57 protein-coding genes (2 of these 57 cut by a window edge) are annotated in these 57,671 nt (G+C 46.2%); 46 read left to right on the top strand and 11 right to left on the bottom strand.

Annotated features, from left to right (window positions below):
• From A3Q3_RS0101075 to A3Q3_RS0101245, 35 genes are all read left to right on the top strand, one after another.
• Nucleotides 1-447, top strand: partial view of a urate hydroxylase PuuD gene (locus tag A3Q3_RS0101075; RefSeq protein ID WP_025224074.1) — the 3' portion only. Its footprint begins 45 nt before the window's first position; 447 of the gene's 492 nt are visible here — the last part of the coding sequence; its start codon lies off the left edge, out of view; the stop codon is at nucleotides 445-447.
• A gap of 74 nt (nucleotides 448-521) precedes the next feature.
• Nucleotides 522-1,724 (top strand): aspartate aminotransferase family protein, encoded by a 1,203-nt coding sequence (locus A3Q3_RS0101080; protein ID WP_020181714.1) that lies wholly within the window; start codon nucleotides 522-524, stop codon nucleotides 1,722-1,724.
• 24 nt (nucleotides 1,725-1,748) lie between these two features.
• The gene (argF, locus tag A3Q3_RS0101085; RefSeq protein WP_020181715.1) at nucleotides 1,749-2,663 is read left to right on the top strand and encodes an ornithine carbamoyltransferase; all 915 of its coding nucleotides are present in this window, start codon (nucleotides 1,749-1,751) and stop codon (nucleotides 2,661-2,663) included.
• Nucleotides 2,664-2,693: 30 nt separating this feature from the next.
• On the top strand, nucleotides 2,694-3,914 hold the full coding sequence (locus tag A3Q3_RS0101090; RefSeq protein ID WP_020181716.1) for an argininosuccinate synthase: 1,221 nt from the start codon (nucleotides 2,694-2,696) through the stop codon (nucleotides 3,912-3,914).
• Nucleotides 3,915-3,942: 28 nt separating this feature from the next.
• Nucleotides 3,943-4,254 carry a pyrimidine/purine nucleoside phosphorylase gene (locus tag A3Q3_RS0101095; protein WP_020181717.1) on the top strand — a complete coding sequence of 104 codons (312 nt, stop codon included), beginning with the start codon at nucleotides 3,943-3,945 and terminating at the stop codon, nucleotides 4,252-4,254.
• Nucleotides 4,255-4,357: 103 nt separating this feature from the next.
• Nucleotides 4,358-4,852: a YajQ family cyclic di-GMP-binding protein gene (locus A3Q3_RS0101100; protein WP_020181718.1), complete on the top strand. Its 495-nt coding sequence runs from the start codon at nucleotides 4,358-4,360 to the stop codon at nucleotides 4,850-4,852.
• 15 nt (nucleotides 4,853-4,867) lie between these two features.
• On the top strand, nucleotides 4,868-6,280 hold the full coding sequence (leuC, locus tag A3Q3_RS0101105; protein ID WP_020181719.1) for a 3-isopropylmalate dehydratase large subunit: 1,413 nt from the start codon (nucleotides 4,868-4,870) through the stop codon (nucleotides 6,278-6,280).
• Nucleotides 6,281-6,340: 60 nt separating this feature from the next.
• Nucleotides 6,341-6,469: an entericidin A/B family lipoprotein gene (locus A3Q3_RS0101110; RefSeq protein ID WP_020181720.1), complete on the top strand. Its 129-nt coding sequence runs from the start codon at nucleotides 6,341-6,343 to the stop codon at nucleotides 6,467-6,469.
• On the top strand, nucleotides 6,470-7,108 hold the full coding sequence (gene leuD / locus A3Q3_RS0101115; protein WP_020181721.1) for a 3-isopropylmalate dehydratase small subunit: 639 nt from the start codon (nucleotides 6,470-6,472) through the stop codon (nucleotides 7,106-7,108).
• A 23-nt stretch (nucleotides 7,109-7,131) separates the two neighbouring features.
• On the top strand, nucleotides 7,132-8,187 hold the full coding sequence (gene leuB / locus A3Q3_RS0101120; RefSeq protein ID WP_020181722.1) for a 3-isopropylmalate dehydrogenase: 1,056 nt from the start codon (nucleotides 7,132-7,134) through the stop codon (nucleotides 8,185-8,187).
• 71 nt (nucleotides 8,188-8,258) lie between these two features.
• Nucleotides 8,259-9,371: an aspartate-semialdehyde dehydrogenase gene (asd, locus tag A3Q3_RS0101125; protein ID WP_020181723.1), complete on the top strand. Its 1,113-nt coding sequence runs from the start codon at nucleotides 8,259-8,261 to the stop codon at nucleotides 9,369-9,371.
• Nucleotides 9,372-9,527: 156 nt separating this feature from the next.
• Nucleotides 9,528-12,365 carry a FimV/HubP family polar landmark protein gene (locus A3Q3_RS0101130; RefSeq protein WP_020181724.1) on the top strand — a complete coding sequence of 946 codons (2,838 nt, stop codon included), beginning with the start codon at nucleotides 9,528-9,530 and terminating at the stop codon, nucleotides 12,363-12,365.
• Between the two features lie 95 nt (nucleotides 12,366-12,460).
• Entirely contained in the window at nucleotides 12,461-13,090 is a 630-nt protein-coding gene (locus A3Q3_RS0101135) for a CbiQ family ECF transporter T component (RefSeq protein ID WP_020181725.1), read from the top strand.
• A gap of 2 nt (nucleotides 13,091-13,092) precedes the next feature.
• Complete coding sequence (gene truA / locus A3Q3_RS0101140) at nucleotides 13,093-13,872, top strand: tRNA pseudouridine(38-40) synthase TruA (RefSeq protein WP_025224082.1); 780 nt, start codon at nucleotides 13,093-13,095, stop codon at nucleotides 13,870-13,872.
• A gap of 91 nt (nucleotides 13,873-13,963) precedes the next feature.
• Nucleotides 13,964-14,587 carry a phosphoribosylanthranilate isomerase gene (locus A3Q3_RS0101145; RefSeq protein ID WP_025224083.1) on the top strand — a complete coding sequence of 208 codons (624 nt, stop codon included), beginning with the start codon at nucleotides 13,964-13,966 and terminating at the stop codon, nucleotides 14,585-14,587.
• A 14-nt stretch (nucleotides 14,588-14,601) separates the two neighbouring features.
• Nucleotides 14,602-15,804, top strand: coding sequence for a tryptophan synthase subunit beta (gene trpB / locus A3Q3_RS0101150; protein WP_020181728.1), 1,203 nt, complete (start codon nucleotides 14,602-14,604; stop codon nucleotides 15,802-15,804).
• 40 nt (nucleotides 15,805-15,844) lie between these two features.
• The gene (gene trpA, locus A3Q3_RS0101155) at nucleotides 15,845-16,645 is read left to right on the top strand and encodes a tryptophan synthase subunit alpha (RefSeq protein WP_020181729.1); all 801 of its coding nucleotides are present in this window, start codon (nucleotides 15,845-15,847) and stop codon (nucleotides 16,643-16,645) included.
• Between the two features lie 42 nt (nucleotides 16,646-16,687).
• Nucleotides 16,688-17,554 carry an acetyl-CoA carboxylase, carboxyltransferase subunit beta gene (gene accD, locus A3Q3_RS0101160; RefSeq protein WP_020181730.1) on the top strand — a complete coding sequence of 289 codons (867 nt, stop codon included), beginning with the start codon at nucleotides 16,688-16,690 and terminating at the stop codon, nucleotides 17,552-17,554.
• 13 nt (nucleotides 17,555-17,567) lie between these two features.
• Nucleotides 17,568-18,899 (top strand): bifunctional tetrahydrofolate synthase/dihydrofolate synthase, encoded by a 1,332-nt coding sequence (gene folC, locus A3Q3_RS0101165; protein WP_020181731.1) that lies wholly within the window; start codon nucleotides 17,568-17,570, stop codon nucleotides 18,897-18,899.
• 14 nt (nucleotides 18,900-18,913) lie between these two features.
• Complete coding sequence (locus A3Q3_RS0101170) at nucleotides 18,914-19,573, top strand: SPOR domain-containing protein (RefSeq protein ID WP_020181732.1); 660 nt, start codon at nucleotides 18,914-18,916, stop codon at nucleotides 19,571-19,573.
• An 18-nt stretch (nucleotides 19,574-19,591) separates the two neighbouring features.
• A complete protein-coding gene (locus A3Q3_RS0101175; protein WP_020181733.1) occupies nucleotides 19,592-20,089 on the top strand; it encodes a CvpA family protein in 498 nt (165 codons plus the stop codon).
• A gap of 39 nt (nucleotides 20,090-20,128) precedes the next feature.
• A complete protein-coding gene (gene purF / locus A3Q3_RS0101180) occupies nucleotides 20,129-21,664 on the top strand; it encodes an amidophosphoribosyltransferase (RefSeq protein ID WP_020181734.1) in 1,536 nt (511 codons plus the stop codon).
• 84 nt (nucleotides 21,665-21,748) lie between these two features.
• On the top strand, nucleotides 21,749-22,873 hold the full coding sequence (gene rffA, locus A3Q3_RS0101185; RefSeq protein ID WP_020181735.1) for a dTDP-4-amino-4,6-dideoxygalactose transaminase: 1,125 nt from the start codon (nucleotides 21,749-21,751) through the stop codon (nucleotides 22,871-22,873).
• A gap of 183 nt (nucleotides 22,874-23,056) precedes the next feature.
• Entirely contained in the window at nucleotides 23,057-24,247 is a 1,191-nt protein-coding gene (locus A3Q3_RS0101195) for an O-succinylhomoserine sulfhydrylase (RefSeq protein ID WP_020181737.1), read from the top strand.
• Nucleotides 24,248-24,450: 203 nt separating this feature from the next.
• Complete coding sequence (gene gyrA, locus A3Q3_RS0101200; protein ID WP_020181738.1) at nucleotides 24,451-27,012, top strand: DNA gyrase subunit A; 2,562 nt, start codon at nucleotides 24,451-24,453, stop codon at nucleotides 27,010-27,012.
• Between the two features lie 21 nt (nucleotides 27,013-27,033).
• The gene (gene serC / locus A3Q3_RS0101205; protein WP_020181739.1) at nucleotides 27,034-28,113 is read left to right on the top strand and encodes a 3-phosphoserine/phosphohydroxythreonine transaminase; all 1,080 of its coding nucleotides are present in this window, start codon (nucleotides 27,034-27,036) and stop codon (nucleotides 28,111-28,113) included.
• Between the two features lie 12 nt (nucleotides 28,114-28,125).
• Entirely contained in the window at nucleotides 28,126-29,226 is a 1,101-nt protein-coding gene (gene pheA / locus A3Q3_RS0101210) for a prephenate dehydratase (RefSeq protein ID WP_020181740.1), read from the top strand.
• A 35-nt stretch (nucleotides 29,227-29,261) separates the two neighbouring features.
• A complete protein-coding gene (gene hisC, locus A3Q3_RS0101215; RefSeq protein ID WP_020181741.1) occupies nucleotides 29,262-30,362 on the top strand; it encodes a histidinol-phosphate transaminase in 1,101 nt (366 codons plus the stop codon).
• A complete protein-coding gene (locus A3Q3_RS0101220; protein ID WP_020181742.1) occupies nucleotides 30,359-31,459 on the top strand; it encodes a 3-deoxy-7-phosphoheptulonate synthase in 1,101 nt (366 codons plus the stop codon). The genes hisC and A3Q3_RS0101220 overlap by 4 nt, the downstream gene beginning before the upstream one ends.
• A gap of 140 nt (nucleotides 31,460-31,599) precedes the next feature.
• Nucleotides 31,600-31,671 (top strand): pyrroloquinoline quinone precursor peptide PqqA, encoded by a 72-nt coding sequence (gene pqqA, locus A3Q3_RS14250; RefSeq protein ID WP_012777389.1) that lies wholly within the window; start codon nucleotides 31,600-31,602, stop codon nucleotides 31,669-31,671.
• A gap of 86 nt (nucleotides 31,672-31,757) precedes the next feature.
• Entirely contained in the window at nucleotides 31,758-32,675 is a 918-nt protein-coding gene (pqqB, locus tag A3Q3_RS0101225; protein ID WP_020181743.1) for a pyrroloquinoline quinone biosynthesis protein PqqB, read from the top strand.
• A 9-nt stretch (nucleotides 32,676-32,684) separates the two neighbouring features.
• Nucleotides 32,685-33,446 (top strand): pyrroloquinoline-quinone synthase PqqC, encoded by a 762-nt coding sequence (pqqC, locus tag A3Q3_RS0101230; protein ID WP_020181744.1) that lies wholly within the window; start codon nucleotides 32,685-32,687, stop codon nucleotides 33,444-33,446.
• A 15-nt stretch (nucleotides 33,447-33,461) separates the two neighbouring features.
• Nucleotides 33,462-33,746, top strand: coding sequence for a pyrroloquinoline quinone biosynthesis peptide chaperone PqqD (pqqD, locus tag A3Q3_RS0101235; protein WP_020181745.1), 285 nt, complete (start codon nucleotides 33,462-33,464; stop codon nucleotides 33,744-33,746).
• 23 nt (nucleotides 33,747-33,769) lie between these two features.
• Nucleotides 33,770-35,002, top strand: a complete 1,233-nt coding sequence (gene pqqE, locus A3Q3_RS0101240) for a pyrroloquinoline quinone biosynthesis protein PqqE (RefSeq protein WP_020181746.1) — start codon at nucleotides 33,770-33,772, stop codon at nucleotides 35,000-35,002.
• A gap of 82 nt (nucleotides 35,003-35,084) precedes the next feature.
• Nucleotides 35,085-36,287 (top strand): multidrug effflux MFS transporter, encoded by a 1,203-nt coding sequence (locus A3Q3_RS0101245; RefSeq protein WP_025224093.1) that lies wholly within the window; start codon nucleotides 35,085-35,087, stop codon nucleotides 36,285-36,287.
• On the opposite strand, the gene A3Q3_RS0101250 is transcribed toward A3Q3_RS0101245, so the two are convergent.
• The gene (locus A3Q3_RS0101250) at nucleotides 36,288-36,890 is read right to left on the bottom strand and encodes a DUF4126 domain-containing protein (RefSeq protein WP_020181748.1); all 603 of its coding nucleotides are present in this window, start codon (nucleotides 36,888-36,890) and stop codon (nucleotides 36,288-36,290) included.
• A 157-nt stretch (nucleotides 36,891-37,047) separates the two neighbouring features.
• On the opposite strand from A3Q3_RS0101250, the gene A3Q3_RS13455 reads away from it, so the two are divergent.
• Nucleotides 37,048-37,701, top strand: coding sequence for a hypothetical protein (locus tag A3Q3_RS13455; protein ID WP_020181749.1), 654 nt, complete (start codon nucleotides 37,048-37,050; stop codon nucleotides 37,699-37,701).
• Nucleotides 37,702-37,758: 57 nt separating this feature from the next.
• On the opposite strand, the gene fdxA is transcribed toward A3Q3_RS13455, so the two are convergent.
• The 7 genes from fdxA to A3Q3_RS0101290 all read right to left on the bottom strand — a co-directional run bounded on the left by fdxA (nucleotide 37,759) and on the right by A3Q3_RS0101290 (nucleotide 44,217).
• Nucleotides 37,759-38,082 carry a ferredoxin FdxA gene (gene fdxA, locus A3Q3_RS0101260; RefSeq protein WP_020181750.1) on the bottom strand — a complete coding sequence of 108 codons (324 nt, stop codon included), beginning with the start codon at nucleotides 38,080-38,082 and terminating at the stop codon, nucleotides 37,759-37,761.
• A gap of 75 nt (nucleotides 38,083-38,157) precedes the next feature.
• A complete protein-coding gene (cysN, locus tag A3Q3_RS0101265; protein WP_020181751.1) occupies nucleotides 38,158-39,438 on the bottom strand; it encodes a sulfate adenylyltransferase subunit CysN in 1,281 nt (426 codons plus the stop codon).
• Nucleotides 39,438-40,370 carry a sulfate adenylyltransferase subunit CysD gene (gene cysD / locus A3Q3_RS0101270; RefSeq protein WP_020181752.1) on the bottom strand — a complete coding sequence of 311 codons (933 nt, stop codon included), beginning with the start codon at nucleotides 40,368-40,370 and terminating at the stop codon, nucleotides 39,438-39,440. Before cysD ends, cysN begins: the two co-directional genes overlap by 1 nt.
• A 19-nt stretch (nucleotides 40,371-40,389) precedes the next feature.
• A complete protein-coding gene (locus A3Q3_RS0101275; RefSeq protein ID WP_020181753.1) occupies nucleotides 40,390-41,151 on the bottom strand; it encodes a phosphoadenylyl-sulfate reductase in 762 nt (253 codons plus the stop codon).
• Nucleotides 41,148-41,753 (bottom strand): DUF934 domain-containing protein, encoded by a 606-nt coding sequence (locus A3Q3_RS0101280; RefSeq protein ID WP_020181754.1) that lies wholly within the window; start codon nucleotides 41,751-41,753, stop codon nucleotides 41,148-41,150. The genes A3Q3_RS0101275 and A3Q3_RS0101280 overlap by 4 nt, the downstream gene beginning before the upstream one ends.
• The gene (locus A3Q3_RS0101285) at nucleotides 41,750-43,414 is read right to left on the bottom strand and encodes a nitrite/sulfite reductase (RefSeq protein ID WP_020181755.1); all 1,665 of its coding nucleotides are present in this window, start codon (nucleotides 43,412-43,414) and stop codon (nucleotides 41,750-41,752) included. The genes A3Q3_RS0101280 and A3Q3_RS0101285 overlap by 4 nt, the downstream gene beginning before the upstream one ends.
• A gap of 32 nt (nucleotides 43,415-43,446) precedes the next feature.
• Nucleotides 43,447-44,217 (bottom strand): sulfite exporter TauE/SafE family protein, encoded by a 771-nt coding sequence (locus A3Q3_RS0101290; protein ID WP_026361670.1) that lies wholly within the window; start codon nucleotides 44,215-44,217, stop codon nucleotides 43,447-43,449.
• 123 nt (nucleotides 44,218-44,340) lie between these two features.
• Here A3Q3_RS0101290 and A3Q3_RS0101295 point away from each other — a divergent pair, with 123 nt between their 5' ends.
• From A3Q3_RS0101295 to A3Q3_RS0101320, 6 genes are all read left to right on the top strand, one after another.
• A complete protein-coding gene (locus tag A3Q3_RS0101295; protein WP_020181757.1) occupies nucleotides 44,341-45,264 on the top strand; it encodes a CysB family HTH-type transcriptional regulator in 924 nt (307 codons plus the stop codon).
• Nucleotides 45,264-45,809 (top strand): DUF302 domain-containing protein, encoded by a 546-nt coding sequence (locus A3Q3_RS0101300; RefSeq protein WP_020181758.1) that lies wholly within the window; start codon nucleotides 45,264-45,266, stop codon nucleotides 45,807-45,809. Before A3Q3_RS0101295 ends, A3Q3_RS0101300 begins: the two co-directional genes overlap by 1 nt.
• Before the next feature lie 23 nt (nucleotides 45,810-45,832).
• Nucleotides 45,833-47,302 (top strand): helicase HerA-like domain-containing protein, encoded by a 1,470-nt coding sequence (locus A3Q3_RS0101305; RefSeq protein ID WP_020181759.1) that lies wholly within the window; start codon nucleotides 45,833-45,835, stop codon nucleotides 47,300-47,302.
• Between the two features lie 75 nt (nucleotides 47,303-47,377).
• Complete coding sequence (locus tag A3Q3_RS0101310) at nucleotides 47,378-49,027, top strand: formate--tetrahydrofolate ligase (RefSeq protein WP_020181760.1); 1,650 nt, start codon at nucleotides 47,378-47,380, stop codon at nucleotides 49,025-49,027.
• Nucleotides 49,028-49,042: 15 nt separating this feature from the next.
• A complete protein-coding gene (locus A3Q3_RS0101315) occupies nucleotides 49,043-49,606 on the top strand; it encodes a YigZ family protein (protein WP_020181761.1) in 564 nt (187 codons plus the stop codon).
• Between the two features lie 13 nt (nucleotides 49,607-49,619).
• Nucleotides 49,620-50,636, top strand: a complete 1,017-nt coding sequence (locus A3Q3_RS0101320; protein WP_020181762.1) for an AI-2E family transporter — start codon at nucleotides 49,620-49,622, stop codon at nucleotides 50,634-50,636.
• Here the strand turns inward: A3Q3_RS0101320 and A3Q3_RS0101325 are convergent.
• From A3Q3_RS0101325 to A3Q3_RS0101335, 3 genes are read right to left on the bottom strand one after another with little or no spacing between them, the layout of a single operon-like run.
• On the bottom strand, nucleotides 50,633-51,547 hold the full coding sequence (locus tag A3Q3_RS0101325; RefSeq protein ID WP_020181763.1) for a M48 family metalloprotease: 915 nt from the start codon (nucleotides 51,545-51,547) through the stop codon (nucleotides 50,633-50,635). The two genes, A3Q3_RS0101320 and A3Q3_RS0101325, sit on opposite strands and share 4 nt — an antisense overlap.
• Nucleotides 51,547-52,047 (bottom strand): SH3 domain-containing protein, encoded by a 501-nt coding sequence (locus A3Q3_RS0101330; RefSeq protein WP_020181764.1) that lies wholly within the window; start codon nucleotides 52,045-52,047, stop codon nucleotides 51,547-51,549. The genes A3Q3_RS0101325 and A3Q3_RS0101330 overlap by 1 nt, the downstream gene beginning before the upstream one ends.
• Nucleotides 52,044-53,759 carry a CHASE2 domain-containing protein gene (locus A3Q3_RS0101335; RefSeq protein WP_020181765.1) on the bottom strand — a complete coding sequence of 572 codons (1,716 nt, stop codon included), beginning with the start codon at nucleotides 53,757-53,759 and terminating at the stop codon, nucleotides 52,044-52,046. The genes A3Q3_RS0101330 and A3Q3_RS0101335 overlap by 4 nt, the downstream gene beginning before the upstream one ends.
• 501 nt (nucleotides 53,760-54,260) lie before the next feature.
• On the opposite strand from A3Q3_RS0101335, the gene A3Q3_RS0101340 reads away from it, so the two are divergent.
• The 4 genes in view from A3Q3_RS0101340 to A3Q3_RS0101355 are tightly spaced (at most 23 nt apart) and all read left to right on the top strand, a layout consistent with a single transcriptional unit that may run on beyond the window.
• The gene (locus A3Q3_RS0101340) at nucleotides 54,261-55,574 is read left to right on the top strand and encodes a DNA recombination protein RmuC (protein WP_020181766.1); all 1,314 of its coding nucleotides are present in this window, start codon (nucleotides 54,261-54,263) and stop codon (nucleotides 55,572-55,574) included.
• A gap of 23 nt (nucleotides 55,575-55,597) precedes the next feature.
• Nucleotides 55,598-55,855, top strand: a complete 258-nt coding sequence (gene moaD, locus A3Q3_RS0101345; RefSeq protein ID WP_020181767.1) for a molybdopterin converting factor subunit 1 — start codon at nucleotides 55,598-55,600, stop codon at nucleotides 55,853-55,855.
• Nucleotides 55,818-56,315 carry a molybdopterin synthase catalytic subunit MoaE gene (moaE, locus tag A3Q3_RS0101350; RefSeq protein WP_051086407.1) on the top strand — a complete coding sequence of 166 codons (498 nt, stop codon included), beginning with the start codon at nucleotides 55,818-55,820 and terminating at the stop codon, nucleotides 56,313-56,315. The genes moaD and moaE overlap by 38 nt, the downstream gene beginning before the upstream one ends.
• 4 nt (nucleotides 56,316-56,319) lie before the next feature.
• On the top strand, nucleotides 56,320-57,671 hold the 5' portion of the coding sequence (locus tag A3Q3_RS0101355; RefSeq protein ID WP_020181769.1) for a Lon protease family protein. The gene runs 811 nt beyond the window's last position; the window shows 1,352 of its 2,163 coding nt (coding positions 1-1,352); it begins with the start codon at nucleotides 56,320-56,322; its stop codon lies beyond the right edge, outside the window.

Genomic DNA, 57,671 nt, shown 5'->3' on the forward strand with positions numbered 1-57,671 from the left:
GGTATTACTTGGATTGGCTTATTGTATTACTTTAATTTTGTACAAATGGCAGCGTTAAAAGATGCTGCTGCAGATGGTACGGCGGCAGGAATTAGCAAGCATGTGGCCCCTAGAGCGTTGTTGTGGTTTAGATGGGCTGCCGTAGTGACTTGGTTGGCGGGCGCTGCCTTATTGGGTGCTAATTTCACAGATGCATTCTTGTTACGCAATGGCTTCGAGGCGATTGGCTTGGGCGCTTGGTTAGGGACAATTATGTTATTTAATGTTTGGGTATTGATATGGCCCAATCAGCAAAAGATTCTTGGTATGGTGCCAGCCGACGATGCGGCCAAGGCCAAGGCGCGACGTGTTGCCATGCTGGCGTCACGAACTAATGTCATGCTGTCCATTCCTATGCTGTTTTTTATGGCAAATGGATTGAGTCACCGCGCCGTGTTAGGGTTTTAAATATAGTTAAGGCAATAACGGCGGCCTTAGCCGCCGTTTTGCTTTTTTAGTATTCACTTTTTTAGGTTTGAGTTATGTCTGAACATTTGATGAACACTTACGGTAGACAGCCAGTCTCCTTTGATAAAGGCGTGGGTGTTTGGTTGTACGATCAACAAGGTAATGCCTATTTAGATGGGTTGTCTGGCGTCGCTGTGAATGGGTTGGGGCACGCACATCCCAAGTTTGTCGCCGCGATTCAAGCACAAGTTGCACGCTTGGTGCATGTGTCTAATATTTATCAAATTGCAGAACAAGCACGCTTGGCCGATAAGTTGGCTGAAATCTCCGGTATGGATAAAGTGTTTTTCTGTAACTCAGGCTGTGAGGCGAACGAGGCTGCCATTAAGTTGGCGCGTTTGTACGGTCACAACAAAGGCATTGAAAATCCGGAAATTATTGTGATGGAACGCGCTTTCCATGGTCGAACCATGGCAACGTTATCAGCCACTGGTAATCGTAAAACACAAGCTGGTTTTGAGCCCTTGGTCAGTGGTTTTGTGCGTGTGCCATTTGATGACTTGGAAGCCGTGAAGCAAGTGGCAAAACGCAAAAACAACGTGGTGGCCATTTTGGTCGAGCCGGTGCAAGGTGAGGGTGGTGTGCATATCCCAGCTGACCTTAAAGCCTATTTTCAAGGCTTACGTCAGGTATGTGATGAAAATGGTTGGTTGTTGATGCTAGATGAAGTGCAAAGCGGTGTCGGTCGTACCGGTACATGGTTTGCATTTCAGCACACAGGCATCATGCCGGATGTGATGACGTTAGCCAAAGGTCTAGGCTCTGGCGTACCAATTGGTGCATGTCTGGCTAAAGGTGCAGCTGCGGATACGTTTACACCAGGTAAGCATGGCTCTACATTTGGCGGTAACCCATTGGCAACTGCCGCTGGGATTGCCACGCTCGATATCATTGCGGAAGAAAAGCTGCGTGAAAATGCCGAAGTAATTGGTGCGTTTTTAAATACACAAATTGCAGAAGCATTTGCAGGCAATAAGCACGTGGTCAATGTTCGCAACGCAGGCCTGATGGTGGGTATTGAGTTGGATGTGCCCTGTGGTGAGCTGGTTAAGCTAGCGCTGGAGCAGAAGCTATTGATTAACGTGACGGCAGAAAAAGTGATCCGCTTATTGCCATCGTTAATTATGAGCAAGCAAGAGGCGCAAGAGTTGGTGAATCGTCTGGTTCCCATCGTAAAGACATTTCTACTTTCGGCTGAAAAGCCTGAGATAAAGTAAGTGCTGAAGTAAGAGAGATGGGTTATGGCGATTAAACATTTTCTACAATTTAATGATTTGGCGCGGGATGAGATTGAATATATCTTTCAGCGCGCGGCTTGGATTAAAAAGCAGTTCAAGTCTTATCAGCAGTATTGGCCGTTATCAGACCGTACGCTGGTCATGATTTTTGAAAAAGCCAGCACGCGCACACGCTTGTCGTTTGAGGCGGGAATGCAGCAGTTGGGCGGTAGTGCGATTTATCTTAATACGCGCGACTCACAGTTGGGGCGTGGCGAGCCAGTAGAAGATGCAGCACAAGTGATTTCACGCATGAGTGATATTGTGATGATTCGTACTTTTGAGCAAAGCATCATTGAACGCTTTGCGGCCAACTCACGTGTACCGGTGATTAATGGATTAACCAATGAGTATCACCCATGTCAGATTTTGGCCGATATTTTTACCTTTATCGAGCATCGCGGCTCTATACAAGGGAAAACAGTGGCGTGGATAGGGGATTCTAATAATGTCTGCAATACTTGGTTGCAAGCGGCAGAAGTGCTCGATTTTAATGTGCATGTATCTACGCCGCCAGAATACGAGGTAGAGCCGGAGCGCGCTAACCTCTACGGCACTGATCACTTTGAGGAGTTTGCGGACCCTATGCAGGCTGCTAAGGGTGCGGATTTAGTCACAACCGATGTATGGACAAGCATGGGTTTTGAGGCGGAAAATGAAGAGCGTCGCAAAGACTTTGCGGATTGGCAGGTAGATGCGGACATGATGCGTGTGGCTGGAGAAAATGCGCTGTTTATGCACTGTTTGCCTGCGCACCGTGGTGAAGAAGTTGCAGCCGATGTGATTGATGGTAAACACTCCGTGGTGTGGGACGAGGCAGAGAACAGACTGCACGTGCAAAAAGCATTAATGGAATATTTGTTGTTGGGTAAAGTTTAAATTCAATATTGAAGAGTTGGGTAAAGAGAAATGAGCGAAATTAAAAAAGCCGTGTTGGCGTATTCCGGTGGTTTAGATACCTCTGTGATCTTAAAGTGGCTGCAAGATGAGTACCAATGTGAAGTGGTCACATTTACCGCTGACTTGGGCCAAGGCGAAGAGCTTGAGCCTGCGCGCGCCAAAGCCAAAGCGGCTGGCGTCAAAGAGATTTACATTGATGACGTGCGTGAAGAGTTTGTACGTGATTTCGTATTCCCGATGTTCCGTGCCAACACTGTGTATGAAGGCGAGTATTTGCTCGGGACTTCTATTGCCCGCCCATTGATTGCTAAACGATTGATTGAAATTGCCGCTGAAACCAAAGCGGATGCGATTTCTCATGGCGCAACAGGTAAGGGTAATGACCAAGTACGTTTTGAGCTAGGCGCTTATGCGCTTAACCCGAATATCAAAATTATCGCGCCTTGGCGTGAGTGGGATTTACTCAGCCGTGAAAAGTTGATGGCTTATGCTGAAAAGCATGGCATCCCAGTGGACATGAAACATAAGCAAGGTGGAAGCCCATATTCGATGGATGCCAACTTACTGCATATTTCTTACGAAGGGCGCCATTTGGAAGACCCAGCTGCAGAGGCTGAAGAGTCGATGTGGCGTTGGACGGTGTCGCCGGAAAAAGCACCGGATGCAGCAGAGTATCTGGATATTGAATACGTCAATGGTGATCCCGTGTCGCTCAATGGCCAAGCCATGAAAGCCCATGAGCTTTTAGCGAACTTGAATATCTTAGGCGGTAAGCATGGCATTGGTCGTTTGGATTTGGTGGAAAACCGTTATGTGGGCATGAAGTCACGCGGTTGCTACGAAACCCCGGGTGGTACGATTATGCTTAAAGCACATCGTGCCATTGAAAGCATTACACTAGACCGCGAAGTGGCGCATTTAAAAGATGACTTAATGCCACGTTACGCCAGTTTGATTTATAACGGGTATTGGTGGAGCCCGGAGCGTGTTACTTTGCAAACGTTAATTGACCACACGCAACATAGCGTCAATGGCTGGGTAAGACTCAAATTGTACAAAGGCAATGTGATTGTGGTGGGCCGCGACAGTAAAACCAATTCATTATTTGATTCAACCATTGCAACGTTTGAAGATGATAAAGGTGCCTATGATCAAAAAGATGCGGGTGGGTTTATTAAGCTGAATGCGCTCAGAATGCGCATTGCTGCGAATTTAAGAAATAAAAAGTAAATATAAATATAAGTGTTAGGAGATAAGCATGGCTCAGTTTGACAATGTCAGTGTAAAGAAAAAAGCAAACATCTATTTCGATGGTAAGTGTGTCAGCCACACCGTGATGTTCCCTAATGGCACACGCAGTACGATTGGTGTCATATTCCCGAGTGTTCTGACGTTTAATACTGCAGCACCAGAATTGATGGAGATCAATAGTGGTGTGTGTAAAGTGCGCCTCAATGGCGAAACGGAATGGAAAACCTATAGTGCTGGTGAGAAATTCACAGTGGCGGGTAATTCTTCGTTCGATATAGAGACAGTAGAAACAGTAGACTACGTTTGCCACTTCGAGTAATGGTGGCTCAGTATTACGTCGCTGCAATCGCTTGCCGTACTGTTCGTACTGTCTTCGCGGTTGCGCCTAGTACTACTTTCGCTTGAAAGGTTGAAAAAACAATATGCCTAGTTTTGATATTAGTTCTGAAGTCGATATGGTGGCGTTAAAAAACGCGATTGATACTGCGGGTAAACAAATTACCAATCGTTACGACTTTAAAGGGTCGTCCGCCAAAGTGGAGCTGAATGAAAAAGACAGCATCATTACGATTTTTGGCGACAACGATTTCCAGTTAGATCAGGTCAAAGATATTTTATTGCCGGCGATGGAAAAAAAAGAGCCGGATAGCACCAAGCGCCTTGAGCATAAAGACGTGCAAAAAGTGTCTGGTAATAAAGTAAAGCAAGAGATGAAAATCCGCGCTGGGATTGACAGTGATCTGGCTAAGCGCTTGACTAAATTGATTAAAGATTCAGGCATGAAAGTGCAAGCCAGCATTCAAGGTGATACGGTGCGTGTAAATGGCGCTAAACGTGATGTGCTGCAAGACGCGATTGCCTTTTGTAAAAAGAATGTGACGGATTTTCCGTTGCAGTTTGGTAACTTTAGAGATTAATCATAGGTTAAGAGTATGTCTGTAAAGACTTTGTACGATAAATTATTTGATAGTCATGTGGTGCGAGAAGAAAATGGCACCGCATTGCTCTATATCGACCGCCATTTAGTGCATGAGGTCACCAGCCCACAAGCATTTGAGGGGTTGAAATTGGCTGGCCGTAAGTTGTGGCGGATTAATTCCGTACTAGCCGTGCCTGATCATAACGTGCCAACTACCAATAGAAGTACGGGTGTAGCGGGCATCGCCGACCCTATCTCTCGTTTGCAGGTGCAGACCTTGGATGCTAACTGCAGCGAGTTTGGTGTCACCGAATTTAAAATGGACGATGTGCGTCAAGGCATTGTGCATGTAATTGGCCCTGAGCAAGGCGCTACTTTGCCAGGCATGACAGTGGTGTGTGGTGACTCGCATACCAGCACGCATGGTGCATTTGGTGCATTGGCCCATGGTATTGGCACCTCGGAAGTAGAGCACGTGATGGCGACGCAATGCTTGGTGCAAAAGCGCTCCAAATCAATGTTGGTCAAGGTAGACGGTCAGCTAGGCCATGGTGTGACTGCGAAAGATGTAGCGTTAGCTATTATTGGCAAAATTGGTACCGCAGGCGGTACAGGCTATGCGATTGAGTTTGCAGGATCGGCCATCCGTGGTTTAAGCATGGAAGGCCGTATGACCTTATGTAATATGGCGATTGAAGCGGGCGCGCGTGCTGGGATGGTGGCAGTAGACGATACCACCATCAACTACGTGAAAGGCCGCCCATTCTCACCGAAAGCTGAGCAATGGGATGCTGCTGTGGCCTATTGGCGCACTTTACACAGTGATGAAGGCGCGCAATTTGACGCGACAGTGGCGTTGAAGGCAGAAGGTATTCAGCCCCAAGTCACGTGGGGCACATCACCAGAGATGGTGGTGGGTGTGGATGGCAAAGTGCCTAGTTTGGATATGGCCAAGAATGATGTACAACGTGCTGATTGGGAGCGTGCTTACGCCTACATGGGATTGAAAGCCAATACGCCGATTGAGCAGATTCAAATAGACAAGGTATTTATTGGCTCCTGCACCAACTCGCGTATTGAGGATTTGCGTGCAGCTGCCAGTGTCGCCAAAGGTAAAAAAGTGGCTGACAATGTCAAGTTGGCACTAGTGGTACCAGGCTCTGGTTTGGTCAAAGCGCAAGCCGAACAAGAGGGCTTGGACAAAATTTTTAAAGAGGCTGGATTTGAATGGCGCGAGCCAGGTTGCTCCATGTGCTTAGCCATGAATGCAGACAGACTTGAGCCGGGTGAACGTTGTGCGTCTACCTCTAACCGCAATTTTGAAGGTCGCCAAGGGCAAGGTGGACGTACGCATTTGGTGAGTCCTGAAATGGCGGCCGCTGCAGCGGTGGCAGGACATTTTGTTGATGTCAGGCAGCTAGTTTGAAAGTTGGATTCTTAAAAGTTAATTTGAGTAATGAATCGTCTGAAATGATAGGAACTGGAAATGAATAAATTATTGGCGTTGATGGTATTGGCTGCAGCATGCGTTTTAACTGGCTGCAATACATGGCATGGTTTAGGTAAAGACGTGGAAAAGGTAGGCGAAAAAATCCAGAAATCGCCTAATAACTAAATGAAGCCTTTTACATTATTAAATGGGTTGGTTGCGCCGTTGGATCGTGCCAATGTGGATACGGACGCGATTATTCCCAAACAATTTTTAAAATCGATCAAGCGCTCAGGTTTTGGCCCGAATGCCTTTGATGAGTGGCGTTATCTTGACCATGGCGAGCCAGGCATGGATAACAGCAGGCGTGCAAAAAATCCTGATTTTGTGCTGAATCAAGCACGTTATCAGGGAGCTAGCATCTTGCTAACAAGAGAGAATTTTGGTTGTGGGTCTAGCCGTGAACACGCGCCATGGGCACTAGAAGACTATGGTTTTCGTGCGATTATCGCGCCAAGTTACGCGGATATTTTCTTTAACAACTGCTTTAAAAATGGCTTGTTGCCAATTGTTTTAGCGGATGACATTGTTAATCAGCTGTTTAAATCTGTAGAGGGCAATGTTGGCTATCAGCTCACTGTTGACTTGGAAAAACAGACGGTAAGTACGCCAGATGGTCAATCCTATGGTTTTGAGGTGGATGCGGTGAGAAAGCATAACTTGCTGAATGGTTTAGATGATATCGGGTTGACGCTGCAGCATGTGGAGGCGATTAAAACCTTTGAAGTGAAACACAAATCTACACAACCTTGGCTGTTTAATTAACACATTAGAAATAGGGATTTTGGATGAAAATCGCAGTATTGCCTGGTGATGGTATCGGGCCGGAAATTGTAGCGCAAGCAGTGCAAGTATTAAATGGCCTTAACCTAGGGTTGGAATTGACCGAAGCACCGATAGGTGGCGCAGGGTATGAGGCGGCAGGCGATCCGTTGCCGGAAGCCACACTTCAACTAGCCAAAGGGGCCGATGCAGTACTGTTGGGTGCGGTGGGTGATTGGAAATACGACAAACTAGAGCGTCACCTGCGCCCAGAGCGCGGCTTACTGCGTATTCGTAAAGAGTTGAGTTTATTTGCAAATTTGCGTCCGGCCTTACTATATCCAGAACTGGCATCGGCTTCTACGCTCAAACCAGAAGTAGTGTCTGGCTTAGATATTATGATTGTGCGTGAATTAACCGGGGATATTTACTTTGGCCAACCACGTGGCATCAGCACGCTAGAAAATGGTGAGCGCGAGGGGATTAATACCATGCGCTACAATGAGTCTGAAATTAAGCGCATTGGCCGTGTGGCATTTGATATTGCGATGAAGCGTAATAAGAAAGTATGTTCCGTAGACAAAGCCAACGTGTTAGAAACCACCGAGCTATGGCGTCAGGTCATGATCGAGTTGTCTGCTGAGTATCCTGAAGTGGAGCTTAGCCATATGTATGTGGATAATGCTGCTATGCAGTTGGTGCGCGCACCTAAACAATTTGATGTGATGGTGACTGGCAATATCTTTGGTGACATCCTCTCGGACGAAGCCTCCATGTTGACTGGTTCAATCGGTATGCTACCTTCTGCTTCGCTGGATGCGAATAATAAGGGCATGTACGAGCCAAGCCATGGCTCAGCGCCAGATATTGCAGGTAAGAATATTGCGAATCCACTGGCAACAATTTTGTCTGCTGCAATGATGTTGCGCTATACCTTTAACGATGAGGCAAATGCGACACGCATTGAAGATGCAGTGAAAAAAGCATTGGCAGATGGTTATCGAACAGCCGATATTTATACAGAGGGTACGAAAAAAGTATCTTGCAGTGAAATGGGTGCTGCTGTACTAGCTGCGCTGTAACGGGTTGATTGTAAATGATAAAATCACACGGCAGTAAGGTGTGAAGATAATAGAGTGATGGGGATATCAAGATGTTGAAAGTAGGGTTTGTCGGCTGGCGCGGTATGGTGGGTTCTGTGCTCATGCAGCGCATGATGCAAGAAAATGACTTTGCGGATATTGAGCCGCAATTCTTTACCACATCGCAAACAGGTGGGGCTGCGCCTAATGTTGGCAAAGATTCTCCTGCCTTAAAAGATGCAAAAAATATTGCAGAACTGACTGCAATGGATGTGATTGTCTCTTGCCAAGGCGGCGACTATACCTCTGATATTTTCCCGCAACTACGCAACGCTGGTTGGGATGGCCACTGGATTGACGCGGCCTCTACCTTGCGCATGGATAAAAATGCCGTGATCATTCTTGACCCAGTCAACATGGGTGTCATCAAAGATGCACTACAGGCTGGTGGTAAAAACTGGATTGGCGGCAACTGTACTGTTTCGCTGATGTTAATGGCGCTTAATGGCTTGTTTAAAGCGGATTTAGTGGAGTGGGCTACATCTATGACCTATCAGGCTGCCTCTGGTGCTGGTGCCCAGAATATGCGTGAACTCATTAAACAGATGGGCGTCGTCAATCACTCTGTAAGCGGACTATTGGCTGATCCTGCCTCGGCAATCTTAGAGATCGATAAAACGGTCGCGGATACTATTCGGTCAGACGCGTACCCAACGCCACACTTCGGTGTGCCATTGGCGGGTAGCTTGATTCCCTGGATCGATAAAGATTTGGGTAATGGGCAAAGCAAAGAAGAGTGGAAGGGTGGCGTGGAAACCAACAAAATTCTTGGACGTGAAGCCAATCCTATCGTGATTGACGGCTTGTGTGTGCGCATCGGTGCCATGCGCTGTCACTCTCAAGCCTTGACTATCAAGTTAAGAAAAGATGTGCCGTTAGATGAAATTAATCAGATGCTATCTGAGGCGAACGAATGGGCAAAAGTAGTGCCAAATGAACGCGAAGTAAGCATGCGTGAACTCACGCCTGCTGCGGTGACTGGCACACTGACAACCCCTGTGGGGCGTTTGCGCAAACTGGCCATGGGGAATGATTACCTTTCTGCCTTTACCGTAGGGGACCAATTGCTGTGGGGTGCGGCTGAGCCATTGAGACGCATGTTACGTATTTTAGTGACACAGTAAGTCTCATTGTACAGCTGTCATCCGTTGTTAAAATGACACAGATAACATTAAACAAATACATAGCTAGCGAACATAATGTGCGTTATGAGCTTGCATCTCTAACTATTTGATGTTATTTTTGTTCTTGCAGAAATTAAGTGAAACAAGGGTGGGATAGTGCAGAGTCCAAAATTAAAAAATTTAGCATTTGCCTTATGTCTAGCATTTCTTCCTTCTACCGTACTTGCGGCAGGTTTGGGAAAGCTAAATGTGATGTCGGGATTGGGTGAACCGTTAAAAGCCGATATCGAATTGCTTTCCGTTACACCTGAAGAACTCTCCACGATAAGCGCAGCCATTGCTTCTACAGAAGCGTATGCCAATCAAGGCATTGAAAAACCAGCCTCACATAGCGACATCAAAATACAGGTCACTAAAAATACACGTGGTGTACCTGTGCTTAAGCTCAATAGCGTACAACCTATTACCGATGCATTTTTAGATATGCTCATTCAGGTGGACTGGTCATCCGGTCGTCTGTTAAGAGAGTACACCTTGCTGCTAGACCCTCCTGGTTATAACAGCGAGTCACAAACAAGCACAACACAACTGCCTTCCTCAGGTGCTACTACACAGGCCACGTCTTCCACCACAACTGAGCCAGTTGTGGGCGGTGGTGCAAAAGCTGCGCCATCCGGAGTCGCCAAGCCAAAGAAGTCTAGCGCGTCACCTAAGCCTGAAGAAGTTCGGGCAAACCAAGCTCCCGTAGAAGAAGTTGTTTCTACTGAAACACAAGAATATACCACCGCACGTGGTGACACGCTTGCTAAAATTGCGCAAGAAATGAAGCCAGAAGGCGTGAGCTTAGAGCAAATGCTGGTAGGTTTGTATCAAGCCAATCCTAAAGCATTTGACGGTAACAATATGAACCGCTTGAAAGTCGGTCAAATTGTTCGCGCGCCAAGTGCAGAACAATTAGAGTCGACCAGTAAAAAATCAGCGTCTAAAGAAGTACGCGTACACAGTGCCAACTGGAACGCTTATAAAAATAAATTAGCTGGTATTGTTGCTGAGAGCGCCGGTACAGAAGATACAGCACCTTCACAATCGAGCAGTGGTAAGGTGATGGCGGCTGAGGATAAAGCAACTCCTCCGGCAAGCGGACCACGTGATGTGGTGAAATTGTCGGCCAGCGATAGTGCTGCCAAAAATGGTACTGGCGATAAAGCATTGCAAGACAAAGTGATTGCATTGCAAGAAGAAGCGACTGCGAAAGAAAATGCATTAAAAGAAGCGCATGGCAGAACAGCAGATCTCGAGAAGCAAATTGAAGACATGAAAAAGCTCATGGCGCTTAAAAATGATGCCATGGCTAAAATTCAAAGTGATGCAGCCAATCAGCCTAAACCGGAAGCTACTACTCCTGCGACTGCTCCTACACCAGCAGAAGCAGCGCCTGTGCAGGCAGATACGCCGCCCCCAGTCACTAATCCAACAGTGAGTACGCCGCCCGCAGAACCAGAAGCTGCAAAACCTGCGGAAGCCAAAGCACCTGCTGCACCTACACCAGCACCTGTTGCCGAGCCGCCAAGTGTGGTAGATGGTATCTTGCAAAATGTGGATACCGCCACGTTAGGGCTTGCAGGCGGTGGTTTGGCATTGTTGGGTGCAGGATGGCTGTACCTCAGAAATAAACGTAAAAAGAACTTAACCAGCTTTGAAGAAGGCATCATGACTTCAGGTGGGTTGAAAGCGAATACCGTATTTGGTAATACGGCTGGTGGCACCGTAGATACTGGTGACACTTCATTCTTAACAGATTTCTCACAAAGTACTTCTGGCGGCATGATCGACGCGCATGATGTAGATCCAATTGCGGAAGCAGAAGTCTACATGGCGTATGGCCGTGACGCACAAGCGGAAGAAATTCTGAAAGATGCGATTGTCAAAGAGCCTAAGCGTCACGAGTTACACTTAAAACTTTTAGAGATTTATCAAGCGAGCGGCAATACCTCTGCATTCGAGACAATTTCCGGTGAGTTGTACACTACATTAGGCGCCTCTGATCCTGTTTGGGCAAAGGTTGCACAACTCGGGATTAAGATGGACCCGGAAAATCCATTGTATAAAGTGGAAGCTGTCGAGCAAGAGAGTCCTGAGTCCTCTGCAAGCAGTGCAAAAGACGATTTCTTCGCTAGCTACGACAGTGATGCAGTCTCGCAAGAGGCTGCCGAAGATGTGTTCTCGGTAGATCCACTCAACCTAGATCAAGACAACACGACCATTAGCAATGTCACTGAACAAAGTCCATTTGACCTGGATTTAGGTGCACTGGACTTTGATATGGATACGCCAGCAGAAGCGCTTTCAGCGGATGTTCCTGTCGTGCTAGGGGAGCCTGCATATGACTTGGATGCGTTAAATTTAGAAGATAGCGCAGGGGCAGCTGAGCAAGTGTTCTCTGTGAAAGGTGATGCAGACGCGTTATCTGATTTGCCGGAATTAGGTGCGATGTCGTTAGATAATGATGCATCAGATTTTTCAGCAACAGATACGGACCAAGTAAAAGAGACGCCTGCGTCCTTAGATGTGCCCACCATCGACTTCCCCAACTTCTCGATGCAGGCAGGTAGTGAGGATAGCATTGAGATAACTGCGGTAAATGTGCCAGAACAAGTAGAAGTGAAGGAAGCTGGTCTTGAAGACTTTAATCTTGAGTTTGGCGAGTCAAACGACGATGCACAACCAGATGACTTGGGAATGGCGCAAGCGCCAAGCTTTGACTTAATAACCGATATCAATCTTGATTTAAATGAGTTATCTACCAGTAGTGCGGCGTCACCAATGATGTCAGCCGGAGAACCGGAAGAGGTGGAAACTAAATTGGATTTGGTGATGGCTTATTTGGATATGGAAGATAAAATAGGCGCAAAAGAGCTACTCGAAGAGGTGTTGAAAGAAGGTGGTGAAAGTCAACGCAAGCGTGCCACTGAGTTGCTAGAAAAAATAGGTTAAATAGCGCTGCGCAAGCGATAGTCTTATATAAAAGCCGACAGTCATGTCGGCTTTTTGTTTGCCCCTATTCCATGCTTGGCTAGGTATAATGCCGCATGCATGTTTTGGTAAAACTGTTTTGTTTATTGATGTTGACATTGGCGCTAGCCTTTGTGAACTTGCAACAGATCATTTGGATGAGCGTGGTATTGGTAGCTGCTGCGTTGACGGTTGATACAAAAACATTAGTTAGTATGATGGTGCGTATCCGGTGGCTGCTATTGATACTTGCGCTGATGTATGCTTTTTCCACACCTGGTGAATATATACCACTTTGGGGTTTGCCGTTGCGCCCTACATATGAGGGCCTATTGCTAGGGTTAACTCAGCTGTTGAAAATGGTCATTATGTTGACAGGGCTGAGCGTTGTACTTGCTACTACAAGTCGCAGTATGTTGATTGGTGGCTTGTACCAACTTTTGTTACCACTAAGATGCATTGGATTGGATGCTGAAAGGTTTGCGGTACGTATATGGCTAACTTTGTATTATGCAGAAATACGCAAGCAAACTATACGGCAGCATGCAAAAGGGTTGGATTTTAATCAATTGTTTACGCTATCTGAACAGATGACACCCAGCACTTCTCAAGACCGTATTACGATAGAAGTACACCGGATGAAGCGACGTGATTATGTATTGATGCTGTTTATTGCATTATATTTATTGGCATTAGGGGCGATGTAGTGTTGCGTATTGCATTGGGAATAGAATACAACGGCGCGCATTATTGCGGGTGGCAAAGCCAGCCGAACCAAAAAGCAGTGCAGGATGCATTGGAGCAGGCGATTCAGAAGATTGCCACGCACCCGATACGTGTGCATGCTGCTGGCCGTACTGATACCGGCGTACACGCATTGATGCAGGTAGTGCATTTTGAGACGTCAACACTAAGGCCGCTCACGGCTTGGGTACGCGGTGTCAATGCACATTTACCAGATACGGTGCGCGTGCTTTGGTCGTGCGAAGTAGATGAAGCCTTTCATGCAAGGTTTTCGGCCATACAACGTAGTTACCAATACGTATTATTTAATCAGCCACAAAGTGCTGCTATTCAGCACGATCGGGTCGGTTGGTATCATCAGCCCTTAGATATTGCGCAGATGCAACAAGCGATTGCCTATTTGCGCGGTGAGCATGACTTCAGCGCGTTCCGCGCCAGTGAATGCCAAGCAAAATCGCCCATCAAATGCATGGCTGTGGCAGAGGTAAATCAAATCGGGGATTATTTTGTGTTTGCGTTTTCTGCCAATGCATTTTTGCAACATCAGGTACGCAATATGGTGGGCGCGTTAATTTATGTGGGCGCGGGTAAGCAGGATGCTACATCTATTCAAACCCTATTGGCGGCACGTGATAGAACACAATCACCCCCAACATTTTCACCTAATGGCCTATATTTAACCGGTGTTCAATATGGTGCAGAGTGGGGTTTGCCAGATACGCAACGGCGATTGACGTTCATTTGACGTTGAATTAATGGTGAAAGACTGTGACATCTATAGATATCTGTGGATGTTTCAGTTAATCTTCACCCTCCCATAGGATAAGAGAATGCAATTGCGTACACGTGTCAAAATTTGCGGCATTACCCGCCCTCAGGATGCTATCACAGCGATTGAACAGGGCGCAGATGCCATTGGCTTGGTGTTCTATGCACCAAGTCCTAGAAATGTCAGTATCGAGCAAGCAGCAGAAATCGTTGCCAGTCTGCCGCCATATGTCAGCAAAGTCGGGTTATTTGTGAATGCAGAGCCTGCGTTTATTAGCTCAGTACTCAAACGTGTAGCTTTAGATTGCTTGCAGTTTCACGGAGACGAAACAGCCGCAGAATGTGAGCAAATTAATATGCCTTATTACAAGGCGATTCGCGTTAAAAATGACACAAATTTGTTACAATACGCGTCTCAATATCCGCGCGCTAACGCATTGCTGTTGGATGCCTATTCTGAGGCTGCAGTAGGGGGAACTGGACAGGTGTTTGATTGGTCATTAATTCCATCCGAGATGGGTAAGCCAATTATTCTTGCAGGCGGGCTCACACCGGAAAATGTAGCACAGGCAATCAAACAAGTCAGGCCTTATGCAGTAGATGTGAGTGGCGGAGTTGAAGCAAACAAAGGTATTAAAGATGCATCAAAAATCGCATCGTTTATGCAGGCTGTTAATCAATTTAGAAGTTAGATTTGGAGTTAAACATGCAAGTGTATGATATGCCAGATGCGCGTGGGCATTTCGGTCAGTTCGGCGGTGTTTTTGTAGCAGAGACCTTAGTAGAGGCGCTGGAAGAATTACGCTTGATGTATGAAAAATACCGTCATGATCCGGAGTTTTTGGCGGAATTTGCCTATGATCTTAAGCATTTTGTCGGACGTCCTAGCCCGATTTATCATGCCAAGCGTTTATCAGACAAAATTGGCGGCGCGCAAATCTATCTGAAACGTGAAGACTTAAATCACACTGGTGCACATAAAGTAAACAACACCATCGGCCAGGCATTATTGGCAAAACGTATGGGTAAGCCACGTGTCATTGCCGAAACTGGCGCAGGGCAGCATGGTGTTGCCACAGCTACAATTGCGGCGCGTTTGGGTCTTGAGTGTGTCGTGTATATGGGTGCTGAAGATGTGAAGCGTCAGGCCCCTAACGTGTTTAGAATGAAGCTACTAGGTGCAACAGTAGTGCCGGTAGAAAGTGGCTCTAAAACGCTGAAAGATGCATTGAATGAAGCCATGCGTGATTGGGTCACCAATATCTCTGATACGTTCTACATTATTGGCACTGTAGCCGGTCCGCACCCATATCCTATGATGGTACGTGATTTTCAGTCGGTGATTGGTATTGAGGCCAAAGATCAAATGATTGAAATGCTAGGCAGACAGCCGGATGCGATTGTAGCTTGCGTTGGCGGCGGTTCAAACGCCATGGGGATTTTCTACCCATATATTGACGTGCCTAATGTGAGGCTTATTGGTGTAGAGGCTGCTGGCCACGGCCTTGAAACAGGCATGCATGCGGCACCGCTTACTGCGAATAGTCCGGTAGGCGTATTACACGGTAACCGTACCTATTTGATGCAAGATGCAGATGGCAATATTATCGAAACTCACTCGGTCTCAGCTGGTTTGGACTACCCAGGCGTCGGGCCAGAACATGCTTGGTTGAAAGATATCAAACGTGCTGAATACGTGGCCATTACCGATGATGAAGCGATGGCTGCATTTCATCAGTTGTGTCGTACCGAGGGCATTATTCCTGCATTAGAGTCTAGTCATGCGCTGGCTTATGCGGAGAAATTGGCTAAAACGATGCCTAAAGATCAGGTGATATTAGTGAACTTGTCTGGTCGCGGCGATAAAGACATCAATACCGTCGCCAAGCTTGCTAACATCACTTTATAAATACATCACACCCATCCCATCTATTTAACTCATCACTCTCATGTCACGCATTCAATCTACTTTCGATACCCTTAAATCGCAACACAAAAAAGCACTGGTGCCCTATATTACGGCGGGTGATCCGCATCCTAAATGGACGGTGGAGCTCATGCATACATTGGTGAAGCATGGTGCGGATATGATTGAGTTGGGGGTTCCATTTTCAGATCCAATGGCGGACGGTCCTGTGATTCAGCGCGCAAGCGAGCGCGCTTTGGTACACAAAATGGGTTTGCGTAAAGTGTTGGAAATGGTGGGCGAGTTTAGAAAAACAGACGCTCACACGCCGATTGTGTTGATGGGCTATGCCAATCCGATTGAAGCGATGGGTGTCGCACAGTTTACGCAGTTATCCAAGCAAATGGGCGTGGATGGCGTGCTCACCGTAGATTATCCACCAGAGGAGTGTGGGGCGTTTAACCAAGCGCTGTCTGCGGCTGGCATTGATAGTATTTTTCTGCTTTCGCCCACTACAGAGCCAGCACGGACTGATTTGATTGCACAACAAGCAACTGGCTTTTTATATTATGTATCGCTTAAAGGTGTGACTGGTGCAGCAAATTTAGATATTGAAGAAGTGAAAAAGCGTGTTGCCGAGATTAAAACAAAAACGCATTTACCGATTGGTGTAGGGTTTGGCGTAAAAGATGCTGCCACTGCAAAATCCGTTGCCGCTATTGCGGATGCGGTGGTAGTGGGCAGCCGAATGGTGCTGACCATTGAAGCATCGAATGAAGATAATTTGATTGAGAATGTAAGCAAGCTGATGCAAGAGTTGCGAACAGCGATTGACGCAGCTTAAATTATTACAATAACAATCCCAGAGTAGTCATGAGGAGTAGCCATGAGTTGGTTAGATAAAATCCCGCAAAAAGTAAAACGCGCAGTCGGTTCTGTGCAAAAACGTAATGTGCCAGAAGGTTTATGGAGTAAATGTGACTCTTGCCAAACGGTGCTTTATCGCTCTGATTTGGAGTCGAACGCAGAGGTTTGCCCTAAATGCAGCCATCATAACCGCGTGGGTGCACGTGCCAGATTAAATACCTTGCTAGATCCGGAAAACCGCATTGAGATTGGTGATGAAGTCAGCCCCGTAGATGCCTTGAAGTTTAAAGATAGCAAAAGCTACGCAGATCGCATGAAGCTAGCGCAAAAAGAAGTAGGCGAGAAAGACGCGCTCATTGTGATGCAGGGTGCTATAGAGGGCTTGCCCGTAGTCGCAGCTGTATTTGAGTTTAAATTCATGGGTGGCTCAATGGGCGCCGTTGTAGGTGAGCGCTTTGTCCGTGGCGTGCAGGCAGCGATTGCGCAAAAGTCCCCCTTTATCTGTGTTTCTGCCAGCGGCGGTGCACGCATGCAGGAAGGTTTGTTATCGCTGATGCAAATGGCCAAAACCAGCGCTGCACTTACCAAGCTTTCTGAAGCGGGTATGCCTTATGTGTCTATTTTGACCGACCCTACCATGGGCGGTGTATCTGCCAGCTTTGCTATGTTGGGCGATATTATTATTGCCGAGCCTAATGCCTTGATTGGCTTTGCCGGTCCACGCGTGATTGAGCAAACCGTACGCGAGACGCTACCGGAAGGTTTCCAACGCGCTGAATTTTTATTAGCACATGGGGCCATCGATATGATTGTAGACCGTCGTGAATTGCGCCAAAAGCTTGCCACCATGTTGTCCAGCCTGCTTAAAATTCCTAAAGTTGCCTAATTAAAGTCTATTTGTGAGTAAGCCTATTACCAAGCCCAACTCTGTAGACGGATGGCTTGCGTACATTGAAGCATTGCATCCCAAGTCTATTGCCATGGGCTTGGAGCGTGTGTCTATCGTGGCGGAACGTCTGGGCTTTTTTCAGCACCATTCACGCCCTACTATCATTACGATTGCCGGTACCAATGGCAAAGGTTCTTCCTGCGCCATGCTTGAACACATCTATACAGCGGCAGGGTATCTTGTAGGATGCTATACCTCCCCCCATCTATTACGTTATCAAGAGCGCGTACGTGTGAATCGACAAGAGATAGCCGACGATGCTTTATGTGCAGCTTTTGCTGCAGTAGAAGATGCTAGGCAGGAGATTGAACTTACTTATTTTGAAATGGGCACACTTGCAGCCATGTGGCATTTTTCGCAACAAGCACTCGACGTACTCGTGCTGGAGGTAGGCTTGGGTGGTCGCTTAGATGCAGTGAATATCTTTGATGCAGACTGCGCCATTGTCACCAATATTGATTTGGATCACATGGAGTATCTAGGCGATACGCGCGAGAAAATTGGCTTGGAAAAGGCTGGAGTCTACCGTCCACGTCAAATTTCGATTTGCGGAGACCGTGCGCCACCACAAAGTTTAATGGATTACGCAGTCTCGATCGGCACACATTTGGATTGCATCCAGCAAGCATTTGAAGTGCAATCTGATGCCAATGGCTGGCATTATCGTGATGCGTCAGGCGTGCTTAAAGTACCCCAACTCTCTTTAATGGGTGAGTTTCAAAAAGACAATGCAGCTTCTGTGATTTATGCGATACGGGCATTGCAGTCGGAATTGCCTGTGGCCGATGAAGTGATTGCGACTACGCTGCCACGTGTGCAACTGCAGGGGCGTTTTCAGTATTTGCATCGCGATCCGGATGTGATTGTGGATGTTGCGCACAACCCGCAAGCAGCGCAGTCGCTCTTTGATAACTTAACTGAAATTCAAAAAAATATGCCCAATAACGGGCGATTGATTGCAGTTTTTGCCATGCTTGCCGATAAAGATATTCATGCGGTGGTGCAAATACTCAGGCAAAAAATGGATGTATGGTATGTGGCTGAAATCAATCATACACGCGCAGCCAAGCTTGATCAGTTGCTGGAGAGTTTGAAACTTGTGTCGACCAACACCGCTGTACATGCTTATTCGACCGTTGAAACTGCATTACTGGACGCCTGTAAAACTATGACAAAAAATGATAAAATAGTCGTGTTTGGTTCATTTTTTACCGTGGCTGCTGCGCTGGATTGTTGGCATCAAGCGGTCTTTTCAGATAATCACATTTTGGGTAAATCGTAAGATAAGACTTTTACATGCAAAAAGACTCTGCAGCAGATATTGAACTGAATCTTAAAAAGAAAGCGCGCAGACGCCTTGTAGGTGCAATTGCCATGGTGGTGTTAATGGTGATATTGCTGCCTGTCTTGCTCAAAGACAGGACGGCAGGGGTTTCGCAAGATGATGTGAAAATCTCCATTCAGCATGAAGACGTTGTTTCGCCTGTAGAGATGACACCAACAGCCCCTACAGATTTTGACTCTAACGTAGTGCCTGCAGAAAAACCGGCCACAGAACAATCATCCGTAGATAGTGTTGCGCAAGCCAAGCCATCAGATACCACGAGCAGTGTGCCACCCGCTGCACCGGCTAAGCCAGCAGCGATAGAAGATCCAGAAACTGCGGCTACAGTGCAACAGTCTAAGCCTGCGAAATCTGTAGATACACCGAAAGACAATGCGGCAAAAGGGCAGTTCTTTGTGCAAATTGGCGTGTTTTCCGAGATGACGAATGTAAAGCAATTACAATCCAAACTGACTAGCTTAGGCTATCAATCCAAGACTGAAAAAATCAGCACACCGAAAGGTGAGAAGATCCGTTTACGCTCGCAAGTGTTCGATAGTCGAAATGAGGCGGCGATTGCGCTGCAAAATATTAAAGAGGCTGGATTAACCGGGATGGTCGTGAGTCAATGACCATGCTGAGTGCACCTTATGACAGTATTTGATTATGCTGTATTGGTGATTATCGGCATCTCTGTACTCATTAGCTTGATGCGGGGAGCTGTGCGGGAAATATTATCTCTAGCAGGCTGGATACTGGCATTTTATATTGCACGCACCTATGCAAGCGAACTGGTGCCATTGCTGCCATATGGTATTCCAACAGAAAAACTCAAAATGCTCGCGGCCTTTTTGGTGTTGTTTTTAGCAGTGTTGCTGGTAACCAGTTTGTTGTCTATTGCACTCTCCGGCTTGTTAAAGGAAGTGGGGCTGGGTTGGCTGAATCGATTGCTAGGCGGTGTGTTCGGTTTGCTGAGAGGGTTGCTAATCGTGACCGTACTGGTACTGCTGGCGGGGATGACCCAGATACCTAAAGATGAACGTTGGGCCAATGCTATGTTTAGTGCGCCGTTGGAGGCATTGGCAAAAACCGTGTTGATGTGGTTGCCCAAAAGCATCAGTCAGCATGTGAGTTATGAGCAAGTTTAGTTTTTTTAAATGTTTCAATCACACAGTGAAGGTTAATACATGTGCGGAATAATCGGTATTGTAGGTAAAAATCCAGTCAACCAGTTGCTGTACGATGGGTTGCTAGTACTACAACACAGAGGCCAAGATGCGGCAGGGATTGTCACCTGTGATGGCAATACGTTCAACATGCACAAAAACAATGGGCTAGTGAAAGATGTGTTCCAAACACGTCATATGCGCAGCTTGGTAGGGAATGCCGGTATTGCCCATGTGCGCTATCCTACAGCAGGCTCATCTAGTGCGGCAGAAGCACAGCCGTTCTACGTGAACTCTCCATTTGGTATCGTGCTGGGCCATAACGGTAACCTGACGAATTCCGAGCAGTTGAAATCTGAAATGTTCAGACAAGATTTGCGTCATATCAACACCAATTCAGATTCTGAAGTACTGCTGAACGTTTTGGCGCATGAGATTGAGAAAACCTCGCGCAATGCATTGCTAAACACTGATATGGCATTTGATGCCGTGGCTGGCGTACATAGACGCTGTAAAGGCGCATATGCCGTCGTGGCCATGATTGCTAATTTCGGTTTGCTGGCGTTTCGTGATCCGCATGGCATTCGTCCTTTGGTGATTGGTAAACAAGATACCGATAAAGGGGTGGAATATATAGTTGCCTCTGAGAGCGTTGCATTGGATGTATTAGGGTTTAAACTCTTACGTGATGTGGAACCTGGTGAAGCCATCTTTATTGATATGGATGGCAATATGTTCAGCCGCCAATGTGCAGAAGCCCCTAAACTGACTTCCTGTATTTTTGAATATGTCTACTTAGCGCGCCCTGACTCTGTGATTGATGGCGTGTCTGTATACCAAACGCGCTTAGATATGGGTGTGAGTTTGGCTGAAAAGATCAAACGTGAGTGGTCTGATAAAAAAATCGACGTGGTGATTCCTATTCCAGATACCAGCCGCCCAAGCGCATTGCAATTGGGTATTGCACTGAATTTGGATTACCGAGAAGGGTTTATTAAAAACCGCTATATTGGCCGTACGTTTATTATGCCTGGCCAAGCTTTACGCAAAAAATCAGTGCGTCAAAAGTTAAATCCTATCGGCATCGAATTTAAAGGTAAGAATGTATTGCTGGTCGATGACTCGATTGTACGTGGCACCACCTCTCAACAAATTGTGCAAATGGCACGTGATGCGGGTGCTAATAAAGTATATTTTGCTTCAGCTGCGCCGCCAGTGCGCTTTCCAAACGTGTATGGTATTGATATGCCAAGTAGGGAAGAGTTGCTTGCTACGGGTAGAACTGACGAAGAAATTTGCCAAGAGATTGGTGCTGATGCATTGATTTATCAAGATCTTGATGCGTTGAAAGCAAGTATAGCCAAATCCAATCCGCATTTAACGTCGTTTGATAGTAGCTGTTTTGATGGGGTTTATGTGACAGGCGATGTAGATGCGGCCTATTTAAACCGCATTGAGGCAGCACGCAGCGATATGAATAAAAAACAGAAGCCGCCAAACTCCAGCACACAGTTGGATTTGAATTTACTATCGACCGATACCGTCGGTGTCGATTGATTCTGTTAGCTCATATGGGTGATTTCTTAAAAAGTTAAAGTTGATATACTGGCTTCATTATTCTAAGAATTGTTGAATGAAGTCATGATTCCCTTTAATAAAATCTATCTGACGGGTAAAGAAATTACCTATATTCAAACCTCGCATGAGGTCGGTAATTTATCGGGTGATGGCGGCTTTACCCATAAAGCCTGCGAATGGCTCGAGCAAAGCACACATACCAAAAAAGCACTCATTACACACTCCTGCACGGCTGCACTAGAAATGGCGGCCATTCTTGCTGATATCCAGCCGGGTGATGAAGTCATCATGCCTTCTTACACATTTGTCTCTACCGCTAATGCTTTTGTATTGCGTGGTGGCGTGCCGGTATTCGTTGATATTCGTCCGGATACGCTGAACATTGATGAAAGATTGATTGAAGCCGCTATCACACCACGTACCAAAGCCATTGTGCCGGTGCATTACGCTGGTGTCGGCTGTGAAATGGACACTATTGTCGCCATTGCTAAAAAACACAATTTAATGGTGATTGAAGATGCAGCGCAAGGCGTGATGTCGACCTACAAAGGTCGTGCATTAGGCACTATCGGTGATGTCGGCGCCTATTCTTTCCACGAAACTAAAAACATCATCTCTGGTGAAGGTGGGGCGATCTTAGTCAATCATGAGGATTTAATGCTACGTGCAGAAATTATCCGTGAAAAAGGGACTAATCGCAGCCAGTTTTATCGTGGGCAAGTAGATAAATATACATGGCAAGATGTTGGATCGTCTTATCTGCCGGGGGAGGATGTTGCTGCATTCTTGTTTGCTCAGCTTGAGCAAGCCAAGTACATTACACAGCGCCGCATGGATATTTGGAATGCTTATCACACTGCGTTACAGGCGTTGGAGCAAAAGGGTGTATTAAGACGTCCAATTATTCCGGAAGGTTGTCAGCATAATGCGCACATGTATTATATTTTGCTTAACTCTCTGGAACAGCGCTCGGCATTGATTAAGCAGTTTAAAGCACGAGACATTCATCCAACCTTTCACTACATTCCGCTTCATGGGGCACCCGCTGGAAAAAAGTACGCACGTGCGCATGGCAGTATGCAACATACCGAAGACTTGTCCGATCGCTTATTGAGGCTACCACTGTGGGTTGGTTTGGAATCTCGTCAGCATGAAGTGATTGATGTATTGACCCAATCATTTGCTTGATAAAATTCTTGACAACAAATTTGATTAAGCGTTAAATGGAATTGCGCTGATTTGAGTGGCCAACCTTAAACAAAGCCTTACTCAGCTTGCGAGCGCATAATAAATACAGCTAAAGCGAGAAAACAAAAACCCGTTTTAGCTTTGGCTTTAGCGGGTTTTTTATTGCCCAGAATGTGAAGAATCATGAACAATCAAGACTATCAAATTGAAACACTTAGTGTGCGTGCCGGTACCGAGACTACACCCTATGGTGAGAACTCCGAAGCACTGTTTTTAAATTCCAGCTTCCGTTTTAAAAATGCGGCACAAGCGGCAGCGCGGTTCGGTGGTACCGAGCCCGGTAATATCTACTCTCGGTTTACCAATCCAACGGTTAGCATGTTCCAAGACAAACTCGCAGCATTGGAAGGTGCGGAGCAGTGTGTGGCTACATCCAGCGGCATGTCTGCAATTTTAGCCTGCGTGATGGGGCTATGCAGCGCGGGCGATCACATTGTGGCTTCTAGAAGTATTTTTGGTACCAGTGTGCAGCTGTTTAGCAATATTCTTAAACGCTGGGGCTTGGATGTCACCTTTGTGTCTCTGACAGATGTAGAGGCTTGGCGTAGTGCAGCGTTGCCTAATACCAAATTGTTTTTTGTGGAGACGCCGTCTAACCCCTTAACCGATATTGGTGATATTGCAGCACTAGCAGACGTTGCACATGCGGTGGGTGCAAAATTGGTGGTAGACAATTGCTTTTGTACGCCAATTATTCAACGACCACTTGAGCTGGGTGCAGATATTGTGATTCACTCGGCAACCAAATATATTGATGGCCAAGGCCGTTGTTTGGGTGGTGCGGTGTTGGGGACGAAAGCGCTGATGGAGCCTGTGTATGGTTTTTTAAGAACAGCCGGCGTGACCATGAGTGCTTTTAATGCGTGGGTGTTTTTAAAAGGCTTGGAAACGCTGCACGTACGGATGGAAGCGCATGCGCGCAATGCGCAGGCATTGGCAACATGGCTTGAGGCTCAACCTCAAGTGGCGCGTGTATATTACCCTGGCTTGGCATCACACCCGCAGCATGCCTTGGCGATGCGTCAGCAACGTAGTGGCGCGGGTATTGTAAGTTTTGAAGTGAAGGCAAAAGCTGGTCAGTCAGAACAAGAGGCTGCTTGGGCAGTGATTGATGCTACGGAATTGATTTCAATTACTGCAAACCTAGGCGATGCCAAGTCTACGATTACGCATCCGGCTACGACCACGCATAGTCGAGTTAGCGCTGAGGCGAGGGCAGCCGCAGGTGTCAAAGATAGTTTGGTGCGCATTGCCGTGGGTTTGGAACATGTGGATGATCTGAAAAAAGATTTGGCCATTTTAAGCCAAGCTTGATATGAATGCAGTACATGAAAACGGGGCTAAGACCCCGTTTTTTTTATGGGCTATCTCCTTACTTTGCTGACGTATTTGTATGAATCATTTTTATGATTTTTAATGTAGCCAAACACAGCAGAAACATGAAAACCCTGAGACGATTGGCGCGTTATCATGATAAAATCAGAGGATAAATTTTAACTAAAAAAGCTAGTCTGACTATGAGCCAACCAACTGACCAATTCGCTAAAGAAACCCTGCCTATCAGTCTTGAAGATGAGATGAGACGCTCATACCTTGATTACGCCATGAGCGTGATTGTGGGGCGTGCGCTACCTGATGTGCGCGATGGTTTAAAGCCTGTACATCGACGCGTGTTGTTCGCGATGCATGAGCTATCGAACGACTACAACAAACCTTATAAAAAGTCAGCCCGTATCGTGGGTGATGTGATTGGTAAGTACCACCCGCATGGTGATACCGCAGTGTATGACACCATTGTACGTATGGCGCAGGACTTCTCTTTACGCTACATGTTGGTAGATGGTCAGGGTAACTTTGGTTCTGTGGATGGCGACAACGCGGCGGCGATGCGTTATACCGAAATCCGTATGGCAAAAATCGCACACGAGTTATTGGCTGACATTGATAAAGAAACCGTAGATTTTGGCCCTAACTATGATGGGAGTGAGCATGAGCCATTGATCATGCCGGCGCGTATTCCTAACCTACTCATCAATGGTAGCTCGGGTATTGCGGTGGGGATGGCGACGAATATTCCGCCACACAATCTCAACGAAGTGCTGTCTGCCTGTTTTGCGCTATTAAAGAACCCTGAAACTACGGTTGAAGAGTTGATTGAGTTAGTGCCTGCGCCTGATTTCCCAACAGCCGGTATTATTTACGGTACGGTCGGTGTGAAAGAAGGCTATCGTACTGGCCGTGGTCGCGTGGTCATGCGTGGTCGCACTCACTTTGAGGACATGGATAAAGGTGGGCGCCAATCCATTATCATTGATGAGTTGCCCTACCAGGTCAATAAAAAGACACTCATTGAGAAAATTGCCGAATTAGTTAACGAGAAAAAAATCGAAGGCATTTCTGATCTACGTGATGAATCAGACAAATCTGGCATGCGCGTGGTGATTGAACTGAAACGTGGTGAAGTACCTGAAGTAATCCTGAATAATCTCTATAAGCAGACGCAGCTACAAGATACCTTTGGCATGAACATGGTGGCGCTGTTAGATGGCCAACCACGATTGCTTAACCTCAAACAAATGTTAGAGGCCTTCCTGCGTCACCGTCGTGAAGTAGTGACACGTCGTACGGTATTTGAATTACGCAAAGCGCGTGAGCGTGGCCATGTGTTAGAAGGCTTGGCAGTGGCATTGGCCAATGTCGATGACATGATTGCGTTGATTAAAGCGGCACCTACACCGCCGGAAGCGAAAAAAGACTTGATGGCGCGCACATGGCAGTCGCCAGTAGTAGAAGAAATGCTGAAACGTGCTGCCATGGAGGCATCGCGTCCAGAAGGTTTGTCAGTGGATTTTGGTTTAACGCCAAATGGCTACCGCTTGTCAGAAGTACAAGCGCAAGAAATCTTGCAAATGCGTCTGCAACGTTTGACTGGCCTAGAGCAAGATAAGATTGTGACAGAGTACAAAGAAGTGATGGATGTAATTGCTGATTTGTTAGATATCTTGGCCAATGCGCACCGCGTCACAGCGATTATTACGGACGAACTCTTAGAAATCCAAAAACAATTTGGTGATAAGCGCCGTAGTGAAATTGTGGCAAATGCACAAGATTTATCATTAGAAGATTTAATCTCACCACAAGATGTGGTGGTGACACTTTCACATACAGGTTACATTAAATCCCAACCGCTAGATGAGTATCGCGCACAGAAACGTGGTGGTCGTGGTAAGCAGGCGGCGGCGACTAAAGAAGATGACTTTATCGATAAGATGTTCGTGGCCAATACGCATGATTACATCTTATGTTTCAGTAGCTTAGGCCAAGTGTATTGGCTGAAAGTGTATGAAGTGCCGCAAGGCAGTCGTATCAGTCGCGGTAAGCCGATTGTCAACTTGTTCCCGTTAGAAGAAGGCGAAAAAATCAATGCCATCTTGTCGGTGAAAGAGTTTGATGAGAATCACTTTATTTTCATGGCGACTGCACAAGGTACCGTCAAGAAAACAGCGCTGACTGAATTTGCGAACCCGCGTAAATCCGGCATTATCGCGATCAAATTGGATGATGGCGATTACTTGATTGGTGCCGAAATCACCAATGGTAAAAATGACATTGTCTTGGTGTCCAATGGCGGTAAAGCGGTTTGGTTTACAGAGGATGACGTCAGACCAATGGGTCGTGCGACGCGCGGTGTACGCGGCATGAAGTTAGGCGCTAAACAGCAAGTGCTGTCATTGTTGATTGCAGAAAATGATCAACAATCGGTATTGGTGGCGACAGAAAATGGTTACGGTAAACGTACGGTGTTGTCTGAGTTCCGTCATTCTGGTCGTGGTACGCAAGGGGTGAAAGCGATTGCGATTAGTGAACGTAACGGCACCGCGATTGCTGCAAAACTTGTACGTGAAGATGATGAAATCATGCTCATTACTACCGGTGGCGTGTTGATTCGTACCCGTGTAAAAGAGATTCGCGATATGGGGCGTGCTGCACAAGGCGTGACACTGATTAACTTGGGTGAAGGTGAAAAACTTTCAGGTCTTGAGAAAATTGTAGAAACAGACGACGACGAAGAAGAATAACGCGAGAGAGTGGCATCGGTAATGAAACAGATTTATAACTTTTCAGCAGGCCCGGCAGTATTGCCTAAAGAGGTATTGCAACGCGCGCAAGCAGAAATGCTGGATTGGCACGGTTCAGGCATGAGCGTGATGGAAATGTCACACCGTGGTAAAGAATTTACCAGCATTCTGGAAAAGACCGAAGCGGACTTCCGTACATTATTGAATGTGCCTAGCCAATATAAAGTATTGTTTTTGCAGGGCGGTGCGATTGCTGAAAATGCAATGATCCCGTTAAATCTGCTCAATGGTAAAAGCGCAGATTACGTGGTGACAGGCGCTTGGAGTAAGCGCAGTGTGGAAGATGCGCGCGCTTATGGCGAGATTCGTATCGCAGCGACTAGCGAAGCGAGCAGTTTTACAGAGGTGCCATCGTTTGATACATGGCAGCTCAATCAAGATGCAGCGTACGTCCATATCTGTACCAATGAAACGATCAACGGTGTTGAGTTCGATGGCATCCCCAATACACATGGCGTACCTATCGTTGCTGATATGTCATCGCATATTTTATCTCGGCCTGTGGATGTCTCACGTTATGGCGTGATTTATGGTGGCGCACAAAAAAATATCGGTCCAGCGGGTTTATGTATTGTGGTGGTGCATGAAGGCTTGTTGAATCAAGCGTCGCCACTGACACCTGCGGTATTTAGTTGGAAAACGCAGGCAGACAACCAAAGCATGATCAACACACCGCCAACCTACAGTATTTACATTGCGGGCTTGGTGTTTGAATGGTTGCTGGCGCAAGGTGGTGTAGCCGCTATTGAGCAAAAAAATATCGCAAAAGCTAATTTGCTGTACAACTACTTGGATGGTAGTGATTTTTACTACAATAATATTCAAGTGGCTAACCGCTCCAGAATGAATATTCCATTTAGGCTGCGTAATGAGCAGTTGAATGATGCCTTCTTAAAAGGGGCGGAGGCGCAAGGCTTGCTGCAACTGAAAGGTCACCGTATGGTGGGCGGTATGCGCGCGAGCATCTATAACGCGATGCCGATTGAGGGTGTGCAGGCACTGATTGCCTATATGACTGAGTTTGCAAAACACAACGCCTAAGGTTAAGTGGATATGTCTGATTTACTTAAACAATTTCGCAATCAAATAGATGCGATCGATGACCAGATTCTAGAATTGGTGAATGCGCGCGCGAAATTGGCGCGTGAGATTGGGCATGTCAAACAATCTGGCAATCAAAAAGACGATGGTGTGATTTATCGTCCTGAGCGTGAGGCGCAAATATTACGTCGTTTACAAGGTCAGAATGCTGGCCCTTTAGCCAATGAGGCCGTAAGCAATATTTTCCGTGCGGTGATGTCCAATTGCCGTGCTTTAGAAAAAGAGCTCGCCATTGCTTTTCTAGGACCGTTGGGCACTTACAGCGAGGAAGCCGCACTTAAGCAGTTTGGTGAAGGCCGTACCGCCGTCGTGTGTGGCACGATTGATGAGGTGTTTCGCACGGTGCTAGCCGGACAGGCTGACTACGGTGTGGTGCCTGTAGAAAACTCTACAGAAGGCGCGGTTGGACTTACCTTGGATTTGCTGATGGGCACGCCGCTTAAAATCTGTGGTGAAGTGACGTTACCTGTGCATCATTGCTTATTGTCTGGGCAATCTGATTTATCCAATATTTCCCACGTATTTTCGCACGGGCAATCGCTTTCTCAATGTCATGAGTGGCTCAATAAAAACTTGCCGTTAGCACAGCGTGAGCCCGTGACCAGCAATGCACGTGCTGCGCAAATGATTCATGAATTGGTTGCAAAAGATGGTACGTTTGCCGCGGCAATTGCGAGCAAACGTGCTGCTGAATTGTTCAAACTGAATATTTTGGCTGAAAATATTGAGGACGATACCAAAAATACCACGCGTTTCTTAGTATTGGGTGCGCATGATGTGGCGCCTTCAGGCAAAGATAAAACTTCTTTGGTGATGAGCGCTCAAAACAAACCTGGTGCAGTGTTGCAATTGCTGGTGCCTTTGTCTCGCCATGGTGTCAGCATGACCAAGTTTGAATCGCGGCCATCTAAGCAAACACTATGGGATTATGTGTTTTTTGTGGATATTGAAGGGCATCAACAAGAAGCCGCCATTAAGGCTGCGCTGGATGAGGTTGCAAAGCAAGCTTCGTTCTTGAAGGTGCTAGGTTCTTATCCAGTAGCCATTGTTTAATTGAAATATTGAGTAAATAGTTAAAAGATTACGTCATGAAAGTATCCAATTTAGCCCCAAATTATGTGCGTGCGATTGCGCCTTATCAAGGTGGTAAGCCTATCAGTGAACTCGCCCGTGAGATGGGCTTGAACGAAGCTGATATTGTAAAACTGGCTTCGAATGAGAACCCGCTTGGCATGAGCCCTAAAGCACAAATGGCAGTCGAAGATGCCATCGCTGATATCGCACGTTATCCAGACGGCAATAGCTTTGCTTTACGCGATGCCGTGCGTCAAAAATTCGGTGTGGCTGCCAATCAGATTGTGTTTGGTAATGGCTCCAATGATATTTTAGAGCTGAGTGCACGCGCATTCTTAAGTCCAGGTGATGAGGTGATTTTTTCGCAGCATGCGTTTGCTGTTTATCCACTGGTGACGCAAGCGGTAGGTGCGACGGGTGTGATTGTCCCTGCAAAAGCATTTGGGCATGATTTAGATGGCTTTTTAGCGGCCATTACCCCTAAAACCCGTTTGATTTTTGTAGCAAACCCGAATAACCCAACCGGTACTTTGATTGCCAAAGATGTGCTGTATGCATTCTTAAAACAAGTGCCTGCACATGTGTTGGTGGTATTGGATGAAGCTTATGATGAGTACTTATCAGCACAGCATAAATCAGAGGCGATTGCATGGTTAAAAGAGTTTGATCAATTGATCATTTCACGCACTTTTTCAAAAGCTTATGGTTTGGCAGGCTTAAGGGTGGGGTTTGGTTTAATGCATGCGGATGTGGCCGATATTTTGAATCGTGTACGCCAGCCATTTAATGTGAATTCGATTGCACAAGCCGCCGCGATTGCTTCATTAGCGGATGAAGATTTTGTAGAGAAAAGTTATGCGGCCAATCAAGCAGGCATGGTGCAGTTGACGCAAGGGCTTACCAAGTTAGGGCTCAGTTTTATTCCATCATTCGCAAATTTTATTAGCGTGAAAGTGCCCAACGCAGCTAACGTGAACCAGCAGTTATTGCAAAAAGGTGTCATTGTGAGACCGGTTGCTAATTATGAGATGCCAGATTATTTACGAGTCAGCATTGGTTTGTTTAGCGAAAATGCACGCTTTTTACAGGCGTTAGAAGAAATATTGAAACCATGACTGAACAAGAAAAAATGCGTTACGAAAAGTTAGCGACTGATGATGTCCGCATTCGCGAGATCAAGCCGCTGGTGACGCCATTGGTGTTGTTAGAGCGCATGAAAGAAAGTGCGAGTACGACGCAAAATATTTTGGAGACGCGTGCCGCTATCCATCGTATTTTGCACCAAGCGGATGATCGCCTGTTGGTGATTGTGGGACCATGCTCGATTCATGATACAGAAGCAGGTATGGAGTATGCACGCCGTTTATTAGAAGTGCGCAAACAACTCAGCGCAGACTTACTCATTGTGATGCGCGTGTATTTTGAAAAACCTCGTACTACCGTGGGTTGGAAGGGATTGATTAATGATCCCCACCTAGATGGTACCTACGACATCAATGAAGGGTTATCCCGTGCGCGTAAATTCTTGCTGGATGTGAATGAGATTGGCATGCCAGCGGGTGCCGAGTTTTTAGATACCATTACCCCACAATACACGGCCGATCTAGTGAGTTGGGGGGCTATTGGGGCACGCACGACAGAATCACAAGTGCATCGTGAGTTGGCGTCTGGCTTATCTTGCCCGGTAGGGTTTAAAAATGGCACAGATGGCAGCGTGCGTGTGGCGATTGATGCCATTAAAACTGCGGCAAGTCCTCATCATTTCTTGTCTGTGACCAAAGAAGGGCAGTCAGCCATTATTGCCACTACTGGCAATGAAGATTGCCACGTGATTTTACGTGGTGGTAAACACCCTAACTATGATGCAAAAAGTGTAGAGGCTGCTTGTGATAATTTAGCCGATGCAGGCTTGGCGCCACTGTTGATGATTGATTGCAGTCATGCCAACAGTCAAAAGCAGTATGAATTGCAAAAAGAGGTGGCCAAAGACGTAGCTAATCAGGTCGCCAATGGCGATGCGCGTATCATTGGTTTAATGGTGGAATCACACTTAAATGCGGGACGTCAGGAACACACGCCGGGTTGCACGCTGGCTTATGGGCAATCCATTACCGATGCTTGCTTGGGCTGGCAGGACAGCGTACAAGTTTTAGAAGGGCTTGCAGAAGCTGTACGCAAAAGGCGCCAAAAAAGGCTGAGCGAAGAGGTTTAATCGTCTCGTTTTGTCAGCATCATGAAAATCACTAGCCGTTAATCATTGAAGCTTGCAGGGCGCTAGGTGAACGACTCCGTATAGTGTCAATCTTACTAATACATCAATAAGATGTTAACTTATTAAATTTGGAGATGATTATGTGGACAACCCCAGCAGCTACAGAAATGCGTTTTGGCTTTGAAGTTACTATGTACGTCATGAACAAGTAAGTGTTCCGTACCAAAGGCTGCCTAATCAGGCAGCCTTTTTTACATCTTTATAATACTTAATTACTACTGTTAAAGAAATTGAATTCATGCATATACACGTACTAGGTGCCGCAGCAGGCGGTGGTTTCCCGCAATGGAACTGTAATTGTTTCAATTGCGATGGCTTGCGCAAGGGCACGATTAAAGCCACTAAGCGTACACAGTCTTCCATTTGCGTCAGCGGCGATGGTGTGAACTGGGTATTGTTTAATGCCTCACCTGATGTGTTGCAGCAAATTCAAGACTTTGCACCATTGCAGCCGGGCCGTGCGATTCGCGATTCTGGTATTCAAGCGATTATCTTGATAGATGCGCAGATTGACCACACCACAGGTTTGTTTATGTTGCGTGAAGGTAAAGTGAAGCGTGAAATTTACTGTACAGACATGGTGTATGAGGATTTAACCAGTGGTAATCAAATATTGAACATTTTGGGTCACTACTGCGGTATCAATCGCCATGATGTGCCCATTGATGGCAACACTAGTTTTGAAATCCCTAACGTACCAAACTTACGATTCACTGCAGTAGCACTCAAAAGTGCGGCACCTCCCTATTCACCACATCGTAATGATCCGCATCCAGGTGATACGATTGGCGTATTGATTGAAGAGATCAGTACCGGTAAAAAATGCTGGTATTCCCCTGGTTTGGGTGAGATCGAACCGCACTTGCCACCATTGATGAGCCAAGCGGACTGTATTATGGTTGATGGTACGTTTTGGACAAACACCGAGATGATCGATATGGGCTTGATGACGAAAACTGCACGCAGTATTGGCCATAATCCACAGTCGGGTGAAGGTGGTATGATTGAAAAGTTAAATGAATTTGGAGATGTGCGTAAAGTATTGATTCATATCAACAATACCAATCCTATTTTAAGAGAGGATTCTGCCGAGCGCGCCATCTTAGACACACATAAGATAGAGGTAGCGTATGACGGTATGGACATTATTCTCTAGGAGACAGACATGAATGCACTCACAAAAGACCAACTCCCTTGGACTCGCGAAGAGTTTGAGGATAAGTTACGCCAAAAAGGGCAGGGTTATCATATTTACCATCCGTTTCATGTGATGATGTACGAAGGTAAGTTAACTAAAGAGCAATTGCAATGTTGGGTGGCAAACCGTTTTTACTATCAAATTGCCATTCCAATGAAAGATGCCGCGATTCTGTCTAACTGCCCGGATAAAGAAGTGCGTAAGCAGTGGATTGTACGCATTACCGACCACGATGGAGTGGATGGTCAAGTCGGTGGTATTGAGGCTTGGATTCAATTGGGCGAGGCTGTGGGGTTAACACGTGAGCAAGTAACGAGTTTAGATATGGTCAGTCCAGGGGTACGTTTTGCCGTGGATGCATACATCAATTTTGCAAAACAACGCTCATGGCAAGAGTCAGTCTGTTCAAGCTTAACTGAACTATTTGCACCACATATTCACCAGCAACGCATTAGCTCATGGCCGACCATGTATCCTTGGATCAAAGAAGAGGGCTTGTCTTACTTTAAAAAACGCCTGACAGAGGCGCGCCGTGATGTAGAGCAAGGCTTAGGTGTGACATTGGACTACTTTAGTACATCACGCGAAATGCAAATGAAAGCATTGGAAATCTTACAATTTAAACTCAATGTACTTTGGGTGATTGCCGATTCCATTATGTTGGCATCTACAGACATCAAAACGGAAGGACGTGATTACCTGCGTCAACCGGTGATTCATTTTGATTAATAAAAGATAAGCGCTATGGAAAATAATATTCAGCCTACAGATATTTATGCATTGGCATTTCATCATCGCTTCCAATGGGAAGAAGCACAAAATAGCTATGTGATACTTTTTCCAGAAGGCATGGTCAAACTACATGGAGGTGCTGGAGAAGTGATTAAACGCTTAGATGGTAAAGCTACTGTAGCGGATGTTGTAGCTGACTTAAAAGCGACATTTCCTGATGCACAAGAGATTGAAAAAGATATTATCGGCATGTTTGAATTGGCTGTTAGTAAAGCCTGGTTAAGAAAAGTGAATTAGGCAGGCTTTAAAGGAGTAGCAAAATGACACAAGCTTCATTAGGTGATTCAGTCGTACAAAAAGAGGTGCACGCCCAACAGCAAAATAATGGCGTAGCTGCCAATATTACGCATACACAACCTTTGTGGCTGTTGGCAGAGGTGACGTATCGTTGCCCGCTACATTGCGCCTTTTGCTACAACCCAACCGATTACGATAAGCATACACAAAACGAACTATCAACTGAACAGTGGATTCAGGCCTTACGTGATGCACGTAAGATGGGTGCGATTCAGCTTGGTATCTCTGGTGGTGAGCCATTATTGCGTGACGATATTGAAGATATCGTGATTGAGGCGAAGAAGTTGGGCTACTACAGTAACTTGATTACTTCCGGTGTGGGTCTGACTGAAAAACGCATTCAAGCGTTTAAAGAAGGTGGCTTGGATCATATTCAATTATCGATGCATGACATTACCGAAGAAATTAATAACTTCATTACCAACACTAGAACATTTGAGTTGAAGAAAAAAGTAGCTGCGATGATTAAAAATCATGGCTACCCAATGGTGCTGAATGTAGTGATTCATCGCTATAACATCGGCCATATCAAAGAAATTTTGGAGATGGCAGAAGCCTTGGGCGCTGACTATGTCGAGCTGGCCAATACGCAGTATTACGGCTGGTCTTTGGTAAATCGTAGCCAATTGATGCCATTGAAAGAGCAAATTGATGAAGCCGAGCGCATCACCAATGAGTTCCGCCAAAAAGTAGGCAATAAGATGAAAATCTTCTTTGTGGTGCCAGATTACTTTGGCAACCGTCCAAAAAAATGTATGAACGGCTGGGGCGAGGTGTTCATGATTGTGACAGCAAATGGTGATGTGTTGCCATGCCATTCTGCGCGCGTATTGCCAGGGATAGAGTTTCCGAATGTCCGCGAAAAAGGCTTGGAGTGGGCATGGAAGGACTCGCCTGCGTTCAATAAATACCGCGGTGATGATTGGATGAAGGAGCCATGTAGAAGCTGCCCTGAAAAAGAAAACGATTTAGGCGGATGCCGGTGTCAGGCTTTCTTGCTAAGCGGTGATGCAGAAAGTGCAGACCCGGTATGTTCACTATCTCCTAATCACCACCTAATTGAGCAAGCGATTGAAGAATCCAAAAATCCACAGATTCAAGCGCAACCGATTATCTTTAGAACCGATAAAAATTCTAAAAAATATGCGAGTGGTGAGTCTAATGAACGGGTCGAAGCCTTTCACGCTTTGCCATAAGTACATCATTTCAAGGCTATAATAAAGGGCGCTGATAGGCGCCTTTTTTATTCAAGTATTCTAGTCAAGAGCAGATTTTAATTTGAAAACACATTCTATTTTTCTCGTCTATGTATTGGCCGCATTGGCTGCGCTCGCACCATTTGCCATTGATACGTATCTACCGGCATTTCATGTCATGGGCGCAGAATTAGCTACATCAGACTTACATATTCAACAAAGTCTCACCTTTTACCTGTTACCTTATGCTGCCATGACGTTATGGCATGGCGCAATCTCGGACGCGATTGGACGCATCACTACGATCAAATGGGGCTTAGGTATATTTGTGCTGGCCAGCATTGGCTGCGCGTTTGCACCCAATGTGGAAACGCTTTGGTTTTTTAGAGCCTTACAAGGTGCCAGTGGTGGGGCAGGTAATACCGTTGCACGTGCCATGGTGCGCGATTTATTTGAAGGCGCACAAGCTCAGCGCGTGATGGCAACCGTACAAATGCTGTTTGGCATTGCCCCAGCTGTGGCGCCTATTATTGGAGGCTTCTTGCTGGGAATTCACTGGCAAGCCATTTTTATATTTCTAGCCATCTACGCTGCACTTACGCTGTGGGCTTCGGTGAAGTTTTTACCCGAGACCATGCCCAGCGAAAAGCGTACTCAGCTATCGGCACGTAGCGTGCTCAAAAGCTATAAAACGATATATAAAGACATGGAGTTTGCCAAGCTAGTGACCGCGATTGGTGCCAACTTCTCTGGTTTTTTTATTTATGTATTGGCTAGTCCGGTATTTTTAGGCAAGCACCTCGGCTTGTCACCTCAGCAATATGGTTATTTATTTGTCCCCACGGTGACCGGTATGATCATCGGCTCTTATTTGGCAAAACGTGCGGCAGGTCGATACTCTGCCTCTCTGGTAGTGCGGTGGGCTTACGGATGGATGCTGGCACTGGCACTCGTCAATCTTACGGTATGTTATGTGCTGCCAGTGGCGGTGATGACCAATATTCTACCGATTGCACTATTTAACATTGGCATGGCCATGTGCATGCCGGTGTTATCGATTGCTGCGCTGGATCGCCATCCAAGAATTCGCGGTACTGCAGCCTCTGCACAAGCGTTCATGCAAATGCTCTTATCTACCGTGTCGGCTGGTATTGTGGTGCCGTTCGTCTGGTTTTCACCACTAGGGTTGGCTTGGGCGATGGCGGTGTACCTTGTATTGGGTTGGGTGCTAGTGCGCAAAACGCAGTTATGGGAGCCAAAAGCAAACACTGCTGTTGAACACTAGTTATTGAGTATTAACGCCCAGTATCTGCATTATTTTGTGTAGCATTAGGGTGATGCCACGCCAGAGTTTAGGCAGCATCCATAACATACCCAGTACAAATAGCAGTAGCACGCCTACAAACACTACGGGGTGGGCAAGTGCCAGCCAGCCGCCACTCAGCCATAAACCATCCTCACCAAATGATGTCGTGATATTGCTGACAGGCTCAGGAGATGTATTGATGAGTGCACGGCTGCCGGCTTTGGTGGCATGCGTAATCCCCGTGAGTGATCCTCCGAGCAAAGCCGCAATTGCTGCCATCATCGGGTCGCTTGCATTCATGGCGCCCATGGCAAGGTAGGCACCTGCCGGAATTCGAACAAACGTTTGGATACTATCCCAGACACTATCTACATAAGGGATTTTGTCTGCAAGAAACTCCACTATCATCAAAATACCAGCTACACCAATCACCACAGGATGGCGCAATATATCAAGCGTTTGGGGTAACTGTAAGTATTCGTAGCGGCTTAATAAACCTACTGCAAATACGGTTGCATACAGGCGAAATCCGCTGGCCCAGCTTAATCCACTGGCTAATGCAAAGCTAGAAATTGCATCCATAACGCCCTTTTGTTCCACAGATTCATAGACAACAACCCTTGTTAGTATAACGATTAATAATTTTAGACCAATCAAGTTTAAAGCTTTGAGGTCGATATAAACTTAAATAGAGAAGAAGTGTAACCATTTCTTTAGATACGCGACAAGGGAGTTTGACATGAGTACACGTGAACAAGATGCATTAAAAGCCTATTTGAATTTACTGGAACGCAAAGGCGTGCCAGAAGTGAAATTGATTCAACGCCAATATATTATTTTACGTTTAGTGCCGTTTATCGAGCACATCGAGTTGGACGGTTTACATTACCGCGAAGCTGTAGATCAGCTATTCAAAAAACTAGATCATGCTGAATGGGCAATCTGTATTCCAGTTATTCGCGATTATTTCTCATTTTGGGTCAAAGACATCAAAGCCATTGCTGGCATGAACCAAGATCACGCATTTGAAGCCAATGCTAAAACTTGGCAACCTGAAACACGTAACTTAAAAGAGTTATGGGAATCATTGGATAAAGTGACATTGACCAATGTAGAGGTGAAACCATTAGAAACCTATGAAAATGCGCTGCGTAGCCGTGGTGCAGATGATTTGTTTATTGATACACGTCGTAAACTGGCTAAATTGTTATTGCTCAGATTGCGTGATGTACCACATAAACAGCCTAATGCGTACCGCAAAGTGATGGAGGCGAACCTGCCATTGTTCACGACAGATGAAACGCACCACACGTTTTTGAATGTGGGTAGAGAGTTTTACTATTTCTGGAAAGGTGATGGTAATGCGCAGCATCAGCTAGCCATGGCCGCATAAGGGTAGTTGCACAAATAAAAAAGGAGACCGATGGTCTCCTTTTTTATTTAGATTTTGTTACTCAATCAACAATTCAGCTTTGCCTGGTACGCCATTCATTGCATCTGCATCCTCTAACGGTGCTTTTCTTGCGCTGATGACTGGCCATACTTTTGCTAGTCTTGCATTGATTTCGATAAATTCCTGTTGGTCTGCGGGCACGTCATCTTCTGCAAAAATCGCTTCGGCCGGGCATTCTGCCACGCATAATGTGCAATCAATACACTCGTCTGGATTAATCGCCAAAAAGTTTGGGCCTTCGACAAAGCAATCTACCGGACATACGTCTACGCAGTCGGTAAATTTACATTGAATACAATTTTCAGTGACGACATAAGTCATTATTTATTCCTTTACAGCTTTTAAAAGCCTAAAACATTATTTTATTAGATTTAATCATTGAACGATAGTCTGGACTTAGACAATCATCCCAGCGCCTACCGTGTTATTTGTGCTTTCATCGATCACAATAAAAGCGCCCGTCGCACGGTTAGATTTATAACTGTCTACCATCAACGGTTGTGCCAATTTAAAGGTGAGTCGCGCAATGTCGTTCATTTTTAAATCTGCAGTAGGTTGTTGCTCTAGTGTGTTCACATCCACTTTGTATTGAATCGCGCCGATTTTGGCTTTTGACTCACGCGTGGTATGACGCACAATATAAGTGCGGGCAGGCGAGAGCGGTGTTTCAGACAACCAGCATACAAACGCTTCTATTTGTTTGACTGGCTCTGGCGCTTCACTTGTTTTTACAATCATGTCGCCACGGGAAGTATCGATTTCATCTTCCAGCAAAAGCGTCACACTTTGTTCAGTTTGCGCGCTTTCCAATTGTGTCTCGCCTAATTGGATGGCTTTCACTTTAGACTGATACCCATTAGGTAGCACCGTCACAGCATCGCCTACTGCAATATTACCTGACTCAATGCGACCCATAAATCCACGGAAATCGTGTAAATCGGCATCGGCACTTGCGTGTGGGCGGCAGACAAATTGCACTGGGAAACGGAATTGCTCAGATTGCTCTGTATGTGCAGCCGGTGCTTTTTCTAGCATCTCCAGCAAGGTCTCGCCAGCATACCAAGGCATGCTGTCTAAACGGTCAACTAACATATCGCCATTCAGTGCAGACATTGGGATAAAGCGGATGTCTCTTGCTGCTGCTAATCCAATCTCTTCTGCAAACTGTAAATAGTCGGCACAAATTTTGTCGTATACGGCTTGGTCGTAATTCACCAAATCCATTTTATTCACAGCAACTACAATATGCGGAATCCCTACCAAATGTGCTAAATAGCTGTGACGACGCGTTTGTGTGAGTACGCCTTTGCGTGCATCTATCAGAATAATCGCAAGGTTTGCAGTAGAAGCTGCTGTCACCATATTGCGTGTGTATTGCTCATGGCCCGGCGCATCGGCAATGATGTACTTGCGTGTGCCGGTACTGAAATAGCGGTAGGCTACATCAATGGTAATGCCTTGCTCGCGCTCTGCTTGTAAGCCATCAGTCAGCAAAGATAAGTCAACGGCTTCCATGCCACGCTTTTTAGATGTGTTGGAAATTTGTGTCAGCGTATCAGCCAAAATGGTTTTGGTATCAAACAGCAAACGACCAATTAAAGTGCTTTTGCCGTCATCAACGCTACCGCATGTCATGAAGCGTAATAAAGAATCATTGTGTTGCATATGGTTACTCATTAGAAATAACCCTCTTTCTTGCGTTGCTCCATCGAAGCATCAGAGGTTTGATCATCTAAACGCGTAGCGCCGCGCTCAGTAATGGTAGTGGTCGCTGTTTCCAGCACAATTTTGCTGACGTTATCTGCATCTGAAAGTACTGGCGCTGTGCAGGTGATGTCGCCTACGGTTCTAAAGCGTACTTGCATATTGATGATTTCTTCACCGGCTTTAGGTACGTTAATCACTTCGCCACTGGTTAATGCTACATTGGCGGGCATCATGGCACCACCGCGCATAATAATGTCGCGTTGATGCGAAAAGTAAATGCTAGGTAAGCCTAAGTTTTCACGTTCAATGTATTGCCAAACATCCATCTCTGTCCAGTTGGAAATAGGGAAGGCACGAATGTTTTCACCTTTGTGTGAACGTGCGTTATACAGGTTCCATAGTTCAGGACGTTGATTTTTTGGATCCCATTGACCAAACTCATCGCGGAAACTCATGATGCGTTCTTTGGCACGTGCTTTTTCTTCATCGCGTCGTGCACCGCCAATACAACAATCAAAACCAAACTCCTCAATCGCTTCTAGCAATGTCACAGACTGGTGTTTATTGCGTGGTTCGTCCGGTGTTTTGAGTACGACGGTACCGCGTTTCATCGAATCTTCAACTGAACGCACAATCAGGCGCTCACCCAATTCAGCCGCACGCTGGTCACGGAAATTAATCACTTCTTGATAGTTGTGACCGGTATCAATATGCATGAGTGGAAAAGGGAAGCGACCTGGGCGAAATGCTTTTTCTGCTAAGCGCAAAATGCAAAGTGAATCTTTGCCGCCCGAGAATAGCAACACAGGGTTAGAGCATTGTCCGGCCACTTCACGCAAAATATGAATGGCTTCGGCTTCCAGCCAATCAAGATGGCTTAGCGTTTTTTGAGATGTAGTCATAGTTGTTTACGATTTAAAATTACTTTTTGACATGCAGGCCGCATTCTTTGGAGGTAGGATCTTCCCACCACCAACGGCCAGCACGGATGTCTTCACCCATTGCCACAGCGCGCGTACAAGGCGCGCAGCCAATGCTGGGGTAGAACTGGTCATGCAATTGGTTATAAGGCACACTAAACATGCGGATGTATGCCCAGACTTCTTTTTCAGTCCAGTCACTCAAGGGATTGAATTTTTCTAACTGGTTACTCGCATCAAATTCACGGGTTGGTAAACTAGCACGCGTAGTGGCTTGCTCGGCACGCATACCGGTCACCCATGCCTGTTTTCCGGCAAGCGCGCGCTGAAGTGGCTCTACTTTACGCATATGGCAGCAGGCCTTGCGTAGTTCGATACTTTCATAAAACGCGTTAATACCGTTTGTGCGCACATATTGCTCTACGGCTTCATGTTTTGGAAAAAACACGACGGGTTTTGTATGGTAAGTAGTTTCTACTTCACCCATCAATGTATAAGTTTCAGCAGGTAAGCGGCCAGTATCTAATGAGAAAATCTCAATCGGCAAGTGTTCTTGCATGATGATGTCGGTCAGCACCATATCTTCTGCACCATAGCTGTTAGCAAAGGTGATGGCTGTAAACTCTGCACTGGCAGCTTGCAATAAGCTTAATACTTGCGCGCGCTTTGTATGGACGCTTTGCGTAAGCTCATCTGTCAGCTTAGGCGAAGTTGCTGGGTTGCTAGCAGCAGGTTTGAGCATGCTAACACTGGAAACACTCATGCGCGATCCACTCTACGCCACACTGGTAGCGCATCATCCACAGCACCTTGGTAAGGTTGACTGAAATCTTTTAAGCTTGCTAACGCGTCTTCTGCTGAGCGGTCTGCACGAATCAAGTAGCTACTAAAGCCAGAACGTTTTAAGAAAAACAATTGATCGCGTAACACATCACCGACTGCACGTAACTCGTTTTTAAAGCCATAACGGGTGCGTAACAAGTTACCAATAGTGAAGATTCGACCATCGGGGAAACGCTCTACAAATACGGCAATCAGTGGCAACTCATTGATGTCAGCAAAGGTTGCTGCTAGTGAATCTAATGGCTCATGTGTCGCTATTAAAATGCCTATTTCTCCAGCTGCCATGCGGCTAGCGAGTTGTTCGACATTTGCTTGCCATACGGTTAATGGCAATAATACTTTGCCTGTAGCGGGTATTTGCGTAGCCGCTATTTGTGCAGGAGAATAAGTAGGCTCTCCTGTTAATTTGAAAAGTACCACTTTACCGGCTTGCTTTTTGACGACTTCGTCACCTAAACTAGGCGGAATCACCCTTGTCCACTCATCAGCCACCAGCGCATTGTCTTTAATTAGATTACTCATGCGGCCTCCTTCTCTGCATAGACATGGGCTTTGAATGGTGCAATACCTAAACGGCGCACTGTATCAATAAAGCGTTCTTCATCAGTACGTTCTTTTAGATACACTTCAATCAGACGTTGTACGACACCTGGCATTTCTTCTGCGGAGAAAGAGGGGCCTATGACCGTACCAATGCTTGCATCATTACCTTGCTTGCCGCCAATGGTGACTTGGTACCATTCTGAACCGTCTTTATCTACGCCTAAAATGCCAATATGCCCCACATGGTGGTGACCGCAAGCATTCATGCAACCAGAAATATTCAGCTCTAAGTCGCCAATGTCATGCAAGTAATCTAAGTTATCAAATTGCATTTGAATCGCTTCTGCAATTGGGATACTTTTTGCATTAGCCAATGAGCAGAAATCGCCACCTGGGCAGCAAATCATGTCGGTGAGTAAGCCAATGTTAGGCGTCGCTAAACCTGCAGCACGCGCTTTTTCCCAAATAGCGAATAGGTCGCTTAATTTCACATCGGCCAAAATCAAGTTTTGTTCATGTGACGCGCGCAATTCACCAAAGCTGTAGGCGTCTGCTAAGTCCGCGACTATCTGCATTTGCTCACTGGAGATATCACCTGGTGGCTTGCCATGTGGCTTGAGTGACAAGGTCACTGCACGGTAGCCAGGCTGTTTATGTGCATGTGTACAACGTTTAACCCAACTAGAAAAAGCTGGATTGCTAGCAATCGCGCTATCAAAGCCTGCATCATGTGCTGGCAAGGTTTCATATGGCATTGGTTCAAAGTGCTGTGCTACACGATGGAGCTCAGCCTCTGTGATGGTGTTAGGACCATCTTTAATATGCACCCATTCTGCTTCCACTTGTTGTTTGAACTCTTCAATGCCTAGTGCTTTTACTAAGATTTTAATGCGTGCTTTATACGCATTGTCGCGACGGCCATGCATGTTGTACACACGAATGATGGCTTCGCAGTAAGTGAGCGCATGTTGCCACTCTAGATGATCGCGAATCACCGTGCCTAGAATTGGCGTGCGGCCCAAACCGCCACCCACCCATACTTTAATCGCCACTTGGTTATTACTGTCTCTGTAAAATTCCAAGCCAATATCATGTGCTTGCACAATGGCGCGGTCTTGCTTAGTGCCAGATACTGCAATTTTGAATTTACGCGGCAGTAAAGCAAACTCAGGGTGAAAAGTACTCCATTGGCGCATGACTTCGGCCATCGCACGTGGGTCAATCACTTCATCCGGGGCAATGCTGGCAAATTGGTCGGTCGTGATGTTGCGAATGCAATTACCGGACGTTTGAATCGCGTGCATTTGTACCGTGGCTAGCTCTGCCAAAATCTCAGGCACGTCTTCTAGCTTAGGCCAGTTGAGTTGCAGGTTTTGACGCGTGCTGAAGTGGCCATAGCCTCTATCATAACGTTTGGCGATATCGCCTAGTTTGCGTAATTGTTTGCTGGATAGCATGCCATAAGGCACGGCAATGCGTAGCATAGGCGCATGACGTTGAATATATAAGCCGTTTTGAAGGCGCAGTGGACGAAATTCGTCGTCGGAAAGTTGGCCGGCTAAGTAACGGCGTGTTTGGTCGCGGTATTGTTTTACACGCTCATCAACGATTTGTTGGTCAATTGCATCGTATTTATACATAAATTATGGTGTTTCCTAACAGAGGCGATATTTTAATGTAAAACCAGCTTTAAGCCTACTAAAATCAGTATGGCAGCCAATACAATGCGTACCCAATGTTCAGCTATTTTTGAGCTCATATGGCTTCCTAAATAGATGCCTGGGATAGAGCCAATGAGCAGTGTGCCAAGAAGCGGGTAATCGATTGTGCCTAGAGAGGCATGGCCTAATCCTGCAATGAGTGTAAGTGGCACGGCATGCGCAATATCGCTTCCTACAATGGTGGTGATTTTTTCTTTAGGATACAACATGATGAGCGCAGTGACACCCAATGCGCCAGCACCTACAGAAGTGAGTGTAACTAACGCACCCAAAACGATGCCCAAGAATACTGTTGCAATTGGCACGTATTGCACTGGGAGCCAGTGACCTTTGCTGGATAAGTGTTTGAGCTTGTTTCTGAATAGCACTGCGGCCGATGTGATAATGAGTGCAACACCTAGCCAAAATTTAATGGTGGAGATTGCGCCGCTTGATTCAATATCAATCGTTTTTAAAAATAAGATCGTGGCAATGGAGGCTGGGATGCTGCCTATGGCTAGCAACTTCACAATGTTCCACTCAATATTGCCCAATTTGCCATGTGCAAATATACCCACAGATTTGGTCACGGATGCATAAAGCAAATCTGTGCCCACAGCGACAGCCGCTTTTACATTGAAAAATATGAGTAAAATAGGGGTCATCAGTGAACCGCCGCCCACTCCAGTCAGTCCGACTAGAAAGCCAACGAGGAATCCTGCTAATATAAAGTAGTAATTCACTGTGAGTAAAATCTAAAGAAAAATAACCTTAGATTTTAACATTTAATATATGTTTTATTAATAACCGTTGATTATTTCTATATACTGGTTAATTATAAAGTCACGATTGTTTGGATGCCGCGCATGAAGTTACACCAGCTAAAATATGTGCATGAAGTTTCGCAGCAAGGTTTGAATATCTCGGCAGCAGCAGAAGCGCTGCATACCTCTCAACCCGGCGTTAGTAAGCAAATTCAATTGCTAGAAGAAGAGCTAGGGTTACAAATTTTTCAGCGCAATGGCAAACGCCTAGTCGGCATTACCGAGCCTGGTCGGCAAATTCTAAAGTTGGCCGCGCAGGTGATGTTTGATATGCAAAATATCAAACGTGTGGGTGATGAGTTCAGCCGTGTTGAGACAGGTACATTAACCATTGCTACCACGCATACGCAAGCACGTTACAAACTGCCTTCTGCAGTGCAACAATTTATCCAAATGTTTCCCAATGTTAAGCTCACTATTCATCAAGGCAATCCAAGTCAAGTGGCGTCACAAGTGGCAAGTGGCGAGGCCGATATTGGTATTGCCACCGAGTCTATCAGCTTGGATGAGCGTTTGTTGACATTGCCTTGCTATCAGTGGAATCGCTGCTTGGTCATGCCTAGCTATCATCCGTTGGCCAGTAAGAAGTCGATCTCGTTGGCGGATATTGGCTCATATCCACTCATCACTTACGATTTTGCCTTTACGGGCGGGACGCTGGTGTCACAGGTATTTCATGATGCAGGTGTGACGCCTAATATTGTATTAACGGCGATTGATGCAGACGTCATTAAAACGTATGTGAACCTTGGTTTGGGTATAGGCTTAATTGCCAATATGGCATATGACGAGAAGCGTGATGCGCCTTTGATTAGCTTAGATTGCAGCCACTTGTTTCCAGATAGTACGACCTATTTGGGGGTGAGGCGAGATGCATTTTTGCGTGGCTATATGCTAAGCTTTATGCAATTACTTTCTCCAGACATCAATCTCAAAGCAATCGAGCAGACACTTAAAGGGACTTAATGACACGTGTCTTAATACTTGTTGCAGTAATGTTGCTCATGCCAGCATGTATGCATGTTGCCAAACATGAGGCTGAGTCCATCGTAGCGCCGCGTATCAAGGTGGTAGGGCATGGTATGCCGGATATTGATTTGAGCACGGCCATCTATGAGGTGCCAGTGAACGCTGGCGTGAGCTATCAAGATTTGGTAGATAGCTTAAAGTCTATTTCTGAGGGCATGAATTTTGTGAGCCCTGCCAATTTCCCCATTGGGGAGCACATGAAGTTACGTGGAATTGACCCGCAAGGTATCAAAGAAGTACGCACTTTTTGTAACCTAACCATGGGCACGGAAATCATCTTAGACCACCCAGAATTTTTGGTATTTGCGCCTTGCCGTATTGCTATTTATGAAAAATCGAATCAACTATATTTGGGGCTGGATCGGCCCACGTATGATTTGAAGAGCATCAAACACCCAAGTGCACGGGCCATTCAGTCCGCACAAACATTAGAAGATGCGTTAATCCAGCTCATGGAAAAAGCACGTCGCGGTGACTTTTAACTTTTAAAACAGAAAACGGAAAAATGACTCAACCCATTCGCCTAGCCAAATCAGAAGACTTTTTATACCTATTGCCAAAAATGGCGAATCGGCATGGGCTGATTGCAGGGGCAACCGGTACTGGTAAGACGGTTACATTACAGAGTCTTGCTGAGGGGTTTTCTGATTTAGGTGTGCCGGTGTTCATGGCCGATGTCAAAGGCGATTTGTCTGGCATGAGCCAAGTAGGGGGCGGCAACTCTAAAGTGGATGCGCGTGTTCAGCAATTGGCCATTCCGGATTATGCGCCAGCGGCCTCGCCAGTCACATTCTGGGATGTGTATGGCATCAAAGGGCATCCAGTACGCACTACGGTAGCCGAAATGGGGCCATTGCTGCTGGCACGCATGTTGAACTTGAATGATATACAAGCTGGCGTGCTAAATGCGATTTTTAAAATTGCAGATGACCAAGGCTGGTTGCTTCTGGATTTGAAAGATTTACGTGCAATGTCGCAATACGCAGCCGAAAATTCAGCGCAGTATCAGACTGAGTACGGCAATATTTCTGCAGCCAGTGTGGGTGCTATTCAGCGCGCTTTGTTGCAACTGGAAACAGAAGGTGGCGATCTGCTATTTGGTGAACCTGCGCTGAATCTAGACGACTTAATGCAAACAGATACCAAGGGGCGTGGTGTCATCAACATTCTCGCATCGGATCAATTGTTTAACTCACCGCGTGTTTATGCCACTTTGTTGCTGTGGTTGCTTTCTGAGCTGTTTGAAAAGTTGCCTGAGGTAGGGGATTTAGAAAAACCTAAGCTGGTATTTTTCTTTGATGAAGCGCATTTGCTATTCAGCGATGCGCCACAAGCACTCATGCAAAAAATTGAACAAGTCATTCGTTTGATTCGTTCTAAAGGTGTCGGGGTTTATTTTGTGAGCCAAAACCCGCTGGATATTCCGGACATTGTATTAGGGCAGTTAGGCAATCGCGTGCAGCATGCCTTGCGTGCGTTTACACCGCGCGACCAAAAAGCAGTGAACTCTGCTGCTGAAACCTTTAGAACAAACCCTAAAGTGGATGTAAAAACAGCGATTACCGAGCTAGGGGTGGGTGAGGCCTTGGTTTCATTCTTAGATGAGAAAGGCATTCCATCACCCGTCGAACGCGCGTTTGTCTGCCCACCAAAAAGTCGTATTGGACCAGCCACAGATGCAGAGCGCGCAGCTGTGATCCGCCAATCATTGGTTGCAGGTGTTTATGAGAAGTTGGTGGATCGGGAGTCTGCTTATGAGATTCTAAAACAACGTGCTACCGAAGTTGCAGCGAAAGAAGCGCCTAAGGAAGAAGAGCAGGGCTTTGATTGGGGCGGTGTGTTGGGCGGTAAAAAAGCAAGCCGCTCAGATTCTGTCTTAGAAAGTGCGGCAAAATCAGCTGCACGCGCCATTGGCTCTCAGCTTGGGCGTAGCATTATCCGCGGCGTTTTAGGCTCTATTCTAGGCAAAAAGTAACGGAATCTAGTCATTATTGGTTTGGCTGAGAGGCTTACCTTTCAGTCTTGCTAGTCATTAATTAGGGGAGTTCTTATGCAGTCTGATATTGAAATTGCGCAAGATGCAGTATTAAAGCCAATTTCGACGATTGCAGAACAATTGCCCATTGCACCTTCTGCGTTGATTCCTTACGGGCACCATATTGCTAAAATCAGCCAGGAGTGTGTTCGGACTTTGGCAGCTCGTCCCAACGGAAAATTGATTCTAGTCACAGCCATTAGCCCTACGCCCGCAGGTGAAGGCAAAACCACGACGACCATTGGGCTTGCCGATGCGCTGAATTACATTGGTAAACGCGCGGTAGCTTGCCTACGCGAGCCTTCTTTAGGCCCGGTGTTCGGCATGAAGGGCGGAGCAACCGGCGGTGGCTATGCACAAGTGCTGCCGATGGAAAATATCAACTTGCATTTTACTGGTGATTTTCATGCGATTACCTCAGCCAATAATCTACTGGCTGCTTTGATTGATAATCATGTTTATCAGGGCAATGCATTAGATATTCAGCAAGTGACTTGGCGGCGGTGTATGGACATGAATGACCGTGCCTTACGCCATGTGACCTTGCATCAGCGTCAGGACGTGGATACAGGGTTCGACATCACAGTGGCTTCAGAGGTGATGGCTATTTTTTGCTTAGCTGAAGACTTACAAGACTTAACACAACGATTAGGTAAAATCCAAGTGGGTGTTAACAGTCAGCATCAACCGGTGTTTGCAAGCGACCTACATGCCGAAGGCGCCATGACTGCCTTATTAAAAGATGCATTTCAGCCCAACTTAGTGCAAACCATTGCGCATACGCCAGCGATTGTACATGGCGGACCTTTTGCCAATATTGCCCATGGCTGTAACTCGGTAGTGGCTACTAAAACTGCATTAAAGCTTGCGGATTACGTGGTGACGGAAGCTGGGTTTGGTGCCGATTTAGGGGCAGAGAAGTTTTTTGATATCAAGTGTCGCCTTTCCGGGTTAACCCCAGATCTGGTGGTGTTGGTCGCAACGATTCGCGCATTGAAATACCATGGTGGCGCTGAGTTAGCGACCATTCAGCAAGAAAATATCGATGCTCTGCAGGCGGGCATTGAAAACTTAAAAAGGCATCTGCATAATTTGCATGATTTGTTTGGCATGCAAGTGGTGGTAGCCATCAATCATTTTACGCATGATACTCCCAGTGAGATTGCTGCTTTAAAAGATGCTGTGCAAGCGCTAGGGTTTGAAGTATGCATATGCAAGCATTGGGCAGAAGGTGCTGCCGGTGCACAGGCATTGGCAGAAACCGTGGTCAATTATCTCGCGCAAAAACCATCCAAGTTTCAAACACTGTATCCGTTAGAAATGCCATTGGTCGATAAGATTTTGACAATTGCACAGAAGATGTACGGCGCGAGTACTGTTGAATATAGCAGTACTGCGCAAATACAACTGGCACAATTGTCTACGCAATATTCAACGTTACCAATCTGTATCGCCAAAACGCAATACTCTTTTTCATGTGATCCAACCGTGCGCAATGCACCTACCGGCCATACGATAGAGGTAAGCAGCCTGCGTTTATCTCGCGGGGCAGGCTTTATTGTGGCTATTTGCGGCAATATGATGACTATGCCGGGTTTACCTAAACAGCCTGCTAGTGTGCGCATTGGGGTGAATGCTGATGGCAAGATCACTGGGCTATCTTGAGTATAATGGTCACCCATGATCACACTTAAGCAAGTCGGTAATGCTGACCAAACCATACAAAAATCACGATTTATTGCACAGGCAAAAATGTGTGAAACCGAGCGCGAAGTGGGTCTGTTTTTAAGGCAGCTCGCATCACAGCACGCAACAGCGCACCATTTAGCCTATGCTTTTAGAATTAAAACTGCCGAAGGTGTGATTCCTAGGTTTTCAGATGCTGGCGAGCCATCGGGTACCGCAGGTAAACCTATCCTGCAGATATTGGATGGGGAGCAATACGTGAACGTCTGTGTAGGCGTGATTCGGTACTATGGTGGCATCAATCTAGGGACTGGCGGCTTGGTCAAAGCGTATGGGGGCACTGCCAAATTGGCGTTACTGCAAGCCGGGGCAATTCCCTTTGTTGAAATGCAAGAGATGCGTATAACCACTAGCTATAAACGTGTAGACGAGCTAACACGCGAATTAAATAAAGTGAATGGTGTCGTGCTCAACAAAGCGTTTGATGAAGCTGCGCATTTCATCATCAAATTGCCAGTACAATCGGCACAACAATTTATTCAACGTTTTCAATCATAGGCAAGGTGTTTTCATGCAATCGTCCCAACGCTCCTCAGATAAGTACAATATTGCCGCCTGGCTGTTGATGGCAATTGCAATGTTTTTTGTGCTGCATGTGCATTTGTTACCTGCATTGCTATCGGGTTTGCTGGTGTTTGAGCTGGTACATATTATTTCCCCCTATATTGCCCGCAGGCTTCCGGGAAAAGGCGCCAAAGTAATTGCAGTCGCCATACTGGCCGTGCTGGTGATCGGGCTGCTAGCGGTGGTGAGTATGGGGCTAGTCTCCTTGCTGCGTTCTGACTCTGGTGGGTTGACTACATTAATTGCACAAATGGCTGAAATTATTGAAGACTCCCGCAAAATTTTGCCTGCTTGGTTAGATGCACGTTTGCCAGAAGATGCTGTTGCACTGCAACATGCGGTTACGCAATGGCTGCGCGACCATTCGAACGACTTGCAATTTGTGGGGACGGAAGCAGGGCGTCACGCTGCGCACATGTTGATTGCCATGGTGATAGGTGGCATGTTGGCTTTGCATGAAGCCACACAGCGTGATCGTTATCCTGTGTTTACACGTAGTTTGGTGGAGCGTATCAGCTTATTTAGTGCCGCGTTTCGTAATATTGTGTTTGCGCAAGTGCGTATCTCAGCCATTAACGCAACGTTCACAGGTATTTATCTTGCAGTGGTATTGCCGTTATTAGGTATTCATTTACCTTTTACTAAGACCCTGATTTTAATTACATTTATTGTAGGCTTGCTGCCAGTGATCGGTAATTTGATCTCTAACACCGTGATAGTAGTGGTGAGCATGAGTCATTCACTAGCGATTGCGTTGTCTTCGCTCTTATTTTTAGTGGTGATACATAAATTAGAGTATTTTTTGAATGCGCGCATTGTCGGCGGGCAAATACGCGCACATGCTTGGGAGTTATTGGTGGCGATGCTGACCATGGAAGCTGCATTTGGCATTGCAGGCATCGTGGCAGCACCGATTTATTACGCGTATATCAAAAGCGAATTAAGAGAGCTTCAGTTAATTTAGCGCAAAGGATACAAACGTTTTCCTAATGTTTTTCCGGGTTTAAGTGCATCCAATTGCGTACCAGCACTTTCACCCAATTGCGCAAGTCTGTCATCCGGGTGCGGGTGTGTTTTAAATAGCAAGGCTACGCTGTTATCGCTTTTGTTAATTTGCGCCATGTTCTGTAACACTTCCGGTAAGCCATACACATCGTAGCCTGCACGATATGCCAATATCATGCCCATACGATCCGCTTCGTATTCTGCGCTTTTGTCTAAGTTACGCGCGCTGATTTCTGCACCGGTATTGATGGCTTTTTTCGATAGTTTGCTGCTGCCATACTTGTCACCCAACAACCCCGCGCCCATGTCTAATAAAGCTTGTTTCTGCATCACTTTCAGCTGATGTTTTTTGACGATATGTGCAATTTCATGGCCAAGCACCCCAGCCAATTGCGCCTCGTTTTGAAAGGTTTGGTATAGGCCTTTGGTAATCAGTACGTAACCGCCAGGCGCAGCAAATGCATTCAAATCACTACTTTCAATCACGCCAAACCGCCAAGGTAAGTCAGGCCGTTCAGATTGGCTGGCAATCCAGCGCCCCACTTTATTTACATATTGCTGTAGTGCATCATCTTTGACCAATGGCGCGGCGCCCAATAAGCTGCCTGTCACTTCTCGACCAATCGCTATTTCTTCATCTCGACTTGGACTTTTCCAATTGATCTGTGGTTTAGCAGCAGCCGTGTCGTTAGTAGCTGTAGCAGCTGTTGATTCGGTAGTGCTTGGTGCCGCTTTGTCTGTATTGGTAGCACCAGCCGACTCTTGGATTTTATCTTTGATTGCGCCCTCTAAGGCTTTACCAAGGTCAAGCGCATAGGTGTTACTCGTCAAGCTGCATGAGACTAGAAAGGCAAGGGTAGCAATACGCATTATTTGGTTCCTTTCATATAAGCCGTCTGGTTGGCACTCAAGCCACCGGCGCTGGCAAATTGTTGTGCGTCGCTTTTGTTAACAGTGTAGCTTTCCATTTTTTTCATTTCTGCTTCGTTAAATTGTGCGGATTGCAGTTCCTCAGCACTCAGGCCGCGAATGCCAGTAGTCGATACCACTTTGCCGGTACCTGCGCGTCCAGTAGCTACATCCACGGTACCTTGTAACGCATTGCCAGTACTGGCGCGTTTAACAGAGAGTAAGCGTACCCAGCCCGTGGATTTTTTGGTTTTGACTTGCAGCCATGCACCTTTTTTATTCACAATCTGCAGCGGTTCATTTTTGATCAGGGCACCAGCTGATTTAGCATCCGCAAATGGCTCAGTGCGCAAAGTATCGGCCTTCAATGCGGTACCTGTTTCTGCCGCCATGGCGACTGGATGAATCCATAGATTGATACATAAGCCAGCGATGGCATAGTAAAGTGTGCGTTGTTTCATGCAGATTCCTTTGTTACGGTTGATTGGCCATGTTCGAGTTGGATGACCAACTGCGCGAACAAAGTGCGCCATTGTGCTCCAAGTGTTGGACTAGAGCTAGATTGATTAGTTTTGTGTAATGTACCTTCATGCGTGCCATAACGCAGCAAGGTCTGTTTTGGTAGACCTAATGATTCTAGATTGTCAGGAAAGCTATCGATTAAGCGCTGCATGTCCTGCTGCGCTGCCGCTTTATATTCAGCCTTTTCATCAGAATACATCCAGCTGATCACCATCATATCGCCAAACAATCCCCAGATCCCCGTTTGTGTGCCAAGTAATACTTCCACGCTATTGGGTGTGTGGCTGGTTAGCTCAGCTTTGCGCTTCAATTTCTTCATCACCACATCGCCCAGTGGCTCATCACTCTCAATCATTACCGCCAGCATTAGCACGCTGGTGTGATCGGCATTGGCCTGTACACCAAAGGTGAGCCAGCGTTGTAAAGCTCTATCGGTTGCTAACGCGTATATTTTTGCAATACCAAATAATGCAACCGCCCAAAGAATGGGACCCGTTAAATCCAGATAGGTATTGCTGATATTGATGCCAATGTAAGAAAGCACCAACAGTCCAATCTGGCTGCCGGTAAAAATAGAGTTAAATTTATCGCGATCTACTTTGAAATAAAAGGCGAGGGTGGTCAGCCAGATCAACAGCAAACTTAACACGATATAAGGTGTTTTGCCGCGCCATACTTTTAAATAGTCACCATGTTTAACGTTATCAATCGCCGTTGCCAATACCTCAACACCGGGAAACTGCTTATCCATGGCGGTCGGTTTAATATCAAACAAGCCAGCTGCGGTAGAGCCGATAATCACAGTTTTATTGGTGAATTCATCTTGCGGGCGCGTTTTATGTTGGCTGGCCAAATCGGTAAACACATCACTAAAACTCACGTATTGATAACTAAATGGCTTGCCGCGCCAATTGATCAGCATATTCTGTGGCAGCTCAGTCAGGTCACCGCCAGCATTGGCACCGACAATCTCTGGTAAGGAGGGCAGATGCCAGCCTTTTTCTTCATGGTAAATACGATATTCACGAACAATCCCATCGTTATCCGGATACACATTATGGGTACCTAAGCGGCCGGGTTTTCGTGCACCATCAAAAAAAGGCAAAATGGCCGCAATGGTTGCGTTCTGATTATGATCTGGCTTGGCGCGTATGCCAGGAATTTGCGCATACTTTAGCTGGCTTAATTTGTCCTGTGATGCATCTAGCCGCAAGATAGGGAAAAACACATTGTTGCTCGCTGCAATGACCTCATTAAAATAAGCATCACTATCCGGGTTGTAAATATCCGCATCACTGAACACAATATCAAACACAATGGCCTTGGGTTTTTGTGCTTGAATATTCTCGACAAACTCGCCCAGCACTTGGCGAGGCCAAGGCCAACGGCCATACTCTTTAGCAAACGCAGCCAAACTTGCCTCATTGATATCTACAATCACAATATCTGTATCTGGCTTGGCTTGAATCACGCGGTGTTTCACCATAAAGTCAAACGCTTTATCGCGCATATTCAGCCCCACATGAAATACGCTGGCATCCAGCAGTACCAGCAACGTAAATAGCGTGGCGAGGTAAATGTAAAAGTTGTTTTTAAGTTTGCGTGTGAGTTTAGCTAGCCATTGACCTAACAATAATTTGAGCTTAATCATAGTCTGTAATAAAACCGTGTAATCGAATCAATTTACTCTAACACAGTGTCTTGAATGCCCACAAATCCAATCCTAAATCCAACTTTGTTGGCTAAAACCGTCTGTTTTTTGCATTTGTTTTATCTTTTTTCACTAAACCCCTTATAAATGAAGAAGATACTCAAAAAATATTGGCAAATTTAAATTATTAGTTGTATGATTTGCATCATTATTGTGATGTATCACTTCCTTTATCGGGCTTAACTATATGAGTTTTAATGCAAAAATAATTTTTTTCAGCTTCGTAATGCTATTAATAGTGGGTGGAATTGATGCGATGATGGTGATGGTTTAGAAAAATATATCAATTAATCAGTTACTTAAAAACTTTGGTACGCACTGTCGTGCTAAAGTCAGCGTTGATTCGTATCAAAGCCCTGGGGTGTGCCACCTGAGGGCTTTTTTGTTTTAGATGGTAGCTGTGATGAGAGTTACATTGTGACATCCGCTATAATCTTAAATATGAACCTTGAAATATTACAATTAATTTTGACATGCAGTTTGCTACTGGTTGTTATCTGGTTGCTACTGCGTGTGATCAAGCAGCAATCCAATGTCCTACTGATGCAACAGTTGGAAGATAAGCACCGCGCCATGTTGTTAGATTTGAATGATGGCTTAAATAAACTTGGCGATCGCCTAAATACGGCTTCACAAGAGAGTGGGGAACGTCTAAAACAAGCGGTTTCGCAAGAGCTGCAAGCCACGCGTGAGGCCATGCAAACATTGCAGCTTGCGCAAAATAATAGCTTGGCGGCCACGCGTGAGACCGTACTGGAAACCCTGCATAAAACGTTGAGTGAGCAAGGAAAAGCGCAGCAGATGATGATGCACGACACCATGCTGAAGGCAACGACCACACTCACGCAAACCATCGAAAGTTTAAGCAAGATTGTCGATACGCGCTTGGAAGAAATCGGCGGTAAAGTTTCTGAGCGTTTGGAAGAAGGCTTCCGCAAAACCAATGAGACGTTTGTCAGCGTAATGGAACGCTTGGCGACCATCGACGAAGCGCAAAAGAAAATCGATGGCCTCAGTACCAATATGGTGAGCTTGCAAGAGCTGTTAGGGGATAAACGTAGCCGTGGTGCGTATGGCGAAGTGCAATTAGAAGGGTTGGTACGCAATGTGCTACCAACCACCAGCTTTAAAATGCAGCATAGCTTTGATAATGGTACGCGTGTCGATTGCGCATTATTTTTGCCTGAGCCTACAGGGACGGTGGCGGTGGATAGCAAATTCCCTTTAGAGAACTATCACCGTATGTTTGATACCAGCCTGAGTGAAGCGATGCAAGCGCAAGCGGAAAAGCAGTTTAAAGCTGATGTTAAAAAGCATGTGGATGATATCGCGGCGAAATACATCATTCCCAATGTGACGTCCGATGGTGCGGTGATGTTTATTCCAGCAGAAGCGGTGTTTGCAGAAATTCATGCCTATCATCCGGAAGTGATTGATTATGCAATGAATAAACGTGTATGGGTAGTATCTCCCACCACCTTAATGGCGGTGCTGAATACTGCACGCGCCGTACTCAAAGACGTGGAAATGCGTAAACAGGTGCATATTATTAAAGATGAACTGGGCAAACTTAGTAAAGACTTTGAGCGCTTTGATGTGCGTATGAAAAAATTGGCAGACAATATCCGCCAAGCAAACGACAATGCCCAAGAAGTACACATTTCTAGCCAAAAAATTACGAATCGATTTAAGCAAATCGAGCGTGTCGAACTCGGCAATCAACCCATTGATTTACTGGATGAAGTTGATGAATAACCTATTATTAGAAGCTGTTTACCATGCAAATTAAAGTGTTATATTTCGCAAGAATTAAAGAGGCTGTTAACTACTCCAGCGAGGATGTGGACTTGCCTGAAACCGTTGAAACCATCACTGCGTTAAAGCACTGGCTGGCACAACGCGGTGAAGTCTGGGCGAACCTATTTAGCGGCAAGCTAGTGGTCAGAGCCGCAATTAATCATACCTTGGTTGATGATTTGGCCACATTCGAGTCGGGGGATGAGGTTGCATTCTTTCCCCCTGTTACCGGTGGTTAGTGTGGTAAAAGTACAAATAGAAGATTTTGATGTTGGAGAGGTGCTGGCCAGTGTGCGTCGAGACCACCCTCAAATAGGCGCAATCGTCAGTTTCGTCGGGCTGGTACGCGATATGAATGATCATCAATCTGTCACTACGCTTACGTTAGAGCATTACCCGGAAATGACAGAGAAATCGCTGCAGGCCATTGTCGATCAAGCCCAGCAACGCTGGGATATTATGGATGCGGTGGTGATTCACCGTGTCGGCACACTCAAACCGTTAGATCAAATTGTATTGGTTGTGATCAGCAGTGCACACCGCCAAGCCGCTTTTTCGGCGTGCGAATTTGTAATGGATTACCTAAAAACGCAAGCGCCATTTTGGAAAAAGGAAACGAACAACGAAGGCGAGCGCTGGGTGGAAGCTAAAAGCTCCGACGACCAAGCACAAGCGCGCTGGCAATCTACAAGACAATAAATTTATGCACATACTAGAAGAACAAGCGCTCAATGCGCAGATTAACCCAGACCACTTGGGCTTTCAAACAACCGCTGAGTTGCTATCCGTGCAGTCAGGCCGTTATTCAGATGTACATGCGTGGGTAGCGCAAAGCGAAGCAAAGAAAGCCGCCTTATTTGGGCTAAATATTCAACAGCGTGGATTTAATGTATTAGTGCTGGGTGCACATGGCAGCGGCCGCACCTCACTGATGCAAAGTGCGATGCACGAAGTGGCAAAGCAGCCACATGAGACCAACGTGCTGCATGATCTGGTTGCGCTGCATGATTTTAATCAATATGCACAGCCCATTTTGGTGAAGTTGCCGGTAGGGCAAGCCGCAACATTACGTACAGAGATGGATGGATTTGCCCGTACGCTGATGACAGAGTTCACCAGTTTGAGTAATACGGATATACCGGAAAAAATGTTAGCGCATATGCGCACTTGGTTAGAGGTTGCCGTTGCACAATTGGCAGCACGATTTGAAGGCATCAGCGACGCATTAACGGCTTATTTTAAGTTGCTTGCACCAGAGGTGTTGGCATATTTACAAGCATGGCAACCCGCGCCTGCCAGCGAGTCAGACAATCCCATGGAGGGGCTCGTTAACGAAACATTTTTTGCACGTTTTCGTGTGAATGTATTGGTGGATCATCGCGCATCGCAAACACACGGTTTTAACCGGCCTCTAGTGTATGACAATGACCCTAGTTTGCAGTCACTGTTTGGTGCCATTGAAACCACTACAGACGCTACATTGATGCCGGACTTTCTGCGATTACGTGCAGGGCATCTGCATAAAGCGGACGGTGGCATGTTGCTGATTCATTTGCGAGATATTCTGAATGACGAGCAAAATGGTAGCCAAATGATCGAGAAGCTACACCGGTTTCTGAGAAATGGTACCTTGCAAATTGAAGATGTCAGCAGTGCAGCGCAAAGTAGTGCAGTGCTTGCCAGCAACACGCTGATTCCCGTACAGGTAAAACTGGTCATGATTGCCACGCGTGAAGACTTCTATGATTGTTTGGATGAGCAACCAGACTTTTTTAACTACTTTCCAATCAAAGTAGAGTTTGCCGAGCGCGTTGTGGCAAGCCCTGAAAACTATGCTGCCATTGCTGGGTTCATTGCACAAAAATGTCAATCGCACCAATGTGCACACTTTGACAAAGAAGCTGTGGCTACGTTGATCATCGCATTGCAGCGCGTAGAAGAAGACCAAACCCGCATTAGCACCAATTTTGCCTATTTAGAACAATTGATGTTAGAGAGCGTGGCATTTGCTGGCAAGGCAACCGTTGTTATGGCTGAGCATGTGAATGCGGCGTT

The sequence above is a fragment of the Methylotenera sp. 1P/1 genome (genome assembly GCF_000384355.1).
Classification (GTDB): Bacteria; Pseudomonadota; Gammaproteobacteria; order Burkholderiales; family Methylophilaceae; genus Methylophilus.

Excerpts from the sequence above, each read along its gene's own strand:
- A3Q3_RS0101280 (WP_020181754.1), bottom strand. The coding sequence starts at position 41,753 with ATGAGTAATCTAATTAAAGACAATGCGCTGGTGGCTGATGAGTGGACA.
- A3Q3_RS0101170 (WP_020181732.1), top strand. The coding sequence starts at position 18,914 with ATGCAAAAAGACTCTGCAGCAGATATTGAACTGAATCTTAAAAAGAAA.
- asd (WP_020181723.1), top strand. The coding sequence starts at position 8,259 with ATGTTGAAAGTAGGGTTTGTCGGCTGGCGCGGTATGGTGGGTTCTGTG.
- A3Q3_RS0101315 (WP_020181761.1), top strand. The coding sequence starts at position 49,043 with ATGATCACACTTAAGCAAGTCGGTAATGCTGACCAAACCATACAAAAA.
- A3Q3_RS0101110 (WP_020181720.1), top strand. The coding sequence starts at position 6,341 with ATGAATAAATTATTGGCGTTGATGGTATTGGCTGCAGCATGCGTTTTA.
- A3Q3_RS0101340 (WP_020181766.1), top strand. The coding sequence starts at position 54,261 with ATGAACCTTGAAATATTACAATTAATTTTGACATGCAGTTTGCTACTG.
- A3Q3_RS0101295 (WP_020181757.1), top strand. The coding sequence starts at position 44,341 with ATGAAGTTACACCAGCTAAAATATGTGCATGAAGTTTCGCAGCAAGGT.
- A3Q3_RS0101285 (WP_020181755.1), bottom strand. The coding sequence starts at position 43,414 with ATGTATAAATACGATGCAATTGACCAACAAATCGTTGATGAGCGTGTA.
- pqqC (WP_020181744.1), top strand. The coding sequence starts at position 32,685 with ATGAATGCACTCACAAAAGACCAACTCCCTTGGACTCGCGAAGAGTTT.
- A3Q3_RS0101195 (WP_020181737.1), top strand. The coding sequence starts at position 23,057 with ATGAACAATCAAGACTATCAAATTGAAACACTTAGTGTGCGTGCCGGT.
- leuC (WP_020181719.1), top strand. The coding sequence starts at position 4,868 with ATGTCTGTAAAGACTTTGTACGATAAATTATTTGATAGTCATGTGGTG.
- fdxA (WP_020181750.1), bottom strand. The coding sequence starts at position 38,082 with ATGACTTATGTCGTCACTGAAAATTGTATTCAATGTAAATTTACCGAC.
- A3Q3_RS0101090 (WP_020181716.1), top strand. The coding sequence starts at position 2,694 with ATGAGCGAAATTAAAAAAGCCGTGTTGGCGTATTCCGGTGGTTTAGAT.
- cysD (WP_020181752.1), bottom strand. The coding sequence starts at position 40,370 with ATGACTACATCTCAAAAAACGCTAAGCCATCTTGATTGGCTGGAAGCC.
- A3Q3_RS0101250 (WP_020181748.1), bottom strand. The coding sequence starts at position 36,890 with ATGGATGCAATTTCTAGCTTTGCATTAGCCAGTGGATTAAGCTGGGCC.
- moaD (WP_020181767.1), top strand. The coding sequence starts at position 55,598 with ATGCAAATTAAAGTGTTATATTTCGCAAGAATTAAAGAGGCTGTTAAC.
- gyrA (WP_020181738.1), top strand. The coding sequence starts at position 24,451 with ATGAGCCAACCAACTGACCAATTCGCTAAAGAAACCCTGCCTATCAGT.
- moaE (WP_051086407.1), top strand. The coding sequence starts at position 55,818 with ATGAGGTTGCATTCTTTCCCCCTGTTACCGGTGGTTAGTGTGGTAAAA.
- hisC (WP_020181741.1), top strand. The coding sequence starts at position 29,262 with ATGAAAGTATCCAATTTAGCCCCAAATTATGTGCGTGCGATTGCGCCT.
- accD (WP_020181730.1), top strand. The coding sequence starts at position 16,688 with ATGAGTTGGTTAGATAAAATCCCGCAAAAAGTAAAACGCGCAGTCGGT.
- pqqE (WP_020181746.1), top strand. The coding sequence starts at position 33,770 with ATGACACAAGCTTCATTAGGTGATTCAGTCGTACAAAAAGAGGTGCAC.
- pqqD (WP_020181745.1), top strand. The coding sequence starts at position 33,462 with ATGGAAAATAATATTCAGCCTACAGATATTTATGCATTGGCATTTCAT.
- pqqB (WP_020181743.1), top strand. The coding sequence starts at position 31,758 with ATGCATATACACGTACTAGGTGCCGCAGCAGGCGGTGGTTTCCCGCAA.
- A3Q3_RS0101100 (WP_020181718.1), top strand. The coding sequence starts at position 4,358 with ATGCCTAGTTTTGATATTAGTTCTGAAGTCGATATGGTGGCGTTAAAA.
- trpA (WP_020181729.1), top strand. The coding sequence starts at position 15,845 with ATGTCACGCATTCAATCTACTTTCGATACCCTTAAATCGCAACACAAA.
- trpB (WP_020181728.1), top strand. The coding sequence starts at position 14,602 with ATGCAAGTGTATGATATGCCAGATGCGCGTGGGCATTTCGGTCAGTTC.
- pheA (WP_020181740.1), top strand. The coding sequence starts at position 28,126 with ATGTCTGATTTACTTAAACAATTTCGCAATCAAATAGATGCGATCGAT.
- A3Q3_RS0101300 (WP_020181758.1), top strand. The coding sequence starts at position 45,264 with ATGACACGTGTCTTAATACTTGTTGCAGTAATGTTGCTCATGCCAGCA.
- A3Q3_RS0101320 (WP_020181762.1), top strand. The coding sequence starts at position 49,620 with ATGCAATCGTCCCAACGCTCCTCAGATAAGTACAATATTGCCGCCTGG.
- rffA (WP_020181735.1), top strand. The coding sequence starts at position 21,749 with ATGATTCCCTTTAATAAAATCTATCTGACGGGTAAAGAAATTACCTAT.
- leuB (WP_020181722.1), top strand. The coding sequence starts at position 7,132 with ATGAAAATCGCAGTATTGCCTGGTGATGGTATCGGGCCGGAAATTGTA.
- A3Q3_RS0101275 (WP_020181753.1), bottom strand. The coding sequence starts at position 41,151 with ATGAGTGTTTCCAGTGTTAGCATGCTCAAACCTGCTGCTAGCAACCCA.
- A3Q3_RS0101330 (WP_020181764.1), bottom strand. The coding sequence starts at position 52,047 with ATGAAACAACGCACACTTTACTATGCCATCGCTGGCTTATGTATCAAT.
- A3Q3_RS0101095 (WP_020181717.1), top strand. The coding sequence starts at position 3,943 with ATGGCTCAGTTTGACAATGTCAGTGTAAAGAAAAAAGCAAACATCTAT.
- A3Q3_RS0101175 (WP_020181733.1), top strand. The coding sequence starts at position 19,592 with ATGACAGTATTTGATTATGCTGTATTGGTGATTATCGGCATCTCTGTA.
- purF (WP_020181734.1), top strand. The coding sequence starts at position 20,129 with ATGTGCGGAATAATCGGTATTGTAGGTAAAAATCCAGTCAACCAGTTG.
- A3Q3_RS13455 (WP_020181749.1), top strand. The coding sequence starts at position 37,048 with ATGAGTACACGTGAACAAGATGCATTAAAAGCCTATTTGAATTTACTG.
- A3Q3_RS0101080 (WP_020181714.1), top strand. The coding sequence starts at position 522 with ATGTCTGAACATTTGATGAACACTTACGGTAGACAGCCAGTCTCCTTT.
- leuD (WP_020181721.1), top strand. The coding sequence starts at position 6,470 with ATGAAGCCTTTTACATTATTAAATGGGTTGGTTGCGCCGTTGGATCGT.
- A3Q3_RS0101135 (WP_020181725.1), top strand. The coding sequence starts at position 12,461 with ATGCATGTTTTGGTAAAACTGTTTTGTTTATTGATGTTGACATTGGCG.
- serC (WP_020181739.1), top strand. The coding sequence starts at position 27,034 with ATGAAACAGATTTATAACTTTTCAGCAGGCCCGGCAGTATTGCCTAAA.
- A3Q3_RS0101325 (WP_020181763.1), bottom strand. The coding sequence starts at position 51,547 with ATGCGTATTGCTACCCTTGCCTTTCTAGTCTCATGCAGCTTGACGAGT.
- A3Q3_RS0101305 (WP_020181759.1), top strand. The coding sequence starts at position 45,833 with ATGACTCAACCCATTCGCCTAGCCAAATCAGAAGACTTTTTATACCTA.
- A3Q3_RS0101220 (WP_020181742.1), top strand. The coding sequence starts at position 30,359 with ATGACTGAACAAGAAAAAATGCGTTACGAAAAGTTAGCGACTGATGAT.
- cysN (WP_020181751.1), bottom strand. The coding sequence starts at position 39,438 with ATGAGTAACCATATGCAACACAATGATTCTTTATTACGCTTCATGACA.
- argF (WP_020181715.1), top strand. The coding sequence starts at position 1,749 with ATGGCGATTAAACATTTTCTACAATTTAATGATTTGGCGCGGGATGAG.
- A3Q3_RS0101335 (WP_020181765.1), bottom strand. The coding sequence starts at position 53,759 with ATGATTAAGCTCAAATTATTGTTAGGTCAATGGCTAGCTAAACTCACA.
- A3Q3_RS0101310 (WP_020181760.1), top strand. The coding sequence starts at position 47,378 with ATGCAGTCTGATATTGAAATTGCGCAAGATGCAGTATTAAAGCCAATT.